Origin of the sequence: Bradyrhizobium liaoningense, assembly GCF_018130825.1 — a bacterium.
GTDB classification, from domain to species: Bacteria; Pseudomonadota; Alphaproteobacteria; order Rhizobiales; family Xanthobacteraceae; genus Bradyrhizobium; species Bradyrhizobium liaoningense_B.
Window position 1 is genome coordinate 1 of sequence record NZ_JAFCJS010000012.1, and the last position, 57671, is coordinate 57671.

Consider the following 57671-nt stretch of genomic DNA (forward strand, 5'->3'; position numbering starts at 1 on the left):
GAGGACGGCAAGACCCCGATGGCGGTCGGTGTCGATTTGCGCGGTGAATCCTATGGCCTGCTGATCGACCAGATCGGTGAGGTGCTGCGCCTGCCCGAGGCCGGCATGGAAGAGAACCCCGTCAACCTCGATCCCCGCATGGCCAAGCTCGCCGGCGGCGTTCACCGTCTCGACGGCCAGCTCATGGTCGTGCTCGACGTCGATCGCGTCCTCGATCTCGAAACCAAAGTGCAGATGGCAGCGTAAGCCAACGAAAACATCGAAGCCGGAGAACCAAAATGAAAACGTGTTTGGTGGTCGATGATTCCAGCGTCGTACGCAAGATCGCGCGCCGGATCCTGGAAGGCCTCGAGTTCGAGGTCACCGAGGCCGAGGACGGCTCGAAGGCGCTGGAGATCTGCCAGCGGCAGCTGCCCGATGCGGTGCTGCTCGACTGGAACATGCCGGTCATGGACGGCTTCGAGTTCATGGGCCACATGCGCCGCCTGCCCGGCGGCGACCAGCCGAAGGTGGTGTTCTGCACCACCGAGAACAACGTGGCTCATATCGCTCAGGCGCTCAGCGGCGGCGCCAACGAGTACATCATGAAGCCCTTCGACAAAGACATTATCGCCGACAAGTTCGCTGAAGTTGGTTTGATCCCGGTCGGACAAGCCATGGTCTGAGTGTGTCTGGCCTAAAGTGTTTGGGCCAGAGTGTTCCAGTACAGCTTTCTGAGAGGCCATCCGTGACCCCGACCGAGTACGAGTATCTGCGTAAGTTTCTGAAGGATAATTCCGGTCTCGATCTGTCCGCAGACAAGCAATATCTGATCGAAAGCCGCCTGCTGCCGCTCGCCCGCAAGGCCGGGCTCTCCGGCATCGCCGAGCTCGTGCAGAAGCTGCAGGCCGGCTCGCGCCAGCTGATCACCGACGTGGTCGAAGCCATGACCACCAACGAGACCTTCTTCTTCCGCGACAAGGTCCCGTTCGATCATTTCCGCGACCACATCATGCCGGAGATCATCAAGGCCCGCGCCGGCAAGCGCAGCGTGCGGATCTGGTGCGCCGCGGGCTCGACCGGGCAGGAGCCCTATTCGCTGGCGATGTGCCTGAAGGAGATGGGTGCGGCCCTCACCGGCTGGCGCGTCGAGATCATCGCGACCGATCTGTCGCAGGAGGTGCTGGAGAAGGCCAAGGCCGGCATCTACAGCCAGTTCGAGGTGCAGCGCGGCCTGCCGATCCAGATGCTGGTGAAGTATTTCAAGCAGACCGGCGAGACCTGGCAGATCAATCCCGAATTGCGGGCGATGATCCAGCACCGGCAGCTCAACCTGCTGCACGATTTTGCCCAGCTCGGGACGTTCGACGTCATCTTCTGTCGCAACGTGCTGATCTATTTCGACCAGGACACCAAGATCAACATCTTCAACCGCCTGGCGCGCCAGATCGAGCCCGACGGCTTCCTGGTGCTTGGCGCGGCGGAAACCGTGGTCGGATTGACCGATACGTTCCGGCCGATTCCGGACCGGCGCGGCCTCTACAAGCCGAACGATCCGCGTGCGGCGGCTGCCAAGCCGGCTCTCGCCGGCGCGGCGCCGCGCATCGCGGTGATGGCAGGACGATAGGCATGGCCGAGGATGGCAAGGGCGCCGAACGCGTGACGTTCAGCCGCGGCTATGATGTCTGCATCATGGCCATCGACGGCACCTGGCGTCGCGACTGCAAGCTCAACGCCATTTCCGACACCGATGCCATCCTGACGGTCGAAGGCTCGATCCAGGGGTTGAACCTGAAGGAGTTCTTCCTGCTGCTGTCGTCGACCGGCCTTGCCTACCGCCGCTGCGAGCTGGTGCGGGTCAACGGCGCCGAAATGGACATCCAGTTCCTGCGCGGCAAGAACCGCAAGAAGCGCGGCGCATCCGGCGGTCACGACGCGGCAGCCTGACCCGCACGCGGCGCGGCCCTGCGCTTTCCGCCACGTTGCTTTATATTTGCTGAAACATCCGAACGAATTTGCCGCAGTGGCTTTACGTCGCCTAAGCGCGCGCCGTGTATCCATTGCCTGTCTCAATCTCAGGATCCGGCAATGCCCAGAAGTTCCCTCTCCCCCGTCACATCGAACCTGCCCGACGTCGCCGAGCGGCGTGCGCTTCAGCTCCTGGTCGTCGATGACGACGCCACGCAGCGCAGCCTGATCACCGTCGCCGCCAAGCAGGCCGGCCACGAGGTCACCGTGGCGCCGTCGGTGGCGGAGGCGATCGAAAAGCTCCGCGCCGCGCGCTTCGACTGCGTGACGCTGGATCTCGTGCTGGAGGACGGCGACGGCATCGACGTGCTGCGCGAGATGGCCGAGGCGAAGTTCGCCGGTGCGGTGATCGTCATCAGCGGCATGGACGGCAAGCGCCGCAGCGCCGCCCGCAGCTTCGCCCGTTCGGTCGGGATCGAGCTCCAGAGCCTGCCCAAGCCGCTCGACCTCGCGGCCCTGCGCATCAGCCTCGCCAATCTCGGCAAGACCGCGATGGGCCTGCCGGCGATCCACACCTGGGGTGGTGTCGCGACCGACGCGATCGTGGAGCGGCACCGCGCCTGAAGCATGATCCGGAAAAGTGCGACGCGGTTTTCCGGAAAGATCATGCGTAAACAACAACCTAAAGCGCGACGACGATCCATCCAAATCTCACCGCGCTTTAGGCTGCGGAGCTGTCATGCAGAGGGTCGCGGCAGGCAGCGCGCGGTTGCGGCTTACGCGGGATTGTCCGATTCCGACAGTTGCTGCAGGGCGTGATCGAGCTCGGCCCGGCAGGCGTTGAGGGCGGCGCCTGCCGTGGCAAAACGCGGCGTGACGTCGTCGAGCACGAAGATCTTGTTGGAACCCGCGGTAGCGCTGTCGTCCTCCGGCTCCATGTCGTCCGCGGTCATGGCCGCGTCGATCAGACGCATACTGAGGTCGATGCGCGCGATCAGAGAGCGAAGTTCAGCTGCGATCAACTGACGGCTGTCGGCGTCAGCCATCGCGGCGAGCGGGGGTGTGCCTGCGTAATTTAGCATGGATATTCTCCGTCTCCCGCAATAAGGCACCTCCCCGCTACTTGTGCGTTAAGTCCATGTCCCGTACAAATACGGGTGGGCCGAATCCGCGCCGAACGCCATAACGGGAGGGCGCGGACGCGAGTCCTTCATGCCAACTGGATGTGGCACATGGCCGAACAAAGCTCTCGCGGTGAAATCTTCGTAGTCGACGACGACCCTGCCGTTCGCGACACCTTGTCGATGGTGCTCAAGGCGGCGGGCTATGAGGTGATCTGTTTTGCGGACGGTGCAGCGCTGCTGTCCGTTGCGCGAAACCGCACACCGGCTGCGATCCTGCTCGACGTGCACATTCCCGGAAAGTCGGGTCTCGACATTCTGAAGGAGCTGCACGGCGAGGATTATCCTGCGCCGATCTTCATGATCTCCGGGCAGGGCGACATCACGATGGCGGTGAGCGCCATCAAGAACGGCGCGCTCGACTTCATCGAGAAGCCGTTCCGCGGCAGCGAGATCGTCGGCCGGCTCGACGAGGCGATCGGCGCCTATGCGCGCCGGCAGGCAGAGAACGCGTCGCCGAAATTCGGCTCGCTGCATTTCCCCGGCCGCGAGCCGTTGACGCGCAGGGAGCGCGAGGTGCTCGAGCAGTTCGCCTCCGGTGCCTCCAACAAGGAGGCCGGCCGCACTCTCGGCATCAGCCCGCGCACCATCGAGGACCACCGCGCCAACATCATGAAGAAGCTCGGTGCGCGCAATGCCGCCGACCTGATCCGCATCGTGATGACTGCGGCCCAGCGCGCGTCGTAAAATGGTCTCGTGCCCCGGACGCGGTGCATCATGAAATGATGCGCCGCTGAGCCGGGGGCCCATTTCTTCAACTCCACGGCTGACAGCTCTGGGTCCCGGCTCTGCGTCGCAGCGTTTACACGCTGCGCCTTGTTCGGGACACGAGATCGCGGCTCACCCGTTCAGCGCCTTGCGGATGATCCGCGCCAGATCCGACTTGCGATAGGGCTTTGCCAGCAGCAGGACGCCGTAATCCAGCCGGCCGTGATGGATGATCGCGTTCTCGGTATAGCCTGACGTGTAGACCACCTTGAGATCGGGGCGAGTCTTCATCAGCTCGTCGGCGAGCTGCCGCCCGTTCATCTTGCCGGGCATGATGACGTCGGTGAACAGCAGGTCGAACGGCTTTCCGGCGGCGACGATTGCGAGCGCCTCCGCGGCGTTCGCAGCCTGCAGGGTGACGTAGCCCAGCGAATGCAGTTGCGCGAGCACGTAGTCGCGCACCAGCCGATCATCCTCGACCACCAGGATCGTCTCGTGTCCACCCTCGATCGTCGCGGGCGTCACGCCGTCGCCGACCGCCGTCGCGGTCTTGCCCGGCGGCAGATACATCTTGATCGTGGTGCCGTGGCCTTCCTCGCTGTAGATCTTGATGTGGCCGGCGGACTGCTTGATGAAGCCGTAGACCATGGATAGCCCGAGCCCGGTGCCCTTGCCCGGTCCCTTCGAGGTGAAGAAGGGGTCGAACACCCGCGCCAGCATGTGGGATGGAATGCCGGTGCCGGTATCGCTCACGGCGATCAGCACGTAGTGGCCGGGCCTGATATCGTTGACGCTGGCATAGACCTCGTCGAGATAGGCGGTGCCCGTCTCGACGATCAGCTTGCCGCCGCCGGGCATGGCATCGCGGGCATTGAGCGCGAGGTTGAGGATCGCGGTGGTGAGCTGGTTGGGATCGACGATCGCGACGCAGCTCTCGTCCTCGAACACCGATTCGATCTGGATCTGCTCGCCCAGCGTCGGCCGCAGCAGCTTTGCAGTGTCGATGATCAGCGAGTTGATGTCGATCTCGCGTGGCTGCAGCGGCTGCTTGCGCGCAAACGCGAGCAGGTGCTGGGTCAGCTCGGCGCCGCGTCCGGCCGCCTCGTCGATCATCCGGGTGATCGCTGCGAGCTCGGGTTCCTTGGCCACGGCGTCGCCGAGGATTTCGATCGTCCCGGTGATCACGGTGAGGATGTTGTTGAAGTCGTGCGCCACGCCGCCGGTGAGCTGGCCGACGGCCTCCATCTTCTCGGCGTGGCGGATGCGCTCCTCGGAGGCGATCTTGTCGGTGAGGTCGCGGTAGAAGACGTTGAACAGGATGCCTTCGCGACGCTTCAGCGCCGTGACGCTCAGCTCGGCCCTGAAGTCCTTGCCGTCGCGGCGGCAGCACATCAGCTCGCGGCGGCGGTTGAGTATCTGGCCGTCCCTGGAATCGAGGAAGCGCGCGAGGCCTTCCCTGACCCTGTCACGCTCACCGGGCGCGACGATGAGGTCGATTGAACTGCGGCCCAGCGCTTCGTCGCGGCGCCAGCCGAACAGCTCTTCGGCCCGCGAGCTCCAGTTCAGGATGATGCTGCGCTCGTCGGTCTGGACGAAGGCGTCGAGCGCAGTCTCGACAATGTTGCGCGCGAGCTGCTCGCTGTCGCGCAGGGATTCTTCCGCGAGCCTCGCCTCGATCATGTCGCGCCCGACGAAGAAGAAGCGCTTGGCCTGGTCGGACCAGTTGCCGAGCCAGGACAGCCAGACCTCACGCCTGTCCTTGTGGAAGCAGCGGGTGTCGGCGAGCTTCGGGTGCTCGCCGCGCCTGAGCGCGCGCATGTCCTCGCGGGATCGTTCGAGATGCGAGGGATGGACGAAATCCGCGCCGCTGCGACCGATCATCTCGTCGGGCCGGTAGCCGAGAATGGCCTCGCAGCTCGGGCTGATCTGCACGATATGGCCCCGCGAGTTCATGATCATGATCAGGTCCTGCGAGGCGTCGAAAAGCTGTCGCCGCTCCTCGAGCTGCTGCTGCAGCGCCCGCTCGGTTCGTCGCGCGTCAGTGAGGCGGCGCGCCGAGCCGGAGGCGCCGATGATCTCGCCCGACGGCCCCCTGATCGGCGAAAGGCTCACCGAGATCTCCACCGGCGTGCCGTCCTTGCGCAGGCGCACGGTCTCGAAATGCTCGATCCGCTCGCCCCGCGCGATCCGCCGCAGATAGTCCTTGCCCTCCTCGCGACGATCAGGCGGCAACAGGATCGAGGTCGGCTGTCCGACCGCTTCCCCGGCCGAATAGCCGTAGAGGCGTTCGGCCGCAGCGTTCCAGCCGATGATGTTGCCTTCGAGCGTCTGCATGACGATCGAATCGTCGGAGGATTGCACCGCCGCGCTGAACAGGCGCTCGCGCACGGCGAGGTCGTCGCGGGCAGCCTCGGTACGCCGCCGCTCCTCGATCTCATGTTCCAGCGCCGATGTCTTTGCCTTCGTCTCCTCGACCATGCGGGCAAAGGCGCGCGCCAGCATTCCCGTCTCGCCCGACGCGTCGATCGGAATCTCCGCAGGCTTGCCGTGCCCGATCGCCTCGACCGCGGCGGTGAGCCGCCCGATCGGCCGGGTCAGGGATCGGGCCAGCAGCACGGCCAGCACGGCGGCGACCAGCACCGCGACGAGGCCGATCGTGAGGGTTGTCTGTCCGATGGCGACGGCCGGCGCCATGAACGAGGCGTTGGGGACGACGCGGATGATGCCGACCCACTGGTCCTCGGCCAGGATCGCGGGCGCGATCGCCGAGCCGCCCGGCTTGCCATCGCTGCCCGGCACGACCTGGCTGGCGCTCTGCGTCGATCCGGTAAGCTTCGCGAAATAGGGGAAGTCATTCTGCCAACGGGTCGGCGTCCCCAATTGCGTGCCGAACTCGCGGGTGCGATCCGGATTCACGAGATAGTCGCCGTTGCGGCCGACGACATAGACCTGCTCGCCCGGCCGGATCGATATGCGAATGCGGTCGAACACCTGACGCATATCGACATTGATGATGGCGATCCCGAACAGGCGCTGACCGGGCCCGAACAGCGGCGCCGCGACGCGCAATGTCGGAACATGGGGCATCTGGATGACGCCATCGTCCATGTTCAGGTCGACCGGCGAGACGTAGACTTGGCCTTCGGACAGCTTGATCGCTTCCTGGAAGAAGAAGCGCTCCTCCTTGTGTTGCAATTGATCGTCGGGAACGGCCAGCACCGATCCGTTCGGGCCGGAACGGTCGACGCGCAGATACTCGGCGCCGTCGGTGCCGATGATGCGGTATTTCGCGTAGGCCGGGTTGGCGCCGACATCGGCGACGAGGCGCGTCAGCAGGCGGTCGCGCCAGGTCTTTTCGGAGAGGTGATCGACCGGATCGACCCCGCCGTTGAAATGGGCATCGATCATGCCTCGCGCCGCGGCGCGGGAGCGGAACGTCGCGACGTCGGCGCGCGCGCCGTTCGCATGGGCCTCGAGCTGGGAGACGAGCAGCCGCGAATGGCTTTCGATGCGGTCGAGCACGCGCGGCAGCAGGGCCCGTTCCAGGCTGTAATGGCTCAGCCAGCCGACCGCAGCGACCGCAGCCGCGACCAGCAGAATCATTGCGATGGCCAGCCGGGTCGCGAGGGTCATGTCGGCCTTCGTGCCGCGTCGCGCACGGTCCCCAATGTCCTGTGACTGCGCCCCATGGATGGCTCTGTCATCGGCGGCCGGAGCCGGTACCGGATTGCTGCGTGGATGATGACGGCGCCGGTTTCAGGCAACCGTCGACCGCGGCGAGGAGCGCATCGGGTCGGAACGGCTTTTGAAGGCTCGCCACCGCGCCGAGCTTGGTCGCCATTTTCAGGAAATCCGGCTCCGCATAGGCCTCCGGCGTGATCGAGCGCCCGGAAATGACGATGATTGGGATGGCCGGGGCCAGCGCCCGGATGTGGCGCATGGTCTCCAGCCCGTCCATGCCGGGCATGAAGATGTCGAGAAACAGCAGGTCGAACGGGCTGGCCTCGAACAGTGCAAGTCCCTTGTGGCCATCGCCGGCGACGGTGACGTGATGGCCGGCTCTTTCCAGAAGCAGCCGGATCGTGATCTGCACGGCCGGGTCGTCATCCACGATCAGGATGTTGGCCACGTCTGAAATCCTCCTGATCGCATGGGACGTTCCAGCGACCTCAAATCAAAGCAACAAATGCGAAATTGTTGCGCGGATTCTGTCCGGGCCGCAAGCGCCTCGCGTTTGCCGGGATTGCCTTTCCTGGCGCGCCGGGAGGCAATGCCTTTGCACATCATACGCACTCTTGCGTGCATATGAGTTAGAGCTTTGGTTCCGAATGCCGTAACCCATTTCAGTAACAGGAGATATTGTTCCCGCCGTAGTTGTACGGGGCCGGGGCCTTCATTATGGATTAAAGGCCGTGGACTACAATCTCCGATAGTTTCCGTATCCGTATTTCGCGCATTTCATTTTCGCATTCTGGCAACCGACGAAGCCGTCCCCCCAACCGGCATCAACACGAGACCTCTCATGTTCAAATCGATCGCGAACACCGGAATTCGCACCCGGCTGCTCGGCGGCTTTGCATTGATCTGCATTCTGCTCGCGGCGACCGTGATCTACACCGTTGCCGCCGTCTCCGACATTTCGTCGCGGATCAGGGCGGTCGTGGACCAGCGGGCGCCGGTCGCGATCGCGAGCACGGAGCTCGTCGGCAATCTCTATTCCACGCTTTCGACGTTGCGCGGCTATCTGCTGACGGGCGATGCGCAGGGTAAGCGCGACCGGGCCGCAGTCTGGGCCGAGCTGGACCGCACGGCCGCCGCAGTCGACCGCATGGCGGAGGGCTTTTCCAATCCGCAGAACAAGTCCAATTGGAGTGAAGCCAAAGCGCTGATGGCGGAATTCCGCCAGGCCCAGGACAAGGCCGAGCTCGCCGCCTTCACCCCGTCGGCCTATCCGGCGAGCGAGCTGCTGGCGAAAGAGGCCGCGCCGCTGATCGCGACCATGTTCGCCGAGATCACCGCGATGATCGACGAGGAGGAGACGCTGGAGGCGACGCCGCAGCGCAAGCGCCTGCTCAAGACCTTTGCCGACGTACGCGGCAATCTTGCTGCCGCGGGATCGCAATTGCGCCTGTACGTGGCCTCGGGCGAGGCCGCCGATCGAGACAAGTTCGAAAAGCCGTTGGCGACCTTCAGGGCCGCGCTCGCATCGGTCGGCACCCAGGCGGATCTGCTCACCGAACGGCAGGCGACCGCCTACCGGGCCATCGTCAAGGCGAACGAGGCATTTACCCCGCTGCCGCAGAAGATCTTCGCGATCCGCCAGACGCCGCAATGGAACATGCCGGTCTTCATCCTGTCCACCGAGGCCGCACCGCGCGCGGCCCGCATCCTCGATCTGCTCGACGGTCGCAAGGACGCCGATGGCAAGCGCTCCGGCGGTCTCAAGAGCGACCAGCAGTCGAAGCTAGCCGAGGATGCGCGTAACGTCGCCGACGCGGTCGAGAGATTGCTGCTGCTGCAATGGATCCTGCTCGCAGCGGGGCTTGCGCTCGCCACAGTGATCGCGATCCTGGTCGCGCGCTCCATCACCCGTCCGATCGTCGAGCTGGTGGGCGATTCAGCGCGCCTGTCCGGCGGCGACACCAGTGTCGAGTTCAGGACGGCCGAGCGCGGCGACGAGATCGGCGTGGTCTCGCAGGCGGTGGCCAAATTCCGCGACAATGTGATCGCCCAGCAGCAGGCGGCGGCGTCTCTCGCGCGCGAAGCGGAAGCGCGCGAAGCGGCCAACCGCAACATGGAGGACGCGGTCGAGGACTTTCGCGCGACCTCGCGCGATCTGCTCGCGCTGGTCGGCGAGAATGCGGGCACCATGCGGCAGACCGCGGAGAGCCTCGGCGGCATCGCCAACCACGCGACGAGCCAGGCTGCGTCCGCAGCGACCGCCTCCGAACAGACCGCGGTCAACGTCCAGACCGTCGCCGCGGCGGCGGAGCAGCTCGCGAGCTCCATCGTCGAGATCGGCCGGCAGATCGAACTGTCCAACAAGACCGTGCGCTCCGCGGGCGAGGTGACCGCGCGCTCGGAGAGCGAGATCGAGGGTCTCGCGCAGGCCGCACAGAGCATCAGCTCGGTGGTCGATTTGATCCAGGCGATCGCGGCCCAGACCAACCTGCTGGCGCTCAACGCCACCATCGAGGCGGCGCGCGCCGGCGAGGCCGGTCGCGGCTTTGCCGTGGTCGCGTCCGAGGTCAAGGCGCTGGCTGACCAGACCCGCAATGCGACGCAGGAGATCGCCCAGCACATTGCCGCGATCCAGAATTCGACCGGCAGCGCAGTCGCCTCCGTCAAGGAGGTCGCAACCGCCATGCGCCGGATCGACGAGGTGACCGCGGCGATCGCCAGCGCCGTCGAGGAGCAGGGCGCGGCGACGCGGGAGATCTCGCAGAACGTCCAAATGGCGGCGTCGGGAACGCAGACGCTGGCGAGCAGCATCGGCACCGTCTCCGGCGCCATCGCGGAAACCAACCGCTCGGCCGATGACGTCTTGGGGGCCGCGAACCACGTTTCGGGAGCGGCCGAACGCCTCGCCACCGAGGTCCAGGCCTTCTTCGTCAGGCTGCGCACTGGTCCGATGGACCGCCGCGATGGCGATGATGCCGATTATCGCGGGCCGGAACGTCGTAGCGTCCGCGATGTGGCCTGATCAATCCGTCAGGTACTCCGGATGGTGGCTCCGGATCTTGTCGAGCTCGCTGAGCGTGCCCGACAGATGCTTGCGCAGATGCTGTTGCGCGGCATCGGGATCTGTCGCCTCGATCGCACGCGTGATCAGCCTGTGGTGGCGCACGATGTTCTGGGCCTTGCCGGGTGAGGGCAGATGCAGCCGGCGCAGCCGGTCGATATGCCCGCTGCGGCTGCGCACCAGCGCCCACAGATCCTGCTTGCCGGCCGCCGCATAGAGTTGGGCGTGGAAGTCGTTGTCGCCGGCCATGAAGGCCTCGAAGTCGCCCGCTTTGGCGAATTGCTGCTGGAGTGCGATGGCGTGGTCGAGGCGGATGATCAGGGCGTCGTCATGCGTCTCCGCGAGCAGCCGGACGATCTCCAGTTCCAGTGCCTGGCGCAGGAAATGCGCCTGCTGGGCGCGGCTGATGTCGATCCGGCTGACCACGGTCGCGTGCTGCGGAAAAACGTCGACCAGGCCCTCTTCCTCGAGCCGCATCAGGGCATCGCGCACCGGGGTCGAGCTGATTCCGAACTGGCTGGCGAGCTCGGCGCGCGACAGCGGCGCGCCCGGCGGCAGCTCCAGGGCGATGATCGCATTGCGCAGCCGCTCGAACACCTGCGGCGCGGCCTGGCGGGCGCGGTCGAGCCGGGCGGGTCGTGACGCCGCGCGCGGCGCGGTATGGGCTGCTTCCATGTCGGGTCCCAGCGGGCTTGCCTTTGATGCACTAATATATTAGTGCATCAGCAGGGTCAACGCAGCGCGACGCGCACCCGGAGGAAACACACAACAATGATCAAGCATCTTCGCAGCAAGCTTGCGGCCGCCGTCCTGGCCGCCAGCGCCCTTTCTGCGCCCGCGGCGCAGGCTCAGCAGAAATCCGAGATCGCGCTGTCGCGCCAGCCCGGCATTTTCTACATGCCGAGCCACATCATGGAGAAGCTGAAGCTGATCGAGAAGCACGCAGCTTCGCTCGGCGTAGCGGGTGTGACCACCAAATGGATCACCTTCTCCGGCGGCGGCGCGCAGACCGACGCGCTGCTCGCCGGCGGCGTCGACATCCTCAACACCGGCACCGGCAATCTTCTCCTGCTGTGGGACCGCACCCGCGGCGGCGTGAAGGGCATCGTCGCGACCTCGGCGCAGCCGATGACGCTGATCAGCCGCGACGCCAACATCAAGTCGATCAAGGATTTTGGCCCGAGCGACAAGATCGCGGTGCCGACGGTGAAGGTCTCGACCCAGGCGATCGTGCTGCAGATCGCGGCCGCCGAAGCCTTCGGTGCCGACCAATGGTCGAAGCTGGATGCCAACACCGTGCAGCTCGGTCACCCCGATGCCTATGCGGCGCTCGCCAATCCCAAGCACGAGGTGCACAACCATTTCTCGATCCCGCCCTTCACGTTCCTGGAATTGAAGAACGTGCCGGGCGCGCATGTCGTGCTGAGCTCGCCTGACGTGATGGGCGGTCCGCTCAGCCAGGCGCAGTTCTTCACCACGACCAAATTCGCCGACGCCAATCCGAAGATTATCCAGGCCGTGCGCGATGCCACCAAGGAGGCGCAGGATCTGATCCGCAGCGACACGAAGCAGGCCGTCGATATCTACAAGGAGATCACCGGCGACAAGACCTCGGTGGAGGAGCTGCTCGATCTCCTCAAGGAGCCCGGCATGATGGAGTGGAATCTCGAGCCGCAGGGCACGATGAAATTCGCCGCCCATCTCTACAAGACCGGCACGCTGAAGAACCAGCCCAAGGCCTGGACCGACTATTATCTCCCCGTCGCGCACGACCTGAAGGGCAACTGATGGCACTGCTCGACGTCAGCGGGGTGACGCTGCGCTACAAGACCTCCAGCGCCGTCGTCACCGCCACGGAAAGAGTCTCCTTCACCGTCGACAAGTCCGACCGCTTCGTGCTGCTGGGGCCGTCCGGCTGTGGCAAGTCCACTTTGCTCAAGGCTGTCGGCGGCTATATGAGCCCGAGCGAGGGCCGCATGACCATCGGCGATCGCGAGATCCACGGCCCCGGCGCGGATCGCATGATGATCTTCCAGGAGTTCGACCAGCTCCTGCCCTGGAAGAGCGTACTCGCCAACGTCATGTTTCCGCTGCTCACCGCGCGAAAACTGTCGCGCAGGGACGCCGAGGCGAAGGCGCGGGCCTATATCGAGAAGGTCGGTCTCACCCGCGTGGTCGATGCCTATCCGCACACGCTGTCCGGCGGCATGAAGCAGCGCGTCGCGATCGCGCGCGGCATGGCGATGGAGCCGGACATTTTGCTGATGGACGAGCCGTTCGCCGCGCTCGACGCGCTGACGCGCCGGACCTGCCAGGACGAGCTGCTCCAGCTCTGGAGCGAGACCAAATTCACCGTGCTGTTCGTGACCCATTCGATCGCGGAAGCGATCCGCATCGGCAACCGCATCCTGCTGCTGTCGCCGCATCCGGGCCGGGTCAAAGCCGAGGTGGTCGACGTCGACAAGGTCTCGAACGAAGACGGCAGCGCCGGCCGGCTGGAGAAGGAGATCCACGATCTCCTGTTCGCCGGCGAAGCCACCGCGCATTGAGGGAGCCTGTCATGGGCGAAGCGAGAATATTGCTGCGTGACGCGCCGGTCGCCGCCGCCACCGGTGCGAGCGAGGTCGAGCGCAAGCTCAGCGTGGCCGAGCTGCTCTGGAACGACGGATTTGTCCGCAAGACCGTCATCATCCTGTTCCTTGCGGCGGTATGGGAAGCCTACGGCGTCACGCTCGACAATCCGCTGCTGTTTCCGACGCTGCACGACACGATCGCCACGCTCTACGATCGCACCAGGGACGGCACCATTCCGATGCGGGCCTGGACCTCGTTGAAGGTTCTGTTCATGGGCTATTCGGCCGGCATCGTGCTGGCCGCGATCTTCACGATCCTCGCGATCTCGACCCGGATCGGCACCGACTTCCTGGAGACGGTCACGGCGATGTTCAACCCGCTGCCGGCGATTGCGCTGTTGCCGTTGGCGTTGATCTGGTTCGGGCTCGGCAATGGCAGCCTCGTCTTCGTGCTGATCCATTCGGTGCTGTGGCCGGTCGCACTCAACACCCATTCCGGCTTCAAGAGCGTGTCCAACACGTTGCGCATGGTTGGCCGCAATTACGGCCTGCGCGGGCTGCCTTACGTGGCCAAGATCCTGATCCCCGCCGCCTTCGGCTCGATCCTCACCGGCCTCAAGATTGGCTGGGCCTTCGCCTGGCGCACGCTGATCGCGGCCGAGCTGGTGTTCGGCGTGTCCTCGGGCCAGGGCGGGCTCGGCTGGTTCATCTTCGAGAACCGCAACCTCCTCGACATACCTGCGGTCTTCGCAGGCCTCTTGACGGTGATCATCATCGGGCTCTTTGTCGAGAACCTGATCTTCCGCGCCATCGAGCGGAACACCGTGCAGAAATGGGGCACCCAATCATGACCAAGAAGAAAATTACCCCCGACCAGCTTCGCAGCGCGCGCTGGTTCGCGCCCGACGATCTCCGCTCGTTCGGCCACCGCTCCCGCACCATGCAGATGGGCTACGCACCCGAGGAGTGGAAGGACCGGCCGATCATCGCGATCCTCAACACCTGGTCGGACGCGCAGCCCTGCCACATGCATTTCAAGTCGCGGGTCGATGACGTCAAGCGCGGCATCCTGATGGCCGGCGGCCTGCCGCTGGAATTGCCGGCGCTGTCGCTGTCGGAATCGCTGCTGAAGCCGACGACAATGCTCTATCGCAACCTGCTGGCGATGGACGCCGAGGAGCTTCTGCGCAGCCATCCTGTCGACGGCGTGGTGCTGATGGGCGGCTGCGACAAGACCACGCCGGCGTTGCTGTTGGGCGCCACTTCGATGAACATCCCGGCGATCTACCTGCCGGCTGGTCCCATGCTGCGCGGCAACTGGAAAGGCAAGACGCTCGGCTCCGGCTCCGACGGCTGGAAATACTGGGACGAACGCCGCGCCGGGAAAATCTCCGAGAAGGACTGGCTCGACATCGAGGCCGGCATCGCCCGCAGCTATGGCACCTGCATGACCATGGGCACGGCCTCGACCATGACCGCGATCGCGGAGGCCATCGGCATGACGCTGCCGGGCGCCTCCTCGATCCCTGCCGCCGACGCCAACCACATCCGCATGGCCTCTGAATGCGGCCGCCGCATCGTCGAGATGGTGTGGGAGGACCTGACGCCGAAGGTGATCCAGAGCCGCAAGGCGTTCGAGAACGCCATTGCTGTGGCGATGGCAATGGGCTGCTCCACGAATGCGATCATCCATCTGATCGCGCAGGCCCGCCGCGCCGGCCAGGACATCGGCCTCGACGATTTCGAGATCGCCAGCCGCAAGGTGCCCGTGATCGCCAACGTCCGGCCGAGCGGCGATGCCTATCTCATGGAAGACTTCTTCTATGCCGGCGGCCTGCCGGCGCTAATGGGCCAGATCAAGCCGCATCTGCATCTCGATTGCATCACCGTCACCGGAAAGACTCTCGGCGAGAACATCGAGGGCGCCGAGGTTCACAACGACGACGTGATCCGCGGCATCGACAATCCCATCTACAAGGAAGGCGCCCTCGCGGTGCTCAAGGGCAATCTCGCGCCCGACGGCTGCGTCATAAAACCCTCCGCCTGCGCGCCGCGCTTCCTCAAGCACACCGGGCCGGCGCTGGTGTTCGACGATTATCCCTCGATGAAGACGGCGGTCGACGATCCCAATCTCGATGTCACCGAAGATCACATCCTGATCCTGCGCAATGCGGGGCCGCAGGGCGGTCCGGGCATGCCGGAATGGGGCATGCTGCCGATCCCGACAAAACTCGTGAAGCAGGGCGTGCGCGACATGGTGCGTATCTCGGACGCACGCATGAGCGGCACCAGCTACGGCGCCTGCATCCTGCACGTCTCGCCGGAATCCTACATCGGCGGCCCGCTGGCGCTGGTGCAGAACGGCGACCGCATCACGCTGGACGTTGCCGCACGCACGATCAATCTCGACGTTCCCGAAGCCGAGCTCGCCAAGCGCCGGGCCGCCTGGAAGCAGCCCGAGCGCCGCTTCGAGCGCGGCTATGGCTGGATGTTCACAAAACACATCAAGCAGGCCAATGACGGCTGCGACTTCGACTTCCTCGAGACCGATTTCGGCGCGCCGATCGGCGAGCCGTCTATCTACTAAATTCACCGTCGTTCCGGGGCGCGAAGCGAACCCGGAACCTCGAGATTCCGGGTTCACTCGCTAGCGCGAGTGCCCCGGAATGACGAACGAGAGAGAAAGCGCCAATGACAAAACTCAGCGAAGCCACCCGCAACAAGCTCAAATCCGTCTCCACCGCCACGGTCGCCACCGCCTTGTTCAAGCGCGGCCTGCGCATCCAGATGATCCAGGATGTGCATCCGCTTGGCGCAGACCAGCCGACAATGGTCGGCGAGGCCTTCACACTGCGCTACATGCCGGCGCGTGAGGACCTCAACACCATCGACGTCTTCAAGGACCGCTCCCATCCGCAGCGCAAGGCGGTCGAGGATTGCCCGCCGGGCGCCGTGCTGGTGATGGACAGCCGCAAGGATGCGCGCGCGGCCTCGGCCGGTGCGATCCTGGTGACGCGTCTGATGAAGCGCGGCGTTGCCGGCGTCGTCACCGACGGCGGCTTTCGCGATTCGGCCGAGATCGCAAAGCTCGGCATTCCCGCCTATCACCACCGTCCGAGTGCTCCAACCAATCTCACGCTGCATCAGGCCATCGAGATCAACGTCCCCATCGGCTGCGGCGACGCGCCGGTGTTTCCCGGAGACGTCATCCTCGGCGATGCCGACGGAGTCATCGTGATCCCCGCGCATCTCGCAGACGAGATCGCCAGCGAAACTTTTGAGATGACCGCGTTCGAAGACTTCGTCACCGAGGAAGTCGGCAAGGGCCGCGGCATTTTTGGTCTCTATCCCGCGACCGATCCGCAAACGCTCACCGATTTTGCGGCATGGCGGAAGAAGAACGGCCGCTAGGTCAAGTCTGCATCACGTCAAGAAACAGGCCGGCCGCATCAAGCGCCGGCCTTTTATCAAGCAGGGAGGACTTTTATGAATTTCACGCGACGTAACCTCATGGCCGGCGCCGGCGCGGCGGCGGCTTCGACGCTTCTTGCCCGCGCCGCCGGCGCCCAGTCGTTCGCGTTCACGCCCAACCAGCGCTACCCGGATCCGGCCGTCCAGATCCTCGATCCGAGCTTTGGAAAATACCGGCTCTATTCGTCGACGGTCGAGCAGGTCGCGACCGGCATGCGCTGGGCCGAAGGCCCCGCCTATTTCCCCGAAGGCGGCTATCTCCTGTTCTCGGACATCCCCAACAACCGGATCATGAAGTTCGACGAGAAGACCGGACAGACCAGCGTGTTCCGCGCCAATGCCAATTATGCCAACGGCAATGCGCGCGATCGCCAGGGCCGCCTCGTCACATGCGAGCACTCCGTCACCCGCCGCATCACCCGCACCGAGAAGGACGGCAAGATCACCGTGCTCGCCGACAAGTTCGAGGGCAAGCGGCTGAACGCGCCGAACGACATCGTGGTGAAGTCGGACGACAGCATCTGGTTCACCGATCCCTTGTTCGGCATCAACGGCGAGTGGGAAGGCAAGAAGGAAAAGGCGGAGCAGGCCACCACCAACGTCTATCGCATCGCCAAGGACGGCAAGATCAGTGCGGTGCTCACCGACCTCGTCAATCCGAACGGCCTCGCCTTCTCGCCCGACGAGAAGAAGCTCTACATCGTCGAGTGGAAGGGCACGCCCAACCGCAGCATCTGGAGCTACAATGTCGGCGACGACGGTGCCCTAAGCGGCAAGACCAAGCTGATCGACGCAGCCGACCAGGGCTCGCTCGACGGCTTTCGCGTCGACCGCGACGGCAATCTCTGGTGCGGCTGGGGCTCCAACGGCGCATTGCAAGCCGAGCCGACTGATGTCGGCGGCCGCCGGGTGTTTACGCTCAGGGGCAAGTCGGAGGACCTCGACGGCGTGATGGTCTTCAATCCCGAAGGCAAGCCGCTCGCCTTCATCAAACTGCCCGAACGCTGCGCCAATCTCTGCTTCGGTGGGCCGAAGAATAATCGGCTCTATATGGCGAGCAGCCATTCGGTCTACGCGCTGTATGTCGAGGCGCACGGGGCGGTGTGAGGCGAGTAGTCCTAGGAGTGTTAGGCGAAATCTCGCCGAACACTCAGCTGCCGTAGGGTGGGCAAAGCGAAGCGTGCCCACCGCTCTCGTCACATCGTTGAAGGATGGTGGGCACGGCGCGATGCGCCTTTGCCCACCCTACAGGGCTTGCTTGTGGGGCGATAACTCGCCCTACAACCCCACTGTCGTCCCGGCCTTCGCCGGGACGACGGCGGTGGGTGTGGCTACACCCCGGCCTCCGCCATTCCCGCCGCCCACAGCGCGAACGCGTAGACGATCGCGACTTCATCGAGACGGTCGAACCGGCCCGATGCGCCGCCATGGCCGGCGCCCATGTTGGTGCGCAGGAGAACCGGGCCGCCGCCGCGCATGGTGGCGCGCAGGCGTGCGATCCATTTGGCGGGCTCCCAATAGGTGACGCGCGGGTCGGTCAGGCCGCCCATCGCCAGGATCGCCGGATACTCCTTCGCCGCGACATTGTCGTAGGGCGAGTACGACAGGATGGTGCGAAAATCCTTCTCGCTCTCGATCGGATTGCCCCATTCCGGCCATTCCGGCGGCGTCAGCGGCAGCGTGTCGTCGAGCATGGTGTTGAGCACGTCAACGAACGGCACTTCCGCGACGATGCCGGCGAGCAATTCGCCGGCGCGGTTGGCGACCGCGCCCATCAGCATGCCGCCGGCCGAGCCGCCATGGCCGACGATGCGCTTTGCGCTCGTATATTTCGCATCGATCAGCGCGCGGGCGCTGGCTGAGAAGTCGTCGAACGAGTTCGTCTTCTTCTCGCGCTTGCCGTCGAGATACCAGCCCCAGCCCTTGTCGGCGCCGCCGCGGATATGGGCGATGGCGTAGACGAAGCCGCGGTCGACCAGCGACAGGCGGTTGGCGTTGAACGAGGCCGGCATCGCCATGCCATAGGAACCGTAGCCGTAGAGCAGCAGCGGCGCCGCTCCGTCGAGCTTCAGCCCGCGGCGATAGAGGATCGAGACCGGCACCTCGGCGCCATCTAGCGCCTTCGCCATGATGCGCGTGGTGACGTAGTCGGCAACGTTATGGCCTGACGGAATCTCCTGCCGCTTGCGCAGGGTGCGCGTGCGCTTGACCATGTCGTAGTCGTAGACTTCCGACGGCGTCGTCATCGACGAATAGGCAAAGCGCAAATTCGTCGTGTCGAATTCGTAGGAGCCCATCGTGTCCAGCGAATAGGCGGCCTCGTCGAAAGCGATGGCGTGCTCGCCCCCGCCAGCGAGATCGCGGATCACGATCGACGGCAGCGCGTTGGCGCGCTCCAGCCGCACCAGGTGGCCGGCATAGAGATCGAGGTCGATGATGTAGATGCCCGGCCGATACGGGATCAGATCGCGCCAGTTCTTGCGCTCGGGCGAGCCAAGCGGCGCGGTGACGATCTTGAAGTCGATGGCATCATCGGCATTGGTGAGGATAAACAGCTCGTCGCCGCGGTCGGCCAGCGAATATTGCACGCCTTCCTCGCGCGCCGCGACCAGGCGCGGCGGCGCCTCGGGGTTGGCGAGATCGATCAGCCGCTGCTCGCTTGTCTCGTGATCGCCGCCCGCGATCACGCAGAAGCGGCCGCTGGTGCTCTCATGCAGATGGGTGAACCAGCCGGAATCCTGCTCCTCATAGACCAGCGCGTCATCGGCCTGCTTGGTGCCGAGCCTGTGCCGCCACACCTGCATCGGGCGGTGATTGTCGTCGAGCTTCACATAGAAGAAGCTTTTGCAATCCGCACTCCAGACCACGCCGCCGTCGGTCTCCTCGACGAGATCGTCGAGATCCTTGCCGCTTCCCCAGTCGCGGACGCGGATGGAAAAATATTCCGAGCCCTTGGTATCCGCGCTCCAGGCCTGCAGCTTGTGATCATAGGAATGCCGGCTGCCGCCGAACTTGAAATATTTGTGGTCCTTGGCGAGTGCGTCGCCGTCGAGCACGATGTGTTCGTTGCCGCCGTCGCGCGGCATGCGTCCGAACAACTCGTGCTGCCCGCCTTCGCGGAACCTGCGGAAATAGGCGAACGGCCCGTCTGGCGACGGCACGCTGGAATCATCCTCCTTGATCCGTCCGCGCATCTCGCCGACCAGCGTCTTCTGCAGCGACGCGGTATGGCCGAGCAGGCTCTCGGTGTACACGTTCTCCTCGTCCAGATATTTGCGGATGTCAGGGTCGAGCACTTTGGGGTCGCGCAGCACCTCCTGCCATTTGTCGTCCTTAAGCCAGGCATAGTCGTCGGTCACGGTGATGCCGTGCCGGGTGAATGAATGCGGCTGGCGCGGGGCGACGGGGGGCTTCGAAGGCGTCTTGGCTTGTGTCACTCGGTCCTCGTTCAACTACGTGTCGCGGCGTTGCTGCTCTTCGCCTCTCCCCGCAAGCGGGGAGAGGGGGGAAGGAAGGGGTTCGCCGCGTTCCCTTATATCGTCCTGATTCCGCGAATTGCCAGCGTGCCTGCGCCAAGTCGCCGGGTTGTTGACCGGCCCCTTGTATGCTTTAGGCTCCATATCCCGCCGCCGGTCCAGCCTGATGCTGTTCAATTCCTACCCGTTCATCCTGCTGTTCCTGCCGGTCGCACTAGCCGGCTATTTCTGGCTTGGGCGGCGCAGCAATTTCACGCCCGTGATCTGGCTGGCGCTGGCTTCGATCACCTTCTATGCGATCGGCAGCTGGCAGTTCGTCGCCCTGCTGCTGATCTCGATCGCCTTCAACTACGGCGTCGGTCACCTCCTCATCGTGGCGAAGCTCGGCCCCATGCCGCGAAAGGCCGTGCTTGCCCTCGGTGTCGCCGGCGATCTCCTCGTGCTCGGCATCTTCAAATATGCGGGCTTTGCGACCGAGAACATCAACGCTTTGCTCGGCACGCATCTTGCGGTCCACATCCTGCTGCCGGTCGGCATCTCCTTCTACACCTTCACGCAGATCGCGTTCCTCGTGGATGCGTATCGCGGCCGGGTCGCGGCCTATGCGTTGCCGCATTACGCGCTGTTCGTGACCTACTTCCCGCATCTGATCGCAGGGCCGATCCTCCACCACAAGGACATGATCCCGCAATTCGAGCGGGAGGAGTCCAAGCATCCGCATGCGCATCTGATCCTGTGCGGCATCATCATCTTCGCGATCGGCCTGTTCAAGAAGACCTGCCTTGCCGACGGCATCCAGCCCCTGGTCGCGCTCGCGTTCGAGGCGCGCTCGCCGAGCTTCGACCAGGCCTGGCTCGGTGCGCTCGCCTACACGTTCCAGCTCTATTTCGACTTCTCCGGCTATTCCGACATGGCGATCGGCATATCGCTGATGTTTGGCATCTTCCTGCCCGTCAACTTCAACTCGCCCTACAAGGCTTTCAGCATCGTCGAGTTCTGGCGGCGCTGGCACATGACGCTGTCGCAGTTCCTGCGCGACTATCTCTACATCCCGCTCGGCGGCAACCGCAGGGGCCGCGTGCTGCGCTACGTCAATCTGATGATCACGATGCTGCTCGGCGGGCTCTGGCACGGCGCGGCCTGGACTTTTGTCGTGTGGGGCGCGCTGCACGGCGCCTATCTCTGCGTCAACCACGCCTTCAACGCGCTGGTGCCGAGCGTTCCGGCGTTGCTTGCGCGTCCGGTCCGTATCGCCGGCGCCGTGCTGACGTTTCTTGCCGTCGTCATCGCCTGGGTGTTCTTCCGCGCCGAGAGCGTTGCCTGGGCGCTGCGGGTTCTGCATGCGATGGCTGATCCCGCAAATATCGTCTGCGGCCGCGAGGAGATCGCGGCTCTGGTGCAGGTCATGGTCTATGCCGCGCTGGTGTGGCTGGCGCCGAACACGCAAGACATCATGGGCTACGATCACGGCGATCGCCGGGTCGGCGAAGCCTTGCTGGCAGGGCGCATGCGGCCACTGGCTCTCTATGCGGCGTCGCTGGTGCTCGCGTTCGGGGTCCTGGGCATCCAGAGCCACAGCGAATTCATCTATTTCCGGTTCTGATGCGCGCATCCTTCACCAGCCTGAAGCGTCTTCTTCTCGCCAGCGTGGTGTGCCTGCTGGGCGCAGCAGTGCTCACCTACGTCGTCGATCCCCTGCAACTGTTTCGTCCCTCGCGTCTCATGGCGGCGTTCTACTCCGACGACACGCGCGTGCAGAATGCCGGACTGATCCGCAGCCAGTCGTTCGACACCGCCTTCATGGGCACCTCGCTCGCGATCCATTTCCGCCAGAGCGACATCGATCGCGCGCTCGGCGTCCGCTCGCTCAAGCTGGCGATGACCGGCTCCAATTCGCGCCAGCAGGCCTTCGTGCTGGAGCAGGCGATCGACCGCGGTGCGCGGCGCGTGATCTGGGCGATGGACGATTTCAGCTTCGTCGATGCCGCCGATATCGAGGCCGATCCCTATCTGTCCGTCGATCTCTATCGCGGAACGGCCAGGGGGATTGCGTCCTATGTCTTCAGCGCGGCGATGGCCAAGGAATCGCTGTTCACGGTGATGCGGTCTGTCCCGCCGCTGCGGGAGCCGCTGACCCGAGCGGCGCCTTATCTTCCCGTCAAGTTCGCGCTGGATGATGTCGACGACATCTACGCGCTGCCGCGGAATTTCGACATTGCGCGAGACTACAATGCAACGAAGACGCTCGCCGCCTTCGCCTACATCACCGCTCCCGCGCGCAGCCGTTTCCTCGGCGAGGGCTATGGTTATGAGGCCATGGTCCGGCATTTCGAGCACGATGCCGCAGGTCTCATCACGCGCCATCCGGACGTGACCTTCGACGTCTATTTCCCGCCCTATTCGATCCTGCAATTCGTCGCCATGCGCGATGCCTCACCGGAGACGCTGAAGATCGTCACTGATCTCACGGCGCACATCGCGCAGCGATTGACGCAGCTTCCGAACGTGCGCCTGCACGATTTCCGCGCGATCAAGGCGGTGACCCACGATCTCGATAATTACAGCGACGTCATCCACCATTCGCCGGTGGTGGACGCCATGGTGCTGAAGTGGCTGGCAAGCGGGGAATATCGCGTCGATCCGAAGACGCCGCTAGCGTCGCTGAATGAGCTGAAGAAGCAGGTGGAAGCGTATCGTGTACGGCGATTGCCGTAGCCCAACACTCCGCTGTCGTCCCGGCGAAGGCCGGGACCCATAACCCCAGGGAGGAATTTGGCGAAGACTCGCAGTGAAACGGCTGGTACTGGCACCGCGCCTTATCGATAGATCACGCGGTATGGGTCCCGGCCTTCGCCGGGACGACACCTTTGTGTTGGGCCGAGCTTACGCCGCCACCTCTTCACCGAGATACGACACCGCCGCTTCCAGCCCGCCCTTGCCGTGCGGGATCTTCAGCGCGTTCAGCGCGATCTCGACAACTCCCAGCGTGCCGAGGAGCATCGGCGCATTGACGTGACCCATATGGGCGATGCGGAAGGCTTGTCCCGAGAGATCGCCGATGCCGGTGCCGAGCACGACGCCGCACTTGTCCTTGCAATAGCGCTGCAGCACCGCGGGATCATGGCCGTTGTTCATGGTCACCGTGGTCACGGTGTTGGAGCGCTCGCTGGCTTCGGCGACATTGAAGCCGAGCACCTGGCCTTCCGACCATGCGGAGACCGCGCGGCGCGCGGCTTCGCCGAGCAGGCTGTGGCGGCGGAAGGCGTTTTCAAGCCCTTCCTCGTGCAGCATGTCGATTGCCTTACGCAGCGCGAACAACAGATGCACCGGCGCGGTGCCGGCATATTTGCGATAATTCTCGGTGCCCTCGCGCTCGCTCCAGCTCCAATAGGGCGTCGACATGTTCGCCTTCTTGTGCACCTCGAGCGCGCGCGCGTTGGCGGAGACGAAGCCGAGGCCGGGCGGCGTCATCAGGCCCTTCTGCGAGCCGGACATCGCGACGTCCACGCCCCATTTGTCCATCTCGAACGGCATGCAGCCGAGCGAGGCCACGGTGTCGACCATGTAGAGCGCGGGATGGCCGCTCGCCTTGATCGCCTTGCCGATCGCCTCGATGTCGTTCTGCACGCCCGAGGCCGTATCGACCTGGACGACGACGACGGCCTTGATCTTGTGCTCCTTGTCGCGGCGCAGGCGTTCCTCGACCTCGTGCGGCCGCACGGCGCGGCGCCAGTCGCCCTTGAGCACCTCGACCTCGGCGCCCATCAGGGCGGCCGCGTTGCCCCAGCCGATCGCGAAGCGGCCGCTCTCCAGCACCAGCACCTTGTCGCCGCGCGACAGCACGTTGCTCAGTGCGGCCTCCCAGGCGCCGTGACCGTTGGCGATGTAGATGTAGGACTTGCCCTTGGTCGCGAACAGTTTCGAGATGTCGCTGAGCAGGCTCTCGGTCAGGTCGAGCATCTCCTTGGAGTAGATGTCGATCGCCGGACGGTGCATCGCCCGCAGCACCTCGTCGGGCATCGTGGTGGGCCCGGGGATGGCCAGAAATTCCCGGCCCGCGCGAACGGTCATTGCTGTCGGTCCTTGTTGCTTGAGAACAGGATTGTGGGTTGCTGAATCTCACTTTTACGCGGCGCTGGAAGCCAAGAAAAGCGCTTAAAACGCAGGTCTGGCGTCGGTTATCGCCTCGTCTCGCGACAGCCTGCCGCCTCCGCCTCCTCGACCGAGCAGAACCAGCGGGTGCCCTTGCTGATCTTCATCTTGATCTGGGTGTACCAGCGGCTGGTCGGCTGGTGATAGATGCACTCGCCGGCGGTGTTGACGTTGCCCTTGATGGTGCAGTCGGGCGAGGGCGCGACCGGCCCCGAGGCCGAAGCGAGCAGCACGGAATGCGCCCCCTCCGGCGGCTTGGTGGCGCCCAGGATGGCGGTCTTCTTGTTGCGCACGCGCCAGTCCCAGGGCGCGATGAAGGCGCCCTGCCACATGCCGGCTTTTGCCTCGCGCGCGGCAGCTTCGTCCGCATCGTAGTCGTGCGAGATGCGGGTGTAGGCCAGCGCCCAGCCGTTGCGCACCAGCCATTTCTGGATGTCCTCGCCGCCGACCTCGCAGCGCGCCACGGTGCGGCCGCGCCGGTCGATCGCGCGGGTGTGGCAGACCCAGTTCTTGCCCTCGGTGTATTTGGCGAGTTCCTCGCGCGCGGCCACGCCGCAGGTCCAGCGCTCGCTCTTGGTGTTGAGACAGAGCTGGTCGGACGATGGCGCGTCGATGCCACCGAGCCGGATCCGCGTGTTGCCGATCACGACGGAATCGCCGTCGCGGACCTTTGCCGTGCCGGTGATGTCGGCGGCCTGGGCAAGCGACGGGGCGAGCAAGGCCAGCGCAATCAGGAATTTTCGCAACATGCCGGTCCGGGTGTTCAGGACAATCTCGATAAGCCGCGCAATTGTGGTCGGCTTTTGGCCTCCGGGCCAGCATATGCCTAACAGTTGGGCTTTCAACTTCCTGTCATTGCGGGAGGTCTCGTAGGGTGGGTTTGCCGTAGGCGTAACCCACCTCTTTGTTCTCCACGGCGGCAGAAGAGGCGGGTTACGCTGAGCAGATGCGCTTCGCGCATCTGCAGGGCTAACCCACCCTACGCTTCTGCACGAGACCTACCCCCGCCCCGCGATCGCCCGCTTCGCCACCGCCAGGCCCATCAGCACGAAGGCCGAGGTCACCTCGGGGCCGCCGACCAGGATCCGCGTCGGCGTCTTCATCTTGTTCCATTCGTAGGCGCGGAACGGGCCACGGCGGCCGCCTTCGCCGAGGCTTGCGATGATGACGTTCAGCGCCGGTGCAAAGGCACGCGGGTCGGCGCCGAGATGGCCGAGTGCGATCAGCGCCAGCGCGGCGTCGAACACGTTCATCTCCGCGGCCATCAGCTCACCCTTGACGTAGGAGAGCACGCGATGGCGGATGAAATCGAAATCGCCGTCGGGATCGATCGCCGCCTGCGCCGCCAGCGGCAGCGCGAGGAACGCTGCATAGCAGCGGCCGAAATACGCGCTGTAGAGCTCCGGCAGATAATAGATGTGCGAGCGCGGATTGGCGAAGGCGCCGCTGGCTGCCAGCCGTTTCTGGAAACCGATGATCCGGTGCACGGTGGCGAGCCGCGCCGGCGTCTCCAGGATCTTCCAGCGCGCAAGGTTTCGGAAGCTCACCTCGAGAATGTCGAGATTGAGCGTCGGATCGAGATCGTTGCCATAGGGACGCTCGCCCTTGAGATTGTCGATCCAGGTGGCGACGCCGCCTTCATAGTCGATATTGTCGTTCAGCGGCACGGTGACGCGCGGCGCGTTGACACCGGCACGCACCTGATAGCCGGCGTAGAAGTCCAGCAGCGGCTGGTCGATGATCTCATCAAGGCAGCCGGCCTGTGTTGCCGCCGAGATCGAGCATGCCGTGGTGTCGCAATCCGGCACATAGACGCCGAAGCCGAGGTCCTGCTTGATCTGGGCGAAGAAGCGGGAAAAGCGCGGATGCGGCGCCGGCGCCAGCGCCGTGATGACGTTGAAGCGCGCGCCGTCCGTGCCCTCGACTTCCTCGCGGCTGATATTGACGCAGAAATTCACCATGTCGGCGATCGCGCGCTCCGCCGCGATCTTGTCGGCCGGCGAGGCGAGCCCGGTCTCGACATAGCCGAGCAGCGCCTCGATGAAGAAGGCATCGTAATAGGCCGAGCGGTGGCGGATCTGCACCGGCTCCCACATCGGCTCGGCGATGCCTTTCCAGGGCGGATTGACCACGGCGCGCGCGGGCGAGCGCGCGATGAAGACGCGCGCGAGGTTGAACAGCAGCGAGGAGTTCTTGTAGCCGCGCGCGTTCAGGCCCGTCAGCGCCATGATCAGCTCGCGGCCGCGGCAATCGGGATCGCCGATCAGGTTGAAGGCGGCATAGGTCGGCAGAAAACCGTTTCGGCGGTACGAGCCGAGCAGGTGCTGCGCGCAGTCGCGGATCACGCTGTCGATCTCGGAGGTCTGCGGCATGGTGCCGGTGAACATCGCCGGCGGCGGCTTGGGGTGGTCGAGCGCGATGCTGTCGACGAGATCGGCCACGGGCTGGCCGACGGCTGCCCAATCCGGCTCGGCATCATCGCGGGCGCGCCTGAGCGACTCGCGCAGCCGGGCCAGCCTCGCCTCGTCGCGCAGCTCGGGTAGCCCGGCCCGGCGGAGCAGCATCCGCAGCGCGGGATTGCCGAGCGCGGTCTTGTAGAATTTTGCCAGATGCGGATCGCCGCTGGCCGTCGCCGCCAGCACGGGATCGCAGACCTCATAGAGAGAGGGGCCGTCCTTCCGCGCCGTCAGCGCCCGGCAGGCGGCGCCGGCAAAATAATGAAAGCTCATGAAATACCTGGTCGCGGGGCCTTGCCCGGGAACGACGGGCGCGCCCAGTCCGCCCGCCACCCCCTGCAAGTCTTTGAAAAGCTACCCGGATTCGCGGGAAAAACAAATGTGACTGATGTCACGGAATTAGCCGGCACGAGGCCTGCATGATGAGGCCCCGGAAGGGTACGGGGATGCCATAAATCGAGAAAATCGACTTGGAGAATTAACCAATGGCTTCAGTGACTTAGCTCAAATTTTGGGCGATCTATTGCCGGCAGGGCGATATCCGGTTAAGGGTTTGTTTGGTGCGGCGCCGCAAATTGCGCGCAATTCGGGGGCACTCCCCGGGCCAATCCCTCAAACCTAAAGACGCTATCGCGCTACTCAAACAGTGTGCGCGCGCTTGGCTGGTCTTTGGCACTGACAGGAATGAACCGAGATGAATGTAAGGCAGCTCGACATTTCCCGACGCACCATCGCGCTGGCCGCAGCCCTGATCGGCACGGTGTCGCTGGTGATCGGCGCCCATGCTGCCCTCAACATGCGTGCGCTCGATGCCGCCAAGGCCGTGACCACCGACCAGATCACCGGATCGATCGGCCAGACCTCGCGCCTCGCGCTCGTCATCGGCAATGGACATTATCCCGACGCCAGCGCGCCGCTGACGCAGTCGATCAACGACGCCCGCGCGCTGTCCTCGTCGCTGCGCAAGAACGGCTTTGACGTCGACATGGTGGAAGACGCGACCAAGGACGACATGGTCCGCGCCGTCAATCGCTTGAAGTCCCGGATCAAGCGCGACACCGTCGTCATGCTGTTCTTCGGCGGCTTCGGCGTGCAGGCGGGACGCGAGAGCTACATGCTGCCGGTCGATGCCGTGATCTGGAAGGAAAGCGACGTCCGCCGCCACGGCGTCTCCATCGAGGGCGTGCTCGAGATGATGAAGGAGCAGGGCGCCAAGGCCAAGCTCGTCGTCGTCGACGCCTCCCGCCGTAACCCCTACGAGCGCCGCTTCCGTTCCTACAGCCACGGCCTCGCGCCGATCAGCGCGCCCGACAATGCGCTGATCCTCTCCTCGGCCTCGCCTGGCAAGGTCGTCGACGACGGCAAGGGCGAGCACAGCGTGCTGGTCGGCGAGCTGCTCGGCAATCTCAATGCGCAGAGCGGCAGCGCCGAAGCCGTCTTCAACAAGACCCGCGTCGCCATCTCCCGCGCCTCCGAGGGCGTCCAGGTCCCGACCGTGTCGTCCTCGCTGCTCGAAGACGTCCATTTCGGCGAAGCCGGCGGTTAGTTTCTCGCGGCAATCACAGCGGCCCTTGTAGGGTGGATTAGCCGAAGGCGTAATCCACCACTTCTCTCTCGTCTGCTTGGAAAGCAAAGAGGTGGGTTACGCCTTCGGCTAACCCACCCTACGAAGTCATGCGCTACTTCGCCGCTTCCGCGCTGGCCATCGCCGGGCGCACGGGGTCGCCTTCGCGGAGCAGCGCGCCGGCGCGGGCGACGACGACATCGCCTTCGTTGAGGCCGTCGCGAACCTCGATATTGCCGCCCGACATCAATCCGATCTCGACGCGCTTGGTCTCGACGCGGTTGCGGCGGATCACCTGCACCACGGTGCCGGCCGACGAATACTGTATGGCGGTGAGGGGGACTGCGACGTTGCAGCTCTGGCCGGTCTTGATCAGCGCGCGCCCGCTCGCGTTCAGCAGCAGCCGCTTCTGCGAGGAGATGCCGATATAGACCATGCCCTGCTGGATGTTCGGCTCGACGGTCGGCCCGATGCGGCGCACCTTGCCCTCGAGGTCGCCGGCGCCGGCGATACGCACCGTCGCCGGCTGACCGACGGCGAGCTTGCGCACATCGGTGGTCGCGACCAGGCCGACGAGATCGTATTCGCTGCGCGCCACGATGGTGAACAGCGCCTCGCCCTTGGCCGAGGCGAGATTGCCGATCTGGGCGGTGGAGGTCGCGATCACGCCCGCCACGGGCGCGGTGACCTGAAGCGTGCCGCCTTCGGGCAGCGCGAGGCGCGCCAGCACCTGGCCGGCCGTGGTGGTGTCGCCGGCTTCCGCCAGCACCTCCGTCACTTTCAGGCCCGGACGTTCGGGCCGCACCGAGGTTTCCTCGCGCGCGATGATGGTGCCGGTGGCCTCGACGATGTCGGAGAAGCAGGATTTCGCGACCTTGAGCACCGTGACCGCCGGCCCCTTGGGCGCATCGTCATCGGCGGCTCCGGCCGGATATTGACCGAGGACGAGCACTCCGGCGACGGCTGCGGGATACAGGCTTCGAACAACGGCACGGGACAAAGGGCGCATCGGAAATTCCACGGGGGCTATGCCTCCAATCGATAGCAGATGGCGGCAGCCCGGACTACGGCAGCGTTGTCCCAGCGCGGGATGCCATGCCGTCCGGGCTGACGCGGCAAGTCCTTGATTAGTCGCGGGATTGGACAACAGGTTCGCTGCCGGCCAGGCCGGCCCCGAGGGGACGGCTCAGCTCCGGCGATCGCCGAGCAGCCTGCCGGTGGAACGGTCGATCAGATGCAGCCGCGTGCAGGCCGGGCACGCCACGGACACGTGCGTGCGATCGGCCGGCGCGTCGTCGAGCCGATGCTGCACGTTCATGCCGGTCTGCGGGCATTTGAAGAGGATATGGCGGTCCATGACCGCCATATGATGGCAACGCCGGGTCCGGCGAAATTACGGATGATTACGTAGGCGGTCGTGCCCCCTCACGGCAGGCTCAGGAATTCCACCCAGTTCGGCTTCTTGCCGGTGGGGTAGGATTTCAGCTTGGCCAGCGCGCCGCTGCCCTGGTCGATCGCATAGACCGTCATGCCGTCGGAGAGCTCGCCGACCGCGGCGAGGTAGCGCCCGCTGGGATCGATGTTGAAGCCGCGCGGCTGCTTCTCGGTCGGCACGCTGCCGATCGTGGTCAGCTTGCCGCTGGCCGCGTCGACCTTGTAGGCGGCGATCGTGTTGGTGGTGCGCTCGGAGGCATAGAGGAAGCGTCCGTCCGGCGTGATGTGGATGTCGGCGGCCCAGGGTTTTCCGGAAAACCCTTCAGGCAGCGCGGTGGTGCGCTGGATCTCGTCCCATGCGCCGCTCCTGGCCTCGTAGGTGAACGCGGCGACATCGCCGTTCAGCTCGTGGAGCAGATAGACGAACTTGCCATTGGGATGGAATACGAAGTGTCGCGGCCCCGATTTTTCCGGCAACTTGTAGGTCGGCGGATCGCTCGGCGTGAGCGCACCGGTGGTGGGCTCGAATGCAAAGCTCAGCACCTGGTCGGAGCCGAGATTGGTCGCGAACACGAAGCGGTTGTCGGGCGAGGGCAGGAAGGCGTGCGCGTTCAGCCCGGTCGGGATCACCTGCGTCGGCGCGCCCACCACGCCGTTCGCTCCAAGCGGATTCACCGCGACCTTGTTGCCGCCATAGGAGGCGCTGAACAGCACCTTGCCGCCGCGGTCGGTGGCGATGTTGGCCATGCTGTCGGCGAGCGGTCCGTTGCCGATATGGCTGAGCTGGCCCGTCTTTTGGTCGATCGAAAAGCTCACCGCCTGGAACGGCTGCGAGCGCACGCCGGCAATCAGCACGCGGTGGTCGGGCGTGATCGCGAGCGGCGTCGAGGACCCCGGTTTTTCCACGCCGGTAAAGGCGGCGGTCTGCACCGGTGTCATCTCGCCGTTCTCGGCCAGCTTGAACACGCTGATGTCGTTGCTGTCGGCGTTGCCGACATAGGCGAAGGTCTCGGCCATGCCGGCACGGGCTCCCAGGGTGAGGGCAAGAAAGGTGAGAGTGGTGGCGATCGCAGCGCGGGGCGCTTTGGATACGATGCAGCGGGTCGGACTCGACATGAGCGTTCTCCTCGGGGCAGTGCGGCGTTGTTGTTTTGCCGGAGAGGATAGCGGGCGGCACGTTGCCGCACCAAATTCCAATTGAGATCGATCGATGCCGAAATTGTATCGGTCTCGCTGGTGCGGCTATCGCACCGCAGCCGTCAAATTGCGGGAGGGCAGATGCGGTCCGGCCGGGCGGTTCGGCGGCCCGAGCACGGTCCACACCGCAACCGCGAGCAGGGCGCAGGTCAAGATGGTCGAGGCGACCAGTCGTTTTCGCATCAGCCCAAATCCTGTCTGTGCAAGTCCCGTTCGTCAAAGGCATGCGGCGACGCACGCTGAACATCGTGCACCGCAACCCGCAACGCTTCTATGAACTCGTTCACAGGCGAAAACAGGGCAATGCCAGCGAACCAATGCCGCGCGCAGGCATTGAACGGTATGCCCCGCGAAAACGATCTCGAAGGCAAGCGCGACATGGGCGGCAAGCATGGCGGTCAGGCCGGCCAGCCCAAGCTGCCGCCGCGCCCGCACGAAGGCCCGCGCGACGAGGATGTCGTGGCAAAGCGCCACACCGATCAAACCGATCGCGCATCGCCGCCGACCAAATCCAAATAGCGCCTCGCTTGCGCCGCGCTCGCGTCAGGAACGGCAGCCTCGCCTTGCCGTTACCCTGATCCCGCAGGCGGAGGACGCCAGAACGGAGGGTGGCACGTGTTTTGGATTTATTGGGACACCGCCTGGTCGATCATCATCAGCGGCATCATGTTCACCACAATCGTCACGCATCCCGACGCCGAGTTCGTCGAGATCCAGGCGGCCAAGCAGGTGAAATGAGCCTGTCACGCCTTTAGGTCTTCATCTCCGTATCTCACTGGCCCTGCCCACGCGCCGCGGGCGGGCTTGGTGAACGGATTCTTAGGGGCCGGCCGGTATTTTTCTGCATCTTTTCCGCAGAGATCCGGCTCCCATGGCATTGTTCGGCAATCCCTCCATTCGTTCCGTTCTCGGCGCCATCATCGGCGTCCTTGGCCTGTTCCTGGTTGGGCAGCTCGCGACCGGTTTGCTTGGGGCCATTGAACGCAATGGCGCCGCGCAGAAGGTCGAACGTTTCGCCAGCACCGACCAGCAGCTGTTTGCGACGCTGCTCGGCTTCCGGCTCGAACGCGGCACCTTCCTGTCGGCGCTGGTCGCGGATGCGCCGGCGAATGCCAATGCCGATAACCGCATCGCCACCAACCGGCAGTTGTCCGAAGCCGCCTACAAAAGCGTGCTCGAGCGTCTCGACGGCGTAGCCGATCTGCGCCTCGCCGCTGCGCTCGGCAAGCTCGTCGCGATCCATGACGCGCTCGTGCCGCTGCGGCCCAAAGCGGAAGCCGCCATTCACCAGACCAAGGCGGAGCGTGATCCGAAGGTCGGCGACGAGTTTCGCAAGGCCGCGCAGGATTATCTCGATGCGATCCTGGCCCTGACCGCCGAGCTCGAGAACGCACTCAAGCTCACCGATCCCGTGGTCGATCATCTGCTCGCCGTGAAGCAGTCGGCCTGGGCCGCGCGAAATTTCGGCGGCCTCGTCGCCATTCGCCTGGAAACTGCGGCCGCGAGCGGCAGGCCCTGGAGTGCCGCCGACATGGTCGGCGCCGCCGAGGACACCGGCCGCGCCAAGCAGGCCTGGAGCCAGGTGCTCGACGCAGCCGCTCGCCCCGATGCGCCGGCAAGCCTCACCGACGTCATCGCGCGCTCGAAGCAGGGCGAGGCCGCCGCCATGACGGAGCGCCAGCAGGGCTTCATCAAGGCGCTGAGCAACAACCAGACCATCGACATCAAGATCGAGGATCTGTCGAAGCTCAACACGGCGATCCTCAATTCCAGCGTCGAGGCGGGCCAGGCCGCGCTCGCCGAAATGGTCGCTCGCGCCGGACAGCAGATGATTTCGGCGAAATGGAGCCTCGCGCTGAATGGCGGGATGATGCTGGTTGCGCTCGCCATCACATTGTTCGGCTTCATCCTGGTGAACCGCCGCGTCAGCACGCCGATCCGCAAGATGACGCAGGCGATGCGTCGCCTCGCCGAACGCGACTATGCGATCGAGCTCGCCGGCAGCGAGCGCGGCGACGAGATCGGCGAAATGTCGCGCGCGGTCGCCGTGTTCAGGGAGAACATGATCGCCGGCGATCGTCTTGCCGAGGAGCAGGCCGCCGAGCAGGCAAAGAAGGAGCGGCGCCAGCTTGCCGTCGAACGGCTGATCGAACAGTTCGAGAAGACCGTCACGGAATCGCTGCACACGCTCGCCTCCGCCTCGGGCGAGCTGAACGCCACCGCGCAGTCGATGTCGTCGACCGCCGAGCAGGGCTCGTCCAAGGCCGCTTCGGTCGCAAGCCTCTCGGGCGATGCCTCGTCCAACGTGCAGACGGTTGCCGCGGCCACGGAGCAGCTTTCGGCCTCGATCAGCGAGATCAGCCGTCAGGTCGCCGAATCCTCCAGCATTGCCGGCGCCGCCTCCGCTGAGGCCGATCGTACCAATGCCGAGGTGCAGGCGCTGGCCGATGCCGCGCAGCGCATCGGCGACGTCGTCGCGCTGATCACCGGCATTGCCGAGCAGACCAATCTGCTCGCGCTCAACGCCACCATCGAGGCGGCGCGCGCCGGCGAAGCCGGCCGCGGCTTTGCGGTGGTCGCATCGGAAGTGAAGAACCTCGCCACGCAGACCGCGAAGGCGACCGAGGAGATCACCGGCCAGGTCGCCGCGATCCAGGGCGCGACCCAATCCTCGGTGACCGCGATCCAGTCGATCGGCACCACCATCCAGCGGGTCAACGAGATTGCGGCCGCGATCGCGGCGGCCGTCGAGCAGCAGGGCGCTGCGACGCGCGAGATCGCACGCAACGTGCAGCAGGCCTCGCAGGGCACCAATGAGGTCTCGCGCCACATCTCCGGCGTGTCGCAGGCCGCCGGCCAGACCGGCGCCGCCGCCGGCGAGGTGCTGGATTCCGCAAAAATGCTGGCGCGCCTGTCGGATGATCTGAAGCGCGACGTCGACCGCTTCGTCGGCGACCTCAGGGCGGCGTAAGCCAAAGATCCGTAGGGTGGGCAAAGCGTAAGCGTGCCCACCACGTCTAGATGGTGGGCACGGCGCGAAGAGCGCGCCTTTGCCCACCCTACAAAAACCGTCGTCGCAATCACTGCACCATCGCCGCAGCGATCTTCTCCGCCGTCATCAGCACCGGAAAGTTGGTGTTGGCGCACGGCACCACCGGAAAGATCGAGGCGTCGACGACGCGCAGGCCCTGGATGCCCTTGACGCGGCCCTGGTTGTCGACCACCGCCATCGGATCGTCGGCCCGGCCCATGCGGCATGAGCAGGAGGCGTGCCAGACGCCGATGGTCGCCTTGCGCACGAAGGCTTCCAGCGCCTCGTCGTCGTTCATCACCTGGTCGAAGGTGAAGCCCTCGACGACGAAATTGTCGATCAGATAGTGACGTAGCGCCGCCGGACCGTCCATCAGGGTTGCCGCGATCCTGGTCAGGATCTTGTTCCTGCTGTTGACCACGCCGATCTTGCGGACCTTGTCGGTATAGGCAGCCGGGAACGGCTTGTCCGTCACCTTCCTGACGATGTCGCTCATCTGCACCGCCGCCATCTTGCGGAAGCCGCTCATCAGGCGCTCGAGGTCGCGCCGGTCCGACAGCAGATTGAACTCGACGATCGGCTCGGCCGCGGGATCGCGCGAGGCGAGCTTGACCTGTCCGGTCTCGGAATAGGTCTTGTTGACGAAGGTCAGCAGCGAGCCGATCTGCGCGCCGACCGCGTGCCAGGCCGATTTGCTGAGAACGACGACGAACATGTCGCCCTTCGGCACGCCGGCGAGGCCCGAGGAATAGCGCAGGCCGAGCTGCATGTGGCGCCTTGTGTGCTCGTTCATGCGCGCGCCGCGGCGGACGAAGGACGACAGCGAGATCGAGGGATGATCCATCAGGCGCTGGCCGACACCCGGCAAGCCCATCAGCACGGGAATCCCCAAGTCCTTGAGGTGGCCGACCGGGCCGATGCCGGCGCGGAGCAGATGCGCCGGCGAATGGATAGCGCCGCTGGAGAGAACGATCTCGCGTCCGCGGAATTCCTGCTCGCGCCCGTCGACCACGGCTTTCACGCCGACGCATTGCGTGCCCTCGAACAGCAGCTGGCGCACTTGCGTGTTGGTGGAGATGGTGAGGTTGGCGCGCTGGCGCGTGGTGCGATCGAGATAGCCCATCGCGGCCGAGACGCGCTGCTCGGCCTGGTTGGAATGCGTCACCGGGAAATAGCCGTCGACAAACTCGCCGTTCTGGTCCGCCACGAATGGATGCCCGGCCTGCTGGAAGGCTTGCGCGAACGCCTCCGAATGCCGCGTCCAGTGCGCCCTGGGAATTCTGCGTACCGGAATGCGGCCGTCCTTGCCGTGATAGGGCCCGTCGAAATCGAGGTCGCGCTCGACCTTCCTGAAGAACGGCAGCACGTCGTTCCACGTCCAGCCCTCGGCGCCGCGCGCATCCCACTCGTCGTAATCGGTCGGCGCGCCGCGATTGGCCATCTGGCCGTTGATCGACGAGCCGCCGCCGAGCACGCGCGCCTGCTCGTATTTGCGCAAGGGCGGTCGCGCTTCGTTCGGATTGTTGTGGCTGACGACCTGCGTCGTGACCTTGAGCTCGGTCCAGTGGAAGCGCGGATCGAAATAGGCGGTGCCCGGATAGCTGTCCCTGATCTCGGCCGGCTCGTTGCCGGGTGGTGTGTCCTGTCCGGCCTCGCAGAGCAGGACCTTGTTGGCACTCTTCGCGGAGAGCCGGTGGGCCAGCACGGACCCCGCCGAGCCGCCGCCCACGATGATGTAGTCGTACACGATTGGCGCTTCCTCTTGTTCTTGCACGAGGAGGCTAGCGTGGATTTATCGCGAGGTCACCTCACCGCAATCGTCGGTGCACCATGAACGCCACGAATGGCCCGCGGCACGCGCGTCCGGATCTCACGTCATGCTGCCCGGGATGAAACAGCGGATCATGGCGCGGCCGTTGACGTAGTAGGGCCAGACGAAGGTGCGGCCGGCGCGGTTCGGCTCCTTGATCACGGCGTCATCCGGCACGGTGATCCACTCGCCCAGAAGGCGCACGCGGTAGTGTCCGTCCTGCGTGTCCCAGTCGACGTCATCCAGTGCGGTGCCGTCGGCGTCGGCGCAGCACGGACCTCCAGCCTTGCTGTGCAGGCTTTCGAACCAGCCCTTGAGCGGCGAGTTCGCGTAGCGACCGTCGTCGCGGGCCTGTGCGGACAGGCCGATCATGGCGACAGCCGCCAGAAGAGGAATCATCCTGAAGGTCACGATCGCCATCTCGCCTCGCTCGATCCGCGCACGCGCGCAAGAACGCAGGCGCCAATCGCCTGCGTTGCGTGTGACGTGATGCTGGCTGACGCTCGCCGGTCACGGTTCCGGCCAGCTCGGCGGAGCGATAACTACGATCCGCAGCGTTTGATCCTATTTTGCGGAAAGGGGTCGGTCATCTTCGCGCAATTACAGGTGGAGAATGGTGGCACAAGAACGGACATGCCGCATGTCTTGCTCAGCCTGCGCGCCACAATTCCTTCTCCAACTCCTTTGATTTGAATCAATATGACATCGCCCTGCCGACCATTGTTAGCGTGGTGCCTGGGGGCTGCTCACCTAGGAGGTTGCCGATGATGAAAATAGTAGTGATCGGAACAGCTGCACTCCTTCTTGCCGCGCCGTCGATTGCCAGCGCGCAAGCTCCGTCCTCCCCTGCGACGCCGGAACGGCTCAACGCGGTGGACCGGAATACACTGGTGGACATGCGGATCGATTTGACCAAGGCCGCATTGCAGCTGACACCTGACCAGGAAAAGCTCTGGCCGCCCGTCGAGAGCGCCATTCGTGCCAGAGCGGAGGATCGGAGGGCCCGTGTTGCAAAAATCTCGGAAACGGTGGGTAGACGGGCCGACCAAAATGCCGTCGAAACGATGCGAAATCGTGACCCCATCGCCTTCCTGCAACGACGCTCGGAGACATTGGCTCAACGCTCCGCCGATTTGGATAAGCTCGCTGAGGCGTGGCAGCCACTCTACAAGACCCTCAATCCCGAACAGAGGCAGCGCATGGGGGCCCTCGCGGTCCTTGTGCTCCACGACATGAGCGATGTCGTGGAACGACGTCGTGCGCAGGCAGAGGACGAGGACTGAAACGGGATGTTGATTCATACAAGCCGCGTGATGGTCTGAACCTGCGCGGCTAATCAACTTTAAGCCTGGGGATGTCTCCTTTGCCAAGGTCGACATCCCCAGGCCGCATTCAAAGTGCCGTAGCCGACCAACGTGGCGGCAACGCGCGGCAGCGTCAGTGTTCACATCGTCAGTCTCGCCGGAAGCGCATAGCCAAAGGCGCGAGAGGCCGCGTTCGAGGCGAGCGGTTGAACAGACGAAAGCAGCTTTCGTTTGCTGTACTTGCGAGTGCATCAGCTTCGTTGCCTATCCAGGCACAACAAGCGCCCGTGGAAGCGCCGGTTGGCTCTGCGAGCAGAACGAGCTGCGAGGTGCGAGTGAAACTGCTGGGGACCGCGACATCGAACCCGCGGAACGGCAGTTTCTCAGCGACACACGTAGGAGCCGTTCACCAGTACGCGCACACAGGCCGTACCGGCGGCCGCCGCGCCGACCGCAGCTCCCCCTACGACTGCCCGTCGCGTCTGTCTGCGCGCAACGCCTGCGACGCTCATCGGTGTTGCCGGTCGTCCGACCCTGGCTTCTGCGCTTTGTACAAGCGACAGCCCGTCGCTTTCCGACCAATTGATCGCACCGAATCCGCACGCCAGCCCGATTGCTACGAATGCGAGCTGTATTCCGCGAGTCCGCGTCATCGTGAGCCTCCTCGTGGCCAGTGTACCTTGCCTTCCGATGCTTCTCCCCATGGCGAATGCGTCGCTTGATCTACATCAACGGGGAGAAGCCATGTTAGACGAGGTTGCCATTCGGAAGTTTGGCAAAAGCTGCATAGCGCACGAAACAATCCCGAGCCTTCGTGCTCTCGGAGCTAGGCTGCGCTGCGCAGCACTGCTGACGCAGCGAAGGCTCCGCCGGGACAAGTGCGTTCTCGACAGAAGACGAAGAAACGGCGCGTGTCGCCCGAGATCTGAGAAGGCCTGCCATGCTCGAAGGTCTGATCTATCTAGTCATCAACATCGTTGTCATCGGCCTCGTGATTTGGCTATTGCGCTTTTTGATCGAATTGAACCCCCTTGGCGGGCCGTTGCGACGCGTCGCAAACATCGCCGTGGTGGTGATGGGCGTGCTGATAATTGTCATGTTGCTTATGAACTTCGTGGGCAAGCACCTCATGGCCTAACGCTCGCCTCTGGCGCTGCAGGCACGCCTTGGTGGCTTTCCCCGTGGAAAGATTGTGTGCGCCGTTTGCTCGCCTAGTCGGGACAAGCGGCATTGCTGGCTCTTCCTTCTTGATCGTCAGCCAGCCAGGACCGGATGCGAGACGCCGGAATGAGTTGCTTGGGAGAATGCGGATTGATCGTGCCGGCTAACAGGACCAAGCCGTCCTCGAGCTTTGATCGAGCGAACGCCTTGGCCTCGGCCTCGGTCGCAAACGTCCTCGTTTCGTGGGGACTTCGCGGCTTCCGGAGCAGGCCATGTCTGCGAACTGCAAGGGTTACATACCAGATTGCCGTCATCTCCGTTCTAATTGCAGCGGAGTAGTGATAGTTCCATCGCTGTCTCGGCGCTCCGCGAGCCTTACGGGCAAACTCCAAGCCTGCAGATTCCAGGCATGGCGGGCTTACAGCATCGCCTCTCCATCAAGACTGATCGTTGTTTTGAGGAGCGAAGCAGCCTTGACGCCGCGCCAATCGGTCCTCAGGCGGATGCAAACTGCTCTTCAACCAGTCCATGACGATCGGGGACGTAAGCGGATCTAGAGAACACTCATTTGACGCAAGAGGCTTGTGGCTCGCCGCGAGCCACGCGCGCACACTGATGCGCGGGCGCCTGCCCCGTGGGGAACACAGTTGTCGCCATCCCCGGACAAGCATGGTTCACCTGTACTGCTCTGGAGCCCCGCCAAGCCGACCTATGGGCGCACACTTGCGCGAGAGGTCAGCCGCTAATTTGGAGCCTGAAATTGCTGCTCGCACCATTGTCCGAAAGGGAAGCTGCGGTAACAGGTGACGCCGGCGCAGCTTCGCGAGTGTTCGCCCTCCCGACGCGAAGCAGGCGCGACGAACTACGTCTTCTCGAGGTTAAATTGCGGGCGGCCGATCAGATGCCTGCGCGATGGTGGTTCACTGATACAGCGCGCAGACGCCTGCATTCCATCGCACGCACCTGCGGACATCCCGGCGGGTTTGGCGGATTGTGGTTCTGGCTACGCACACACCATTGACCATTGTCCTACCCGGCCCGCAGCCGGCAGCGACTTGCGTGATGAGGTCGTCCGACTGAATCGGCGCGAGTGGCATTGCCTGCGTCGATGTCGCGATGGCCAGCGCAAAACCGGCAACAGCAAATAACCTGATCATCGTCACGCTCCTCTTGAAATCATGCCGAGCAAGGTTGGCGCCCTTCGAAGGCAGCATCAGTCCGCATGCAGGAGCAAAAAGAGTTTGATCTGGAGGCGGCCGTGTGGACCGCCTCCTGGTCGCTGCGTGTTTCGTCGCCCTTGATCAGCGTGCCGGGCGTGCAACCAATTCCGTTGCTTTGCGCACAATCACTTATTCGCGCGACCCTTTAGATCGGTGGCATAACGTCGCCGATCCCCTGCGGGCCGAAGTCCATGTCCGCTGTACCCAATTTCGTCTGTGTCTTACGGGCAGCGGAACGGCATGCCGTTGGCGCCTGTGATCAAAGCCCCCGATGTGCAGGCCATGCCGGTGGGCGTTATGTACCAGCCAGTACTGTCGCTGGCTGTGGGATAGTAGGCATTAGCTCCCAAGCCTCCACCATAGTAGGCATTGGCTGCCAAGCCTCCACCATAGGAGGAAGGCCCACCTCTGTAGGGACTGACGCCCGTAACTCCATAGTTGCCGGCGCCTGTGTAAGGGCCGGTTCCCCATCCCCAGTTGGGGGATGTGGCCGCCACGGCAGCGGCCGTGCCCACGGCAGCCGCGCCGGCGACGCCAGCGCCGACGACTCCGGCTCGATACCCGTACGCAGCCCGCCGGTCTTGCCGGCGAGCAACACCTGCGACGCTCATTGGGGTGAGCGGCCGGCCGACCCGTGCCTGGGCACTCTCCACTGACAAAGAGATGCCGCGTTGTTCAGACCAGCTGAACGAGAACAGCGCCGCGCATGCGACAGTTGAGCTCGCGATTGCAAGTTTTGTCAGATGCAATTGTCTCATGAACTTGCTCCATGACTGGCTTGCCCCATGCTGAAAAGATGCTGCCTCCGCGCCGGGGTAGGATTGCGCTAGATCAAAGATGGACGAGGGGGCTTGCGGGCTCGGATAAGGCAGAGACTTTGACGCTACCAACGAGTTTTCTTCGATGGTGCGGATCGAGCCAATCGAGCCCGCGACGGCGAGAATGGACGGCGCTTTCAAAATGAAAGAGGCGGCGATTGCGCCGCCTCTCCTTGTGGTTCGCGCGCTTACTGGCAGACGTACATGATTCCGTCACCGCCCTTGATCAATGTGCCGGGCGTGCAGCCAATACCGTTGAGCTTCGCATAGCTATCCCAACCGTCATAGCAGGTATAGGAAGCACGTCCAAAGACCCCAACGGCCGTGCCGTATCCCGTCCTGCCGCCGACGCCACACCAGGGGCCGCCAGCGTAGTAGGCGCGCACTGCGTACCAGGGGAGACCGGTCTGATCGGGTATGTAGTGATTATAGGGATACGGGCTGACATAGAGTCGCCTCGCTTGGGCACTCTCAACTGAGAGCGAAAGCCCGCGCTGCTCAGACCAGTCGACGGTGAACAGTGCAGCAAAAGCGATAGTCGAAGTTGCAATTGCAAAATTTCTGAAAGCTGTCTGCTTCATCGTTCTCCTCCTATGCTTGTCGTCCCCCTTTGCATAAGAAGGCCCGCCGGTTGAGGCCGACATTGACCAAGATCAAGGACCTTGACCTGTCTCGTGACTTCGAGTTGTGGCTCTCGAGGAGCTGTGCATGTAACAGTGCGCATGGGGGTAACGGAGGAATGCTGACGCGTCGCGCTCTCCGGTGTGCTTGCTCGGTGCTATGTCGGGGCTGGGGCCGGCCGATCGCTTCAGGCGCTACAGGATTTTCTTCGAAATCTTGTCGTGCCCGAACGACATGGCCGATCTAGGCTGCGGCCGCCTGCGCCGACAGCAGCTGCTTCAGCTTCGCCGCCGGCACCGCCGGGCTGAACAGCCAGCCCTGCATCTGGCTGCATCCGAGCTGCCGCAGCACCTCGCGCTGGGCCTCGGTTTCGACGCCTTCCGCCGTCGTCGCCATGTGGCGGGCGGCGGCCATGTGCACCACGGCCTGCACGATCGGAGACGAATCTTCCGACTGGCCGATGTCGCTGATGAAGCTGCGGTCGATCTTGATCTTGTCGAACGGGAAGCGGTGCAGATAGCTCAGCGACGAATAGCCGGTGCCGAAATCGTCGAGCGCGATGCGCACGCCGAGCTCGCGCAGCTGCTGCAGGATCGTCAGCGCCTCCTCGTCGTCGCGGATCAGCACGGTCTCCGTGATCTCGAGCTCGAGCCGGCCGGGCGCCAGCCCTGATTCCGCAAGCGCAGCGGCGACCTTGAGTGCCAGTGACCGCGACCGGAACTGCACCGGCGAGACGTTGACCGCGATGTGGATATTGCCGGGCCAGCTTGCGGCCTCGAGGCAGGCCTGCTTCAGCACCCATTCGCCGATCTCGCCGATCTGGCCGGTGTCCTCCGCGACCGGGATGAAATCCGCAGGCGAGACCATGCCGCGCTCGGGATGGCGCCAGCGCAAAAGCGCCTCGCAGCCGGTGACGACGTTGGCGGCGAGATCGACCAGCGGCTGATAGTGCACCTCGAACTCGCCGCGCGCGAGCGCCTGGCGCAGATCGAGCTCGAGCTGGCGGCGCTGCCGCGCCTTGGCGTCGTATTCGCTCACGAAGACGCGGAAGGTGCCGCGGCCTTCCGACTTCGCGGCGTACATCGCGAGATCGGCGCGCTTGAGCAGGTCTTCGAGATTGTCGCCGTGGTCCGGCGCGATCGCGATGCCGATGCTGGCATCGGTCGGAATCTCCTGGCCCTTGCAGTTCACCGGCACACGCAGCGTCTTGAGGATCGTATCCGCCAGCGCGGTCAGCTCGGCTTGATCACAGGTGCCGGCCTTGACGATGGCGAATTCGTCGCCGCCGAGCCGCGCGACGAGGTCGTTGCCGCTGACGCAGGCGCGCAGACGGTTCGCGACCTGGCGCAGCAGCTCGTCGCCGACCTCGTGTCCCAGCGAATCGTTGACGCCCTTGAACTCGTCGACGTCGATATAGAGGATCGCGAACGGCTTGCCCTGGGCAAGCTCGGCGACGCGGCGCTCCAGATGGCTGCGCATCAGCACGCGGTTGGGCAGGTCGGTCAGCGCGTCGTAATGCGCCATATGCGCGATGCGTTCGGCGGCGCGGATGCGCTCGGTGACGTCGTCATGGGTGGCGAGCCAGCCGCCGGCGGCACCGGGCTGGTTCTTGATCTCGATCAGGCGGCCGTCACCCGTCTCCACGATCGCACTGTGCGTCTGCTCGACGCTGGCCAGGATACCGTCGCAATAGGCATCGACGTCGCCGTCGAAGGAGCCGGTGTCGTGGCGATGCTGGATCACGTCGCGGAAATAGGCGCCGGGCTTCACGACGTCGGCAGACAGGCGGTACATCTCGATGTAGCGCCGGTTACAGACGATCAGCCGCTCGTCCTGATCGAACATCAAGAGGCCCTGCGTCATCGTGTTCATCGCGGTGTCGAGCCGCTGCTTCTCGAGCGAGAGCCGGCGCGTCACCTGGCGGAAGATCAGGAACAGCGTCAGCACCAGCAGGCCGATCGACAGCACGGCGACGGCGACGAAGAATTTCGTTTGCGTGCGCCAGGTGGCGAGCGTCGCGTCCAGCGATCTGGTCGCGACCACGACCAGCGGTTCGCCGGTCAGGAGGCGCGAGGCGACGATGCGGTCCTTGCCGTCGATCGGGCTCGCGAGCTGGGTCGTGACGAAGGTGCGCTCGAACACCGCCATCTGCTCCGGCGTGCCCTGGCGAAAATTCTGCCCGATCATGGCATCGGCGTGCGGGATGCGCGCGAGCAGCTGGCCGTTCTGGTGATGCATCGCGATCGAGGAATCTTCGCCGAGCCCCGCAGAGGCGAAGAAGGATTCGATCTGCTCCGGTGCGATCGCACGCGAGACGATGCCGAGGAACTCGCCGTGTGGCCCGGAGACACGTCGGGCGAACACGATGGCGGGGCCGTTGCCGAGTCGGCCGGGAACGACCTCGATCTCTTCCTGCGCAATCGGATCGTTCTTGAGCCGCTTGAAATAGCCGCGGTCGGCGACCGAGACGTCGGCGACAGGCCAGCGCCGCGACGAATTGATCAGCAGGCCTTCGGAATCGAACACATTGGCGCCGGCGACGTCGGACCAGCCGCTCGCCTTTCCGCGCAGCGCCTCGTGCATGGCGAGCGTGCTCATCTGGCTGCGGAACAGGTCGGCGGACTCGATGCCATGGCTTTCGAGCTCGGCGATGACGCTCTTCTGGAACACCGCGAAATCCGCGAACTCGCGGTCGTAATGCCGGGTGAGCAGCCGTACTGCGCTTTCAAGGCTGTCGCGGCCGCTCTCGATCGCGTTCTGCCGGAAGCGGTCGACGGTGAGCGCGGTGCCGATGGCGGTCGCAAGCATCAGCACGAAGCCGCCGGCGATCAGCCATGTCAGCGGCGCGCCGCGCCAGCGGCGCAGCAGCGCGCGCATCCGCGCGGTCCATCGAATCGATGTGCCCATCCAGCCCTCCCGTGGGATGCAAGATGCAGCAAAACCGACAAGACCCCGTTACCACAAAGGGTTAGGAAAATATGAATCGGAGTGGAATCAGTGGGTTGGTTCCATCGCGCAGTCCGTAGGGTGGATTAGCGGAGCGTAATCCACCACTTCCGTTGCCGCAGACGCGAACAGTGGTGGTTTACGCCAGCGGACTGCGCTTTGCGCAGTCGCCAGCTAACCCACCCTACAAACGCCTCACCGCCTGATCTCCCACTCCAGCGCTTCCGCGTTCTGCTTGGCGAACATCTTGGGCACGTCGAAGGTTCCGGTCTTGAGGTCGTAGCGGCAGCGCCAGTTGGCCAGTCCCTTCACCGCGACGTTCTTCGGATGCTTGTCCATCTCGCCCGACAGCGAGATCAGCAGGTAGCGGTTGTTGGGCCAGTCGACGCCGAGCCAGCGATAGCCGTCTTCCGTGCCTTTCACGAGATTGGCCGAGATGTGGTAGTCGAGCTTCATCCTCTTCGTGTCGGGCCGGCTGTGGAAATAGGCCCAGGCGAGATCGCTGAGCGAGTTCTTCGTCGCATTGACGAAGGCGCCGTGCTCGAAATGGTAGAGAAAAAGATCCTGCGAGCCCGAACCGGTCTTCTGCATTCGCACCAGCCATTGCGAGTCGCTGGTGAAGCGGAAGCCGGCGCCATAGCCCTGCTCGGGCTTGAGCTCCGTCATCTGATCGCCGCGCCGCGCCCAGACCTGCCATTTGACCTCGAAGAGGTCTTCGCTGTCCTTCATGTACTGCTCGAGCCTGGTGGCGCCGTCGGGCGAGGTGAAGGCGAGATCGGCGTTGTCGGTGAGGATGTAGCCCGGCGGCGGGCCGGAGGCGGCGAGCGCGGGGCCGGCGAAAAGCGTCAAGGCGAGCGCCAGCCATCGGGCCGGGCGGATGAATGCGGTCACGGGAAAATCCTTAAAAAATAGCCGCGGTGCGGCCTCGCTGATTTGACTCGGTAAGGGCCGCGCCGGTTCATCCGCGGCGGCTGGAAACGATGGTCGATCATCCCTTCGAGCGACTTGCTGCCGTAACCAAATCGGCGCAGGCTACGGTCATCGGCTGATTTGCCAACAAGGGTTCGACTTCTGATGATGACCGCAACCAAGGCCCTCATTGCGTTCTGCCTGCTCGCGGTGGTTGGCACCGTTCTCGTGATCGGTCCCGCCGAGCTGCGCCGCCTGTTGCCGGGCGGAGCGGGCACCGAGACCGCTGTCGTCGCCAAGCCCGACGCCAAGCCCGACGCCAAGGCTGAGTCCAAACCTGAGGCCAAGGTCGAGCCCAAAGCCGCAAACAAGGCAGAGCCGAAACCCGAAGAACCGAAGCTCGCCGCCGCACAGCCGGCGCCAGCCCCGGCGCCGAAGCCGGTGGCCGAGGCCCAGAAGCAGGTCACGGCCGCGCTCGCCGATCTCGCGCCGGTCAAGCCGCCGGCGGCCGCAACCGACGCCGGGCCGAGGTTCGATGTTGCCCGCGTCGACGATCACGGCGAGGCGGCGGTGATCGCGGGCCAGGCCGCACCGGGATCAAAGGTCGAGCTGCTGCGCGACGGCCAGCCGCTCCATTCGGTCACGGCCGATGCGTCGGGCCAGTTCGTGATGACGCCGCCGCAGCTTCCCGCCGGCAGCTACGAGCTGACGCTGCGCGCCAGGGCGCCCGATGGCACCGTCACGCAGTCCAGCCGGACCATGCCGGTGACGATCGCGGAAATCGCGCCGCCGCCCGCGCGTCCCGTGCCGGTTGCGAAGCAGGCCCAGAAGGTGGACGACAAGTCGGATGTCGTGGCGTCGCTGCCGTCGGCCGCACCGCGCCTGGCGTCAACGCCTGACGGGCCCGCGGTTCGGCCCAGAATGATGGCGGCACCGAAACCGAGGAGCATGGCACGCGCGCCGGCGGGCACGACGGTCGCATCGGCCTCGCCGGCCGACGCCCTCAGCGCCGCACCGACTGAAGCGGGCGGCAGCCGGGTGATCTCCCGCGGCGACAGCCTGTGGGCGCTCAGCCGGCGCGCCTATGGCGACGGCTCCCGCTATGCGGTGATCTTCAACGCCAACCGCGACAAGATCCACAATCCGAACCTGATCTACCCCGGCCAGACATTCGTGTTGCCGAAGAACACGCAGTGACGCGGCGCACCGGCGCTGCCGATGCGCGCCAGCGACGCTTTGCGCTGTCCACCTCCGGAACATTTGGTTCCCCTGCGCGTCATTGTGGGTGAGACGCAATGCGCGCGTCGTGCGGGAGGAGGGCCAGGCAGTGGCCAAGTCGGCGGTCGGGTCGGGACGCATGGGACTGGCGCTTGCCGGCGCGATTCTCGTCATTGCGGCAGTGCTACTGCCGAATAGCGCGCAGGCACAGTTCGGATTGCGCGGCGGCCCGCTCGGTGTCGCCCGTTTCGCCGTCGGTCACGTGATCGGCCTGTCGCGATTGCGCCATGCCCGCATGGCGGTGCGGGGCGGCCGCTACCGCTCCGCCGCGTTGAGGTCGCAAGATCCTCGTTACGATCCGCGCGGCGCCGAGCGTGGCCAGCCGGCCAATCCCTACATCCTGCGGGCGGCACTCACGGCGCAAGCCGCGCTGTCGGGCTGGCACGGTGGGCGCAGCCCGCAGGGCTGGTGGCGCCACCCCGACGGCAGCTATGGCTGGGCCGGCCCGGTGTTCTGGCCGTTCGCATATGACGATCTCGCAAATGCGGTCATCTTCGCCGATACCACTAGCATCTCGCTTTATGGCTATGGCGACATCTATGCCGCGCTGTTCTCGCCCTATGCGGCAGGCGAGCTTGCCGCCTACACCGTGCCGCAGGGCAGGCGCGCGCGAAAGGTCCCCTCGGTCGAGAGCATTTGCGACGCCAGCGACACCGCCGGCCTGCCCGTCGATCGCATCGCCGCGACTGTGGCACCCAACGAGTTGCAGCGCGCGGCGCTCGACGAGCTCACTGCTGCCTGGAATGCAGCGCGCGACACCATCCGCGCCGCCTGTCCGGCGCAGGCGCCCGCGACCGCATCGGAGCGTCTCGGCCTGATGCGCGAGCGCATCGCGGCCATGATCAAGGCGACGGATGCGATCGAAGCGCCGCTCGCGAAGTTTGCCGGTCTCCTCAGCGACGACCAGAAAGCCAGGCTCAATGCCCTCGCCAACGATCGTCGCGCTGCGCTGGCGTCTCGCCAGCCCAAGGACGCGCAGGCCACTGCTGCTTGCCAGCCGGATTACGATCCCCGCTACGACGAAAAGGCGCAGCGCCAGTATGAGCAGCTCGTGCAGCAGCAATGGCCTGCGGATGACATTGCGTCCACGCTCCGCCTCGACGACACCGCCCGCGCCCGCTTCGAGGTGCTCCAGGACACCACGCTGCGCACCATGGAGACGCTGAGCGCCTGCCCCGCAGAGGCCGCCGCGACCCCGCTGGCCCGCCTCGCGGCCGTGAAGGCACGGCTGGCAACGATGCTGCGAGAGGTGACCGGCGTCACCGATGCGCTCGACGATTTCGAGGCCGATCTCAGCGATGAGCAGAAGGCGGGCTTCGAGGCGATCGGGCCGAAGCGGGGGGCGTGATCACCCGCACGCCCAGTCGAACTTCATGTCCTTGAAGTCGAGCTGCGCGTTGCCGCCGCCGAAATTGTAGCCGCCGAAATATTCCTCGAACTCGACGTAGAACGGGCTCATCTCCGGCACCGCCTGGCAGGGCCGCATGGTGCCGCCGAGATGGTTGTGGGCGTGGTCCTTGCACCAGTCGTGCAGGCGGAAATTGTCGCGGCTCGGTACGCCGCCGACATAGTAGTAATAGGGCTGATAGCCGGTCGGCGGGTTTTCGCGCGTGTACTCGTCCTGCGGGCCCTTGCCGGCATTGGGATCGCTCGCGCGCGGCGATAGCGCGATCGCGCGGGTTTCGGTGAGATCGGCGCGCGGTGCGCCGGCAAACATCTTCTTGGCGTAAGGCGCGGCAGCCTCGTAGAACGCATTGGCACCGCCGACGTCGAGCCAGCGCGGCCGGTCGGCAGTCGCCAGCGCAAGCGGCGCCGGCGGCGTCGCGAACGCGCCGTCGTATTCGGTTCTGGTCAGCAACAGCGCGGCATATTCGTAGTCGAGAATGTCGGTCATGCGCGACAGGCGCGGGTGCGTGGGCCGGGCCATCACGGCCTCGCGGATTTCAGGATCATCAGGCGCGCCGCCGTCATTATGATCGGGCGCGGTGGCGAAGAACGAGACAGCGACGATGTCCTCGCCATGCACGCGATAATCCTCCGGCAGCAGAAGCGTGAAGCCGTGCATCAGCGGATAGCCGGTGACGGGATCGAGCGGCCATTGCTCGCTGCTGATGCCCGGCGGCAGCCCATAAACCCAGCCCTGGTCGCGCGCACGGTCCGCGGGCCGGTCCAGCATCTGCAAATCATACGCGCGCGAAGGCAAGGCAAGCGTCACGGGTCGTCTCCCACGAAATCCGCCTCGCCGTTGAGGCGATGGTTAGTCGCGGGGAGAAGGGATGTGGTTCGTTGGGCGTCGCCGATGAATCGTAGAAGCTGCGCTGCACTCTGAGGTGTCATCGCCCGATTTAATCGGGCGATCCAGTATTCCAGCGACTGCAGTGATTGATCGATAGGCTGCGGCGTACTGGATGCCCCGGTCAAGCCGGGGCATGACGGTGGAGTGTGAGGCGCGTGTCTATGGCGTTAGCCACTTGCGCTCACATCCTCCGCCGTGCCGCCGCGGCATCCACAACGTTCTCCACCTCCTCGCGCCAGCTCAAGATCTCCATCGCCAGCACGGGGTGATTGAAGCCCTTGAGCTGGAGGTCGTCGAGCGCGCGGGCCTCGACCCAGGGCTCGACCATGCCGTAGACGCGGCGGCTGGCCACGATCTGGTTGGGCTTGGCCTCGCTGCAGAGGCGGGAGGCGAGGTTGGTGACGCTGCCGATTGCGGCATATTCCAGCCGCTGCTCGAAGCCGACTTGGCCGAGCGTGGCATAGCCGAGCGCGATGCCGATGCCGAACCCTAGGCTATGCCCGCGGTTGCGCCAGCGCTCGGTCAGCGGGCCGATGGTGTCGCGCATCTCCACCGCCATCTTCACCGCGCGCTGGGTGTGGTCCTCGAACTGGATCGGCGCGTTGAACAGGATCATCACGCCGTCGCCGGCATATTTGTCGAGCGTGCCTTCGTATTTGAAGATCAGCTTGCCGAGCGCGGCGTGATATTCGCGCAGCACGTTCATCGCCTCTTCCGGCTCGGTCGCTTCCGTGAACGCGGTGAAGCCGCGCAGGTCGCAGAACACGACCGTGACCTCGCGGCGCTGGCTGGTGAGCAGCCCCTCGGGGCTGTCGGAGGAGGCGATCAACTGCGCCACCTGCGGCGCCAGAAAACGCTCGAGCTTGCGGATGCGCTCGATCTCGCCGAGCTGGGTCTTGACGCGCTCCTCCAGCGACTTGTTCCAGTCCTTGAGCTGCTCGGTCTGCACGCGCAGCTTGTCGGCCTGGGCGCGCACGGTCTCGTTCGCCGCCTCCAGCGCGTGGCTCTTGTGATCGACCTCGGTGAAGAGACGCGCATTGCGCATCGCCAGCACCGCCTGGTTGGCGAAGGTGCGCATCAATCCGATGAGGCTGCCGGCGAACTCGCCGCCGGCGCGTCGCAGCACCACCAGCGCGCCGAGCGTGCCCTGCTGGTCGACCAGCGGCACCACCAGCACCGAGCGGAAGCCGGCCGCGATCGCGGCGTCGCGCAGCGGCTGCCCGGCCGCATGCTCGAGATCGGCAAGCGCGATCGGCTCGCCGCTTCTGGCGGCATCGCTCAGGATGTTCTCGCCCTCGTCGATGGTGACATGGGCGCCCTCGGCCGATCTGTCGATGCCGCCCGCCTCGACCAGGTTGAAGCGGCGCGCCTCGGCGTCATAGCCGTAGATCAGCACTGCATCGGCATGGGTGATCTCGATCGCGCGCGCGGCGATGGTCGGCAGCACGGCGTTGAGATCGAGCGAGGAGGAGACGGCGCGGCCGACCTCTTCCAGCACCTTGAGCTCGTTGTTCGACTGCGCGAGATCGCGGGTGCGCTCCTCGACCTTGGTCTCCAGGTTTGAATAGGTCTCCTGGAGCTGCGTCGCCATGCGATTGAACTGGCCGGCGAGGTCTTCCAGCTCGTCGGAGGTGTGCACGTCGATGCGATGGCTGAAATCGCCTTCGCCGAGCTTGTGCGCACCGTCGCGCAATGCGGTGATCGGGATGATCATGCGGCGTGCCAGCAGCGTGCCGGCGAGGATCGCGACCATCAGGCCCATGCCGATCAGAAGCGCGACGCGCACCAGCTGGTCGCGGATCGGCGTCAAGGCCTGCGTGGTCGGCTGCTCGAACATCACGTTCCAGCCGAGCTTCGGCACGGTGCTCGCAGCTGTCAGCACCGCATGACCGTTGAAGTCGGTGCCTGACGTCTCGGGCGCGCCGCCGGGCGAAATCGCGGCCGCCACCTGCGGCAGCTTCGACAAATCCTTGCCGACATCGGGACCTCTGGCGGACGTCGCCAGCACGCGGCCGCGCGGGTCGACCACATAGGCGAAGGCGGCCTTGCCGACCTGGGCGTCGGAGAGGAAGTCGGAGAGGAAGCTGAGGTCGATCTCGGCGACGGTGACGCCGGCGTTGAAGCCGGAATGCGCCACCGAGATCGACATGAACGGCGTCCGGTCGGAGAACCAGGCCGGCGCGTAGCTGACGCCGCGCGCGACGGTGTCGGTGAAGCGCATGTCGCGGGAGAGGTCGGCATTGCCGCCGGTCGTGGTCGACTGCCGCGAGACGCGCAGCACCTCGCGGCCCTCGCCGTTGAGCTGGAACAGCTGGCTGACGACCGAGACCTGGTGCAGGAGCGATGCGTAGTCGGCGCGGCGCTTCTCGAGCGTGTCCTGGCTCGCCCGCGTCACCCAGCTGATCTGGCGCTCCAGCTCGGAGATCGACTGTTCGATCCGCCGGGCGGCGCCCTGCGCCTTGTCCTCCAGCCCGCCGGTCAGCTGCGTCTTGGTGGCGCGATAGGAGATCCAGGTCTCCATCGCGCCGTTGACGGCGAGCACGAACACGACGAGGCCGACGAGGGAGACGACGTATTTGGCGAACAGGCCCTCGCGCAGAAACCGTGTCTTGTCGTTCGCCCCAGCCATCCGGATCCTCTCGCGCCATCGACGCTGGCGCTACGGGCCGTGCAGCCCATGGCCTTTCTAGCACAATTTGGGCCGGCGGACGGGTGGACCGCCGGTGTGGTTACCCGTTGTGGACGCGGGGACGGGCCGAAGGGTGGTGAATTGTCGCAGACTGATCCGTTCGGAGGAAGCAGCGGACGGGGAAGGCGATGTAAGCGGATTGGCGTGACATCATCGATTGAAGAGCTGCCGCAGAACGTCATTCATCGGCTGGCTGTCCTGCTGCGCCACCGGCGGCTCCTCCTGGGCGGGGGGCGTGGGCGAGGCCTGCGGTGCCGGGGTCGATGGCGTTGCCGGCAGGCTGCGACTGCGCCCGGTGCCCGTCGCGGTGCTAGTGCCTGTTCCGGCGCCACTGGAAAGCCCCTGCTGGATCAGATTGCCGATCGCCTCGCCCAAGGGGCCGCCGAGCAGATTGTTCTGCCCCGGTTGCTGCGCTTGCGGATTGGTATTGCCGGTTGCATTGCCGCCCGGCGCGGTGGCGCCGCCGAGACCCAGGCTTCCCAAAATATTGCCGAGCCCGGCGCCATCAGGTCCGAACAGGCCCTTGCCCATCTCGCGCAGCTTGGCGTAGGCGGCCTCTGGATTGTCGAGCATGCCGGCCATGTCAGGGTAGATCTTCGGCTGCGACCAGCTGCCCTGGATCATCACGGGGATGCCGAAGCCGACCGGGTCGGAGGTGCGGCCCTGGCCCTCGGTCGTCATCACCAGCTTGGGCTCGACGCGAAAGCCCATCATCTTGGTGTCGAGCGCGATGGTGCCTGCGCCGGTGACGCGCACCAGCGGCCCGATCAGATTGAGATCGGTCGTCACCGCCTGCCCCTTGTCGATGCGGAAGGAGGCCGAGAGCTGCGACAGATCCGTGCTCTGCTCCTGGCTGGGGTCCTGGTTTCCTTGCCAGCCGGACAGCGTGCCGGTCGTCAGCGAGCGGATCATCTGCGCAACATTGATGCCGCGGATGGCGCCGTCCTGGAAATTGACGAAGGCCGTGCCCTGCATGTTGGCCATCAGCGCGCGCTGGCTGGTGCCGGCGCTGCGCAAGGCGAGCTTGGCCTGCAGCTTGCCGTCGATCCGGTCGAATTCGGCGAGCCCCTGGAGCAGCGGCAGCGCGCGCACGCCGACGAGGTCGGAATGCATGGCAAAACTCGGCGCGCCGGTGGTCGCATCCAGGATCACCTCGCCCGAGACCTGCCCGCCATAGGCGCCGAGATTGGCGGTGCCGGCCTTCAGCACGCCGCCGGCGAGCTTTGCGTCGAGCGCCAGCGGCGCGATGCGCGCATCGCCGATCACGGCCTCGCTCGCGGAGATCCTCACTTGCGCATCGACGTAATTGAGCCCGGACACGTCGATCGGCGCATTGCTCCAGGGCTGTCCCGACGCACCATCAGGTGTTTTCGCCAGCGGGATCGCGAGGCGCTGGAAATCGAGATCGACCTTGACCAGCGGCTTGCTCGCGATGTCGACCGAAGCCCAGCCGTTGAAGGCGCCGTCGCCGAGCTTGCCGCTCACGCCGTTGATCATCACGACGTCGCCGTTGAGCCGCATCTCGGCGTGGCCGGTGAGCTGGGACTTCAGCACGTCAGGCATGTCGATGGCGAAATCCACCGGAATGGTCGGCCGCTCGGCCGGCGGCGTCGGCGCCGTCGCCTTGATGTCGAACTTGGTCGGATGATCGCCGACCCGCGCGGTGCCGGTGATGTCGACCTTGCGATCGCGGCCGACGACGGCGTCGGCGTTGATGGCACTGATGCGGCCCTCGACGCGGTCGCGCACGCGCGCGAATGCGACCTCGCCGTCCGTGACCTTGATGCGGTTGATGGTCGCCCCGGCGGTGTCGAGCGCGATCGGCTTCGACGCGGCGCCGGCGTTCGGCAGGCGCTCACGCAGCAGCGGCTGATAGAGCACGGGATGGGTGACGACGAGCTCTCTGATCTCAGGGGTTCCCGACCACACGCTGGAGAGCGACATGTCGGCCTGCACGCTGTCCACCGTCAGACGCGTGATGCCGCTGCGGTCCTTGGGGTCCTGGAGCGTGAGGTCGTTCAGCGTGACGTTCAGCGTCGGCCACAGGCTGATCTTCGTGGTGCCGTCGATCGACAGGCGGTAGCCGGTCGCGCTCTCGACGCGCGAGGCAATCGTCGAGGTCAGGAAGCCCGAGGGGATTCCGACCACGAGCAGAAGCGCGATCACGATGATGATAGCGGCGACCGCGGCGCCGGCGAATTTCACTGCTCTCATGTCGACTTTCCAACGACGGACCAACGGCGCCGAATCCGGCCGCTCACCCGTCCCTTGCGCGTGAGTTTATCCCCGGACGGGAAGCGGCTCCAAGCGGTCAAAAATAGTCAGGGGGTGCTGCAAAGTTATGTGACTTATGACACACTTCTCCGGCGCGGTTTTACGCGATCCTGAAGACGATGGTTCCAAGCGATTTGCCGGTGAAATTGACACGCAAATTCACAAGGACGTTGAAATGAGCAAACAGGCCGAATTTGCGGTCATCCTGAAGATGAACCCGATGTTCGCCGATCTCGGCGCGGACGAGCTCCAGCGGCTGTCCAATCTCTGCCACACCCAGCATCTGGCGAATGGCGAGGTGCTGTTCCAGAAGGGCGATCCCGGGGACGCGCTGTTCGGGGTGCGCCGCGGCCAGGTCCGCATCGAGACCGGCGCCTCCGACGGCAGCCGGCTGACGCTGAATTTCATGGGGCCGGGCGACCTGTTCGGCGAGGTCGCGGTGCTGGACGGCCAGAACCGTACTGCGGATGCGACCGCGGGCGAGGTCAGCGAATTGTTCGTACTGCGGCGCGAAGACTTTCTCGGCTTCCTCGAGCGCGAGCCCAAGGTCGCGATCAAGATCATTGCCCTGCTGTGCCAGCGCATCCGCTGGCAGAGCGAGCGCATGGAAGAATCCATGCTGCAGCCGCTGCCGGTGCGCCTGGCGCGGCGGCTCTGCGCGCTCGCCGCCGATTTCGGCTCCGAGGTGCACATCTCGCAGGAGCAGCTCGGCGTCTTCGTCGGCGCCGCCCGCGAGAGCGTCAACCGCCAGCTCCAGGCCTGGCGCAAGGACGCAATCCTCGATCTCCAGCGCGGCCGGATCCTGCTGCGGAACATGACCAAGCTGACCGCGATCGCGCGGAACGAGTAGGGCGGCCAGGCTGCTTCGCACGTAATGCAACGTCAGTAACTCAGACCGCGGGCACGGGCGGCACATGGCCGCCCATCGTGCGAAGCCTACTCCGCCGCTGGGTGCACGATGTTCTTCGGCGCCGGTCCCGCAGGCGCAGCTCCGTGATGGTCGCCGGTCTCCGCGTCCTCGCTGTGCACGATCAGCCGCTTGCCGAAGCGCCAGATCAGGGCGCCGAGGTCGTCCATCACCATGAACATCGCGGGCACGAACACCAGCGACAGGATAGTCGAGAAGATCAGGCCGCCGATCACGGCGAGCGCCATCGGCGAGCGGAACTCGCCGCCGGCACCGACCGCGAGCGCGCTCGGCATCATGCCGGCGGCCATGGCGATCGTGGTCATCACGATCGGGCGGGCACGCTTCATGCCGGCGTCGATCATGGCCTCCTCACGCGGCTTGCCGTCGCGGATCGCTTCGATCGCGAACTCCACCAGCATGATCGCGTTCTTGGTGACGATGCCCATCAGCATCAGGATGCCGATCCACACCGGTGTCGTAAGCTGCTTGCCGGTGATCAGCAGGGCCGCGATCGCGCCGCCGATCGAGAGCGGCAGCGAGAACAGGATGGTGATCGGCTGCAGGAAGGTGCCGAACAGCAGCACCAGCACCGCATAGACCATCATCAGGCCCGCCGTGATCGCGGTGGCAAAGCCGTCGGATAGCTCGTTCAGGCTTTCGGCGTCGCCCGAGGGTGAGACCTTCACGCTCTTCGGCAAGGTCTTCATCACGGGCAGGTCGTAGATCTTCTTGGTGGCGTCGCCGAGCGCGGCGGAGCCGACGAGGTCGGCCGCGACGGTCGCCTGCCGCTCGCGGTCGTAGCGGTTGATGCTGGTCGGGCCCTGGTCGAGCTTGACGTCGGCGATCACCGAGAGCGGCACGCCGCCCTTCTCGCCGCGCTCGCCGAGCGGCACGCGCAATTGCTCGAGCGTCTTCAGATTGCCGCGCGCGGCGTCCTCGAGCTGCACGCGGATCGGCACCAGGCGGTCGCCGACGTCGAACTTCGCGAGCGCGGGCCCGACGTCGCCGATGGTGGCGACGCGGATGGTCTGCGACAGGCTTTCGGTGGAGACACCGAGGCGTGCGGCGAGATCGGCGCGCGGCTCGATGCGCAGCTCGGGCCGCTCCAGCGTGGTCTCCGAGATCACGTTGGAGATGGTCGGAATCCGCTTCATCTGCGTCGCGAGCTCGCTGGCGACGTTGTTGACGATGTTGGCGTCGACGCCGGTCACGACCAGCGAGATCGCGCGCAGGCCGTTCTCGTCGAGGAACCAGAAACGGATGTCCGGAATGTTCTCCAGCTCCTGGCTGATCGAGAATTCCAGCTCGCGCTGGGTGATGTCGCGATCGGCCTTGGGCGTGTAGTTGATGATCAGGGCGGCGCGCCGGACTTCCTGGGTGCCGGGTGGAACGCGGCCGCCGTCGACGAAGATGCTCTTCACCTCCGGCCGCTTGCGCAGCCGCGCGACGATGTCCTCGGTGACCTTCTCGGTGTAGGCGAGCTGGGTGCCGGGCGGCAGCTCGAGCGCCAGCAGCGAGCGCGCGCTGTCCTGCGCGGGCAGGAAGCCCTGCGGCAGCAGCGTGATGCTCCAGATCGAGGCGGCGAAGATGCCGAAGCCGATCAGCACCGTGATGAAATAGTGCTTCACCGACCAGGCGACGATCCGATGATAGGATCGCAAGATGCGGCCGGGCGGCGGCTCCTCGTGATGGCCATGCTTGAGGAAGTAGGCGGCCAGCACCGGCGTGACGAAGCGCGCGGCGAGCAGCGAGAAGAATACCTGCACCGAGACGGTGATGCCGAACTGCTTGAAGAACTGTCCGGCGATACCCGACATGAAGCTCGCCGGCGCGAAGATCGCGATGATGGTGAGCGAGATCGCGATCACCGCGAGGCCGATCTCGTCGGCCGCTTCCAGCGCGGCACGGTAGGGCGATTTGCCCATGTTCATGTGCCGGACGATGTTCTCGATCTCGACGATGGCGTCGTCGACGAGAATACCCGTCGACAGCGTGATGGCGAGGAAGCTGACGAGGTTCAGCGAGAAGCCGAGCAGGTCCATCGCCCAGAACGCCGGGAAGATCGACAGCGGCAGCGAGATCGCGGCGATGATGGTGGCGCGCAGATCGCGCAGGAACAGCAGCACGATGACGACGGCGAGGATGGCGCCCTCGAACAGGGTGGAGATCGCCGCTTCGTAATTGCCGTTGGTGTATTCGACCGAGGTGTCGATCAGCTTGAGGTCGACGTCGGGATAGGCCGCCTTGAGCGCGTCGATGCGCTTCTGCACGGCAGCGGCGACCTTCACGTCGCTGGCGCCCTTGGAGCGCTTGATGCCGAGCGCGACCACCGGCTCGCCATTGAAGCGGGCGAAGGTGCGGCGGTCGGCGATGGTGTCGGTGACGGTGCCGAGATCGTCGAGCCGCACCTCGCCGCCGCCGAACAGTGGAACCATGGTGCCGGCGAGATCGCTCAGCGTCTTGGCGCCGGCGAGCGTGCGGATCGCCTGGTCGTTCTTGCCGATTTCGGCGCGGCCGCCGGCGACGTCGACATTGGTGCCGCGCAGGCTCTGGCTGACATTGACCGCGGTCAGCCCCATCGCCTGCAGGCGGTCGGGATCGAGCGAGACCAGGATCTCGCGCTCGACACCGCCGATGCGCTCGACCTGGGCGACGCCGCGCACGCCCTGCAGCGCGCGCTTGACCACGTCGTCGACGAAATAGGACAGCTGCTCCGGCGTCTTGCCGGGCGAGATCGCGGCATAGGTGACGATCGGCAGGCCGATCACGTCGACGCGCTGGATCAGCGGCTCGGTGACGTTCTGCGGCAGGTTCGAGCGCACGCGCGTCACCGCGTCCTTGACGTCGTTGAGCGCGCGGTCGGTGTTGGTCTCCAGCGCGAACTGGATGGTGGTCAGCGACAGGCCGTCGGTGATCTGCGAGGTGATGTGCCTGACGCCTTCGACGCCGGAGACCGCGTCTTCGATGGTCTTGGTGACCTGGGATTCAAGCTCGGCGGGCGCCGCGCCGAACTGCGACACCGCGACCGAGATCACGGGAATGTCGGCCGAAGGCAGCCGCGTCACCGCGAGCTTCACGAAGGAGGTCCAGCCGAGCACCAGAAGGATGATCGAAAAGACGACCGACGGCAGCGGATGACGGATCGACCATGCCGAAATATTGAGAGCCATCAGCGTACCCGCGTGCGATCGAGTTCATCGGCGAACATGGTCTTGATCTGGTCGCCGTCATGGAGCGAAGAGCCGGCGTCGGCCACGACGATTTCGCCGACCTCGAGCCCTTCCAGGATTTCCGTCGCGGTGTCGGACGACAGTCCGACCCGCACCTTGCGCGTCTCGACCGTGTTGCCCTTGACGACCTGCACGGTGAGATGGTCGATCGCGGTCTTGGGGACCGCGACGCCGCAGCTTCGCTTGGCGTCGATCGAGGCGCGGGCGAACACGCCGACCTTCAGCGAGGGATTGTTGGTGACGCTGATGCGGACGCGGCCGAGCTGCGTGGTG

General features: G+C 65.1%; 47 protein-coding genes (1 of these 47 running past the window's edge). 24 read left to right on the top strand and 23 right to left on the bottom strand.

The genetic code is table 11. The features are described 5' to 3' along the window. The 5 genes from JQ603_RS34795 to JQ603_RS34815 all read left to right on the top strand — a co-directional run. Nucleotides 1–246 (top strand): chemotaxis protein CheW (locus tag JQ603_RS34795; protein WP_200948581.1); only part of this gene is annotated, 246 nt, incomplete at its 5' end. A gap of 32 nt (nucleotides 247–278) precedes the next feature. Next, complete coding sequence (locus tag JQ603_RS34800; protein WP_018321619.1) at nucleotides 279–665, top strand: response regulator; 387 nt, start codon at nucleotides 279–281, stop codon at nucleotides 663–665. A gap of 62 nt (nucleotides 666–727) precedes the next feature. Beyond that, entirely contained in the window at nucleotides 728–1606 is an 879-nt protein-coding gene (locus JQ603_RS34805; RefSeq protein WP_212347118.1) for a CheR family methyltransferase, read from the top strand. Nucleotides 1607–1608: 2 nt separating this feature from the next. Then, nucleotides 1609–1926, top strand: coding sequence for a PilZ domain-containing protein (locus tag JQ603_RS34810; protein WP_212347121.1), 318 nt, complete (start codon nucleotides 1609–1611; stop codon nucleotides 1924–1926). A 141-nt stretch (nucleotides 1927–2067) separates the two neighbouring features. Beyond that, nucleotides 2068–2571 (top strand): response regulator, encoded by a 504-nt coding sequence (locus tag JQ603_RS34815; protein ID WP_018645938.1) that lies wholly within the window; start codon nucleotides 2068–2070, stop codon nucleotides 2569–2571. 152 nt (nucleotides 2572–2723) lie between these two features. On the opposite strand, the gene JQ603_RS34820 is transcribed toward JQ603_RS34815, so the two are convergent. Continuing rightward, the gene (locus tag JQ603_RS34820; protein ID WP_212347124.1) at nucleotides 2724–3029 is read right to left on the bottom strand and encodes a hypothetical protein; all 306 of its coding nucleotides are present in this window, start codon (nucleotides 3027–3029) and stop codon (nucleotides 2724–2726) included. Between the two features lie 150 nt (nucleotides 3030–3179). Between JQ603_RS34820 and JQ603_RS34825 the strand changes: the two genes are divergently transcribed. Then, the gene (locus tag JQ603_RS34825) at nucleotides 3180–3815 is read left to right on the top strand and encodes a response regulator transcription factor (protein ID WP_020608024.1); all 636 of its coding nucleotides are present in this window, start codon (nucleotides 3180–3182) and stop codon (nucleotides 3813–3815) included. Nucleotides 3816–3968: 153 nt separating this feature from the next. Here JQ603_RS34825 and JQ603_RS34830 read toward each other — a convergent pair whose 3' ends face one another. Together JQ603_RS34830 and JQ603_RS34835 are read right to left on the bottom strand one after the other, a co-directional pair. Continuing rightward, nucleotides 3969–7469, bottom strand: a complete 3501-nt coding sequence (locus JQ603_RS34830; protein ID WP_212347127.1) for a PAS domain S-box protein — start codon at nucleotides 7467–7469, stop codon at nucleotides 3969–3971. A 67-nt stretch (nucleotides 7470–7536) separates the two neighbouring features. Continuing rightward, entirely contained in the window at nucleotides 7537–7965 is a 429-nt protein-coding gene (locus tag JQ603_RS34835; RefSeq protein ID WP_212347130.1) for a response regulator, read from the bottom strand. Between the two features lie 393 nt (nucleotides 7966–8358). Between JQ603_RS34835 and JQ603_RS34840 the strand changes: the two genes are divergently transcribed. Then, nucleotides 8359–10539, top strand: coding sequence for a HAMP domain-containing methyl-accepting chemotaxis protein (locus JQ603_RS34840; protein ID WP_212347133.1), 2181 nt, complete (start codon nucleotides 8359–8361; stop codon nucleotides 10537–10539). Here the strand turns inward: JQ603_RS34840 and JQ603_RS34845 are convergent, their stop codons facing one another. Next, nucleotides 10540–11253, bottom strand: a complete 714-nt coding sequence (locus JQ603_RS34845; protein WP_212347136.1) for a GntR family transcriptional regulator — start codon at nucleotides 11251–11253, stop codon at nucleotides 10540–10542. Nucleotides 11254–11349: 96 nt separating this feature from the next. Between JQ603_RS34845 and JQ603_RS34850 the strand changes: the two genes are divergently transcribed. From JQ603_RS34850 to JQ603_RS34875, 6 genes are all read left to right on the top strand, one after another. Beyond that, nucleotides 11350–12366: an ABC transporter substrate-binding protein gene (locus JQ603_RS34850; protein ID WP_212347139.1), complete on the top strand. Its 1017-nt coding sequence runs from the start codon at nucleotides 11350–11352 to the stop codon at nucleotides 12364–12366. After that, nucleotides 12366–13127 carry an ABC transporter ATP-binding protein gene (locus JQ603_RS34855; RefSeq protein WP_212347142.1) on the top strand — a complete coding sequence of 254 codons (762 nt, stop codon included), beginning with the start codon at nucleotides 12366–12368 and terminating at the stop codon, nucleotides 13125–13127. The genes JQ603_RS34850 and JQ603_RS34855 overlap by 1 nt, the downstream gene beginning before the upstream one ends. 11 nt (nucleotides 13128–13138) lie before the next feature. Next, the gene (locus JQ603_RS34860; protein ID WP_212347145.1) at nucleotides 13139–14002 is read left to right on the top strand and encodes an ABC transporter permease; all 864 of its coding nucleotides are present in this window, start codon (nucleotides 13139–13141) and stop codon (nucleotides 14000–14002) included. After that, complete coding sequence (gene araD, locus JQ603_RS34865) at nucleotides 13999–15738, top strand: L-arabinonate dehydratase (protein ID WP_212347148.1); 1740 nt, start codon at nucleotides 13999–14001, stop codon at nucleotides 15736–15738. Before JQ603_RS34860 ends, araD begins: the two co-directional genes overlap by 4 nt. A gap of 104 nt (nucleotides 15739–15842) precedes the next feature. Beyond that, nucleotides 15843–16562: a ribonuclease activity regulator RraA gene (locus tag JQ603_RS34870; RefSeq protein ID WP_212031075.1), complete on the top strand. Its 720-nt coding sequence runs from the start codon at nucleotides 15843–15845 to the stop codon at nucleotides 16560–16562. Nucleotides 16563–16637: 75 nt separating this feature from the next. Then, complete coding sequence (locus JQ603_RS34875; RefSeq protein WP_212347151.1) at nucleotides 16638–17729, top strand: SMP-30/gluconolactonase/LRE family protein; 1092 nt, start codon at nucleotides 16638–16640, stop codon at nucleotides 17727–17729. Between the two features lie 224 nt (nucleotides 17730–17953). On the opposite strand, the gene JQ603_RS34880 is transcribed toward JQ603_RS34875, so the two are convergent. After that, nucleotides 17954–20059, bottom strand: a complete 2106-nt coding sequence (locus JQ603_RS34880) for a S9 family peptidase (protein WP_212347154.1) — start codon at nucleotides 20057–20059, stop codon at nucleotides 17954–17956. Between the two features lie 205 nt (nucleotides 20060–20264). Between JQ603_RS34880 and JQ603_RS34885 the strand changes: the two genes are divergently transcribed. Continuing rightward, nucleotides 20265–21701 (top strand): MBOAT family O-acyltransferase, encoded by a 1437-nt coding sequence (locus tag JQ603_RS34885; RefSeq protein ID WP_212347157.1) that lies wholly within the window; start codon nucleotides 20265–20267, stop codon nucleotides 21699–21701. After that, nucleotides 21701–22813: a hypothetical protein gene (locus JQ603_RS34890; RefSeq protein ID WP_212347160.1), complete on the top strand. Its 1113-nt coding sequence runs from the start codon at nucleotides 21701–21703 to the stop codon at nucleotides 22811–22813. The genes JQ603_RS34885 and JQ603_RS34890 overlap by 1 nt, the downstream gene beginning before the upstream one ends. 168 nt (nucleotides 22814–22981) lie before the next feature. On the opposite strand, the gene JQ603_RS34895 is transcribed toward JQ603_RS34890, so the two are convergent. The 3 genes from JQ603_RS34895 to JQ603_RS34905 all read right to left on the bottom strand — a co-directional run bounded on the left by JQ603_RS34895 (nucleotide 22982) and on the right by JQ603_RS34905 (nucleotide 26979). After that, on the bottom strand, nucleotides 22982–24169 hold the full coding sequence (locus JQ603_RS34895; protein WP_212347163.1) for a pyridoxal-phosphate-dependent aminotransferase family protein: 1188 nt from the start codon (nucleotides 24167–24169) through the stop codon (nucleotides 22982–22984). 107 nt (nucleotides 24170–24276) lie between these two features. After that, on the bottom strand, nucleotides 24277–24999 hold the full coding sequence (locus JQ603_RS34900; RefSeq protein WP_212347166.1) for a thermonuclease family protein: 723 nt from the start codon (nucleotides 24997–24999) through the stop codon (nucleotides 24277–24279). Between the two features lie 249 nt (nucleotides 25000–25248). Continuing rightward, nucleotides 25249–26979 carry a hypothetical protein gene (locus tag JQ603_RS34905; protein ID WP_212347169.1) on the bottom strand — a complete coding sequence of 577 codons (1731 nt, stop codon included), beginning with the start codon at nucleotides 26977–26979 and terminating at the stop codon, nucleotides 25249–25251. Nucleotides 26980–27400: 421 nt separating this feature from the next. Between JQ603_RS34905 and JQ603_RS34910 the strand changes: the two genes are divergently transcribed. Then, entirely contained in the window at nucleotides 27401–28252 is an 852-nt protein-coding gene (locus JQ603_RS34910; RefSeq protein ID WP_212347172.1) for a caspase family protein, read from the top strand. 133 nt (nucleotides 28253–28385) lie between these two features. Here JQ603_RS34910 and JQ603_RS34915 read toward each other — a convergent pair whose 3' ends face one another. From JQ603_RS34915 to JQ603_RS34930, 4 genes are all read right to left on the bottom strand, one after another. After that, nucleotides 28386–29279: an efflux RND transporter periplasmic adaptor subunit gene (locus tag JQ603_RS34915; protein WP_212347175.1), complete on the bottom strand. Its 894-nt coding sequence runs from the start codon at nucleotides 29277–29279 to the stop codon at nucleotides 28386–28388. A gap of 177 nt (nucleotides 29280–29456) precedes the next feature. Next, entirely contained in the window at nucleotides 29457–29627 is a 171-nt protein-coding gene (locus JQ603_RS34920; RefSeq protein ID WP_212347178.1) for a hypothetical protein, read from the bottom strand. Nucleotides 29628–29695: 68 nt separating this feature from the next. Continuing rightward, nucleotides 29696–30820 (bottom strand): lactonase family protein, encoded by a 1125-nt coding sequence (locus tag JQ603_RS34925; protein ID WP_212347181.1) that lies wholly within the window; start codon nucleotides 30818–30820, stop codon nucleotides 29696–29698. Nucleotides 30821–30946: 126 nt separating this feature from the next. Next, nucleotides 30947–31084: a hypothetical protein gene (locus tag JQ603_RS34930; RefSeq protein ID WP_212347184.1), complete on the bottom strand. Its 138-nt coding sequence runs from the start codon at nucleotides 31082–31084 to the stop codon at nucleotides 30947–30949. A gap of 90 nt (nucleotides 31085–31174) precedes the next feature. Here JQ603_RS34930 and JQ603_RS34935 point away from each other — a divergent pair, with 90 nt between their 5' ends. The 3 genes from JQ603_RS34935 to JQ603_RS34940 all read left to right on the top strand — a co-directional run bounded on the left by JQ603_RS34935 (nucleotide 31175) and on the right by JQ603_RS34940 (nucleotide 33872). Next, nucleotides 31175–31420: a hypothetical protein gene (locus tag JQ603_RS34935; protein ID WP_212347576.1), complete on the top strand. Its 246-nt coding sequence runs from the start codon at nucleotides 31175–31177 to the stop codon at nucleotides 31418–31420. Nucleotides 31421–31516: 96 nt separating this feature from the next. Beyond that, nucleotides 31517–31639 carry a hypothetical protein gene (locus tag JQ603_RS38365; RefSeq protein WP_271580850.1) on the top strand — a complete coding sequence of 41 codons (123 nt, stop codon included), beginning with the start codon at nucleotides 31517–31519 and terminating at the stop codon, nucleotides 31637–31639. A gap of 133 nt (nucleotides 31640–31772) precedes the next feature. Further along, a complete protein-coding gene (locus JQ603_RS34940) occupies nucleotides 31773–33872 on the top strand; it encodes a methyl-accepting chemotaxis protein (RefSeq protein WP_212347186.1) in 2100 nt (699 codons plus the stop codon). Between the two features lie 109 nt (nucleotides 33873–33981). On the opposite strand, the gene JQ603_RS34945 is transcribed toward JQ603_RS34940, so the two are convergent. Both JQ603_RS34945 and JQ603_RS34950 read right to left on the bottom strand, forming a co-directional pair. Next, nucleotides 33982–35679, bottom strand: coding sequence for a GMC family oxidoreductase (locus JQ603_RS34945; protein WP_212347189.1), 1698 nt, complete (start codon nucleotides 35677–35679; stop codon nucleotides 33982–33984). A 123-nt stretch (nucleotides 35680–35802) separates the two neighbouring features. After that, nucleotides 35803–36162: a hypothetical protein gene (locus JQ603_RS34950; protein ID WP_212347192.1), complete on the bottom strand. Its 360-nt coding sequence runs from the start codon at nucleotides 36160–36162 to the stop codon at nucleotides 35803–35805. 344 nt (nucleotides 36163–36506) lie between these two features. Here JQ603_RS34950 and JQ603_RS34955 point away from each other — a divergent pair, with 344 nt between their 5' ends. Next, nucleotides 36507–37025 carry a Spy/CpxP family protein refolding chaperone gene (locus tag JQ603_RS34955; RefSeq protein ID WP_212347195.1) on the top strand — a complete coding sequence of 173 codons (519 nt, stop codon included), beginning with the start codon at nucleotides 36507–36509 and terminating at the stop codon, nucleotides 37023–37025. 404 nt (nucleotides 37026–37429) lie between these two features. Here JQ603_RS34955 and JQ603_RS38200 read toward each other — a convergent pair whose 3' ends face one another. Further along, nucleotides 37430–37699 carry a hypothetical protein gene (locus JQ603_RS38200; RefSeq protein ID WP_245004063.1) on the bottom strand — a complete coding sequence of 90 codons (270 nt, stop codon included), beginning with the start codon at nucleotides 37697–37699 and terminating at the stop codon, nucleotides 37430–37432. A 287-nt stretch (nucleotides 37700–37986) separates the two neighbouring features. Between JQ603_RS38200 and JQ603_RS34960 the strand changes: the two genes are divergently transcribed. Continuing rightward, nucleotides 37987–38184 (top strand): hypothetical protein, encoded by a 198-nt coding sequence (locus JQ603_RS34960; RefSeq protein ID WP_212347198.1) that lies wholly within the window; start codon nucleotides 37987–37989, stop codon nucleotides 38182–38184. Nucleotides 38185–40433: 2249 nt separating this feature from the next. Here the strand turns inward: JQ603_RS34960 and JQ603_RS34965 are convergent. From JQ603_RS34965 to JQ603_RS34975, 3 genes are all read right to left on the bottom strand, one after another. Continuing rightward, nucleotides 40434–40826 (bottom strand): hypothetical protein, encoded by a 393-nt coding sequence (locus tag JQ603_RS34965; protein WP_212347200.1) that lies wholly within the window; start codon nucleotides 40824–40826, stop codon nucleotides 40434–40436. Between the two features lie 283 nt (nucleotides 40827–41109). Next, nucleotides 41110–43773: a bifunctional diguanylate cyclase/phosphodiesterase gene (locus JQ603_RS34970; protein ID WP_212347203.1), complete on the bottom strand. Its 2664-nt coding sequence runs from the start codon at nucleotides 43771–43773 to the stop codon at nucleotides 41110–41112. 234 nt (nucleotides 43774–44007) lie between these two features. Then, nucleotides 44008–44703 carry a hypothetical protein gene (locus JQ603_RS34975; RefSeq protein WP_212347206.1) on the bottom strand — a complete coding sequence of 232 codons (696 nt, stop codon included), beginning with the start codon at nucleotides 44701–44703 and terminating at the stop codon, nucleotides 44008–44010. A gap of 183 nt (nucleotides 44704–44886) precedes the next feature. Here JQ603_RS34975 and JQ603_RS34980 point away from each other — a divergent pair, with 183 nt between their 5' ends. Together JQ603_RS34980 and JQ603_RS34985 are read left to right on the top strand one after the other, a co-directional pair. Further along, nucleotides 44887–45918, top strand: coding sequence for a LysM peptidoglycan-binding domain-containing protein (locus JQ603_RS34980; RefSeq protein WP_212347209.1), 1032 nt, complete (start codon nucleotides 44887–44889; stop codon nucleotides 45916–45918). A 160-nt stretch (nucleotides 45919–46078) separates the two neighbouring features. Next, a complete protein-coding gene (locus tag JQ603_RS34985) occupies nucleotides 46079–47347 on the top strand; it encodes a Spy/CpxP family protein refolding chaperone (protein ID WP_212347553.1) in 1269 nt (422 codons plus the stop codon). On the opposite strand, the gene JQ603_RS34990 is transcribed toward JQ603_RS34985, so the two are convergent. From JQ603_RS34990 to JQ603_RS35000, 3 genes are all read right to left on the bottom strand, one after another. After that, entirely contained in the window at nucleotides 47348–48214 is an 867-nt protein-coding gene (locus JQ603_RS34990; RefSeq protein ID WP_212347212.1) for a hypothetical protein, read from the bottom strand. It abuts the gene before it with no gap. 262 nt (nucleotides 48215–48476) lie between these two features. After that, complete coding sequence (locus tag JQ603_RS34995; protein WP_212347215.1) at nucleotides 48477–50924, bottom strand: adenylate/guanylate cyclase domain-containing protein; 2448 nt, start codon at nucleotides 50922–50924, stop codon at nucleotides 48477–48479. Nucleotides 50925–51134: 210 nt separating this feature from the next. Further along, nucleotides 51135–53198: an AsmA family protein gene (locus tag JQ603_RS35000; protein ID WP_212347217.1), complete on the bottom strand. Its 2064-nt coding sequence runs from the start codon at nucleotides 53196–53198 to the stop codon at nucleotides 51135–51137. Nucleotides 53199–53433: 235 nt separating this feature from the next. On the opposite strand from JQ603_RS35000, the gene JQ603_RS35005 reads away from it, so the two are divergent. Next, on the top strand, nucleotides 53434–54108 hold the full coding sequence (locus JQ603_RS35005) for a Crp/Fnr family transcriptional regulator (protein ID WP_212347221.1): 675 nt from the start codon (nucleotides 53434–53436) through the stop codon (nucleotides 54106–54108). Between the two features lie 86 nt (nucleotides 54109–54194). On the opposite strand, the gene JQ603_RS35010 is transcribed toward JQ603_RS35005, so the two are convergent. Next, nucleotides 54195–57338, bottom strand: coding sequence for an efflux RND transporter permease subunit (locus JQ603_RS35010; protein ID WP_212347224.1), 3144 nt, complete (start codon nucleotides 57336–57338; stop codon nucleotides 54195–54197). Next, a protein-coding gene (locus JQ603_RS35015) for an efflux RND transporter periplasmic adaptor subunit (RefSeq protein ID WP_212347227.1) crosses the window boundary here: on the bottom strand, nucleotides 57338–57671 show its 3' end. The gene runs 596 nt beyond the window's last position; 334 of the gene's 930 nt are visible here — the last part of the coding sequence; its start codon lies off the right edge, out of view; the stop codon is at nucleotides 57338–57340. The genes JQ603_RS35010 and JQ603_RS35015 overlap by 1 nt, the downstream gene beginning before the upstream one ends.

Excerpts from the sequence above, each read along its gene's own strand:
- JQ603_RS34800 (WP_018321619.1), top strand. The coding sequence starts at position 279 with ATGAAAACGTGTTTGGTGGTCGATGATTCCAGCGTCGTACGCAAGATC.
- JQ603_RS34810 (WP_212347121.1), top strand. The coding sequence starts at position 1,609 with ATGGCCGAGGATGGCAAGGGCGCCGAACGCGTGACGTTCAGCCGCGGC.
- JQ603_RS34815 (WP_018645938.1), top strand. The coding sequence starts at position 2,068 with ATGCCCAGAAGTTCCCTCTCCCCCGTCACATCGAACCTGCCCGACGTC.
- JQ603_RS34820 (WP_212347124.1), bottom strand. The coding sequence starts at position 3,029 with ATGCTAAATTACGCAGGCACACCCCCGCTCGCCGCGATGGCTGACGCC.
- JQ603_RS34825 (WP_020608024.1), top strand. The coding sequence starts at position 3,180 with ATGGCCGAACAAAGCTCTCGCGGTGAAATCTTCGTAGTCGACGACGAC.
- JQ603_RS34830 (WP_212347127.1), bottom strand. The coding sequence starts at position 7,469 with ATGACCCTCGCGACCCGGCTGGCCATCGCAATGATTCTGCTGGTCGCG.
- JQ603_RS34840 (WP_212347133.1), top strand. The coding sequence starts at position 8,359 with ATGTTCAAATCGATCGCGAACACCGGAATTCGCACCCGGCTGCTCGGC.
- JQ603_RS34845 (WP_212347136.1), bottom strand. The coding sequence starts at position 11,253 with ATGGAAGCAGCCCATACCGCGCCGCGCGCGGCGTCACGACCCGCCCGG.
- JQ603_RS34850 (WP_212347139.1), top strand. The coding sequence starts at position 11,350 with ATGATCAAGCATCTTCGCAGCAAGCTTGCGGCCGCCGTCCTGGCCGCC.
- JQ603_RS34855 (WP_212347142.1), top strand. The coding sequence starts at position 12,366 with ATGGCACTGCTCGACGTCAGCGGGGTGACGCTGCGCTACAAGACCTCC.
- JQ603_RS34860 (WP_212347145.1), top strand. The coding sequence starts at position 13,139 with ATGGGCGAAGCGAGAATATTGCTGCGTGACGCGCCGGTCGCCGCCGCC.
- araD (WP_212347148.1), top strand. The coding sequence starts at position 13,999 with ATGACCAAGAAGAAAATTACCCCCGACCAGCTTCGCAGCGCGCGCTGG.
- JQ603_RS34870 (WP_212031075.1), top strand. The coding sequence starts at position 15,843 with ATGACAAAACTCAGCGAAGCCACCCGCAACAAGCTCAAATCCGTCTCC.
- JQ603_RS34875 (WP_212347151.1), top strand. The coding sequence starts at position 16,638 with ATGAATTTCACGCGACGTAACCTCATGGCCGGCGCCGGCGCGGCGGCG.
- JQ603_RS34885 (WP_212347157.1), top strand. The coding sequence starts at position 20,265 with ATGCTGTTCAATTCCTACCCGTTCATCCTGCTGTTCCTGCCGGTCGCA.
- JQ603_RS34890 (WP_212347160.1), top strand. The coding sequence starts at position 21,701 with ATGCGCGCATCCTTCACCAGCCTGAAGCGTCTTCTTCTCGCCAGCGTG.
- JQ603_RS34895 (WP_212347163.1), bottom strand. The coding sequence starts at position 24,169 with ATGACCGTTCGCGCGGGCCGGGAATTTCTGGCCATCCCCGGGCCCACC.
- JQ603_RS34900 (WP_212347166.1), bottom strand. The coding sequence starts at position 24,999 with ATGTTGCGAAAATTCCTGATTGCGCTGGCCTTGCTCGCCCCGTCGCTT.
- JQ603_RS34905 (WP_212347169.1), bottom strand. The coding sequence starts at position 26,979 with ATGAGCTTTCATTATTTTGCCGGCGCCGCCTGCCGGGCGCTGACGGCG.
- JQ603_RS34910 (WP_212347172.1), top strand. The coding sequence starts at position 27,401 with ATGAATGTAAGGCAGCTCGACATTTCCCGACGCACCATCGCGCTGGCC.
- JQ603_RS34915 (WP_212347175.1), bottom strand. The coding sequence starts at position 29,279 with ATGCGCCCTTTGTCCCGTGCCGTTGTTCGAAGCCTGTATCCCGCAGCC.
- JQ603_RS34920 (WP_212347178.1), bottom strand. The coding sequence starts at position 29,627 with ATGGACCGCCATATCCTCTTCAAATGCCCGCAGACCGGCATGAACGTG.
- JQ603_RS34925 (WP_212347181.1), bottom strand. The coding sequence starts at position 30,820 with ATGTCGAGTCCGACCCGCTGCATCGTATCCAAAGCGCCCCGCGCTGCG.
- JQ603_RS34930 (WP_212347184.1), bottom strand. The coding sequence starts at position 31,084 with ATGCGAAAACGACTGGTCGCCTCGACCATCTTGACCTGCGCCCTGCTC.
- JQ603_RS34935 (WP_212347576.1), top strand. The coding sequence starts at position 31,175 with ATGAACTCGTTCACAGGCGAAAACAGGGCAATGCCAGCGAACCAATGC.
- JQ603_RS34940 (WP_212347186.1), top strand. The coding sequence starts at position 31,773 with ATGGCATTGTTCGGCAATCCCTCCATTCGTTCCGTTCTCGGCGCCATC.
- JQ603_RS34950 (WP_212347192.1), bottom strand. The coding sequence starts at position 36,162 with ATGGCGATCGTGACCTTCAGGATGATTCCTCTTCTGGCGGCTGTCGCC.
- JQ603_RS34955 (WP_212347195.1), top strand. The coding sequence starts at position 36,507 with ATGATGAAAATAGTAGTGATCGGAACAGCTGCACTCCTTCTTGCCGCG.
- JQ603_RS38200 (WP_245004063.1), bottom strand. The coding sequence starts at position 37,699 with ATGACGCGGACTCGCGGAATACAGCTCGCATTCGTAGCAATCGGGCTG.
- JQ603_RS34960 (WP_212347198.1), top strand. The coding sequence starts at position 37,987 with ATGCTCGAAGGTCTGATCTATCTAGTCATCAACATCGTTGTCATCGGC.
- JQ603_RS34965 (WP_212347200.1), bottom strand. The coding sequence starts at position 40,826 with ATGAAGCAGACAGCTTTCAGAAATTTTGCAATTGCAACTTCGACTATC.
- JQ603_RS34970 (WP_212347203.1), bottom strand. The coding sequence starts at position 43,773 with ATGGGCACATCGATTCGATGGACCGCGCGGATGCGCGCGCTGCTGCGC.
- JQ603_RS34980 (WP_212347209.1), top strand. The coding sequence starts at position 44,887 with ATGATGACCGCAACCAAGGCCCTCATTGCGTTCTGCCTGCTCGCGGTG.
- JQ603_RS34985 (WP_212347553.1), top strand. The coding sequence starts at position 46,079 with ATGGGACTGGCGCTTGCCGGCGCGATTCTCGTCATTGCGGCAGTGCTA.
- JQ603_RS34995 (WP_212347215.1), bottom strand. The coding sequence starts at position 50,924 with ATGGCTGGGGCGAACGACAAGACACGGTTTCTGCGCGAGGGCCTGTTC.
- JQ603_RS35000 (WP_212347217.1), bottom strand. The coding sequence starts at position 53,198 with ATGAGAGCAGTGAAATTCGCCGGCGCCGCGGTCGCCGCTATCATCATC.
- JQ603_RS35005 (WP_212347221.1), top strand. The coding sequence starts at position 53,434 with ATGAGCAAACAGGCCGAATTTGCGGTCATCCTGAAGATGAACCCGATG.
- JQ603_RS35010 (WP_212347224.1), bottom strand. The coding sequence starts at position 57,338 with ATGGCTCTCAATATTTCGGCATGGTCGATCCGTCATCCGCTGCCGTCG.